At 58.0% G+C, this 42,101-nt stretch carries 32 protein-coding genes and 2 pseudogenes; 11 read left to right on the top strand and 23 right to left on the bottom strand.

Annotated features, from left to right (window positions below; genetic code table 11):
• Positions 1 to 157 precede the first annotated feature (157 nt).
• From ACM6IK_RS17225 to ACM6IK_RS17215, 3 genes are all read left to right on the top strand, one after another.
• Complete coding sequence (locus tag ACM6IK_RS17225; RefSeq protein WP_414875296.1) at positions 158 to 835, top strand: DUF3313 domain-containing protein; 678 nt, start codon at positions 158 to 160, stop codon at positions 833 to 835.
• 243 nt (positions 836 to 1,078) lie between these two features.
• Positions 1,079 to 1,537, top strand: a complete 459-nt coding sequence (locus tag ACM6IK_RS17220; protein ID WP_414875295.1) for a glycine zipper 2TM domain-containing protein — start codon at positions 1,079 to 1,081, stop codon at positions 1,535 to 1,537.
• Positions 1,538 to 1,737: 200 nt separating this feature from the next.
• Positions 1,738 to 3,219, top strand: coding sequence for a DUF1254 domain-containing protein (locus tag ACM6IK_RS17215; protein ID WP_414875294.1), 1,482 nt, complete (start codon positions 1,738 to 1,740; stop codon positions 3,217 to 3,219).
• A gap of 299 nt (positions 3,220 to 3,518) precedes the next feature.
• On the opposite strand, the gene hdeA is transcribed toward ACM6IK_RS17215, so the two are convergent.
• From hdeA to ACM6IK_RS17160, 11 genes and pseudogenes are all read right to left on the bottom strand, one after another.
• Entirely contained in the window at positions 3,519 to 3,824 is a 306-nt protein-coding gene (hdeA, locus tag ACM6IK_RS17210; protein WP_095946012.1) for an acid-activated periplasmic chaperone HdeA, read from the bottom strand.
• Between the two features lie 125 nt (positions 3,825 to 3,949).
• Positions 3,950 to 4,240, bottom strand: a pseudogene (locus ACM6IK_RS17205) (integrase core domain-containing protein); the annotation flags it as partial.
• Positions 4,241 to 4,348: 108 nt separating this feature from the next.
• A pseudogene (locus tag ACM6IK_RS17200) lies at positions 4,349 to 4,584 on the bottom strand (IS3 family transposase); the annotation flags it as partial.
• Between the two features lie 9 nt (positions 4,585 to 4,593).
• Positions 4,594 to 4,815: a transposase gene (locus ACM6IK_RS17195; protein WP_414875293.1), complete on the bottom strand. Its 222-nt coding sequence runs from the start codon at positions 4,813 to 4,815 to the stop codon at positions 4,594 to 4,596.
• Positions 4,816 to 4,972: 157 nt separating this feature from the next.
• Positions 4,973 to 5,542 carry a MepB family protein gene (locus tag ACM6IK_RS17190; protein WP_414875292.1) on the bottom strand — a complete coding sequence of 190 codons (570 nt, stop codon included), beginning with the start codon at positions 5,540 to 5,542 and terminating at the stop codon, positions 4,973 to 4,975.
• A 255-nt stretch (positions 5,543 to 5,797) separates the two neighbouring features.
• The gene (locus ACM6IK_RS17185; protein WP_414875291.1) at positions 5,798 to 6,175 is read right to left on the bottom strand and encodes a hypothetical protein; all 378 of its coding nucleotides are present in this window, start codon (positions 6,173 to 6,175) and stop codon (positions 5,798 to 5,800) included.
• A 64-nt stretch (positions 6,176 to 6,239) separates the two neighbouring features.
• The gene (locus ACM6IK_RS17180) at positions 6,240 to 7,034 is read right to left on the bottom strand and encodes an SDR family NAD(P)-dependent oxidoreductase (RefSeq protein ID WP_414875290.1); all 795 of its coding nucleotides are present in this window, start codon (positions 7,032 to 7,034) and stop codon (positions 6,240 to 6,242) included.
• A 56-nt stretch (positions 7,035 to 7,090) separates the two neighbouring features.
• Positions 7,091 to 8,329: a thiolase family protein gene (locus ACM6IK_RS17175; RefSeq protein WP_414875289.1), complete on the bottom strand. Its 1,239-nt coding sequence runs from the start codon at positions 8,327 to 8,329 to the stop codon at positions 7,091 to 7,093.
• A gap of 55 nt (positions 8,330 to 8,384) precedes the next feature.
• Positions 8,385 to 9,941, bottom strand: coding sequence for a class I adenylate-forming enzyme family protein (locus ACM6IK_RS17170; protein ID WP_414875288.1), 1,557 nt, complete (start codon positions 9,939 to 9,941; stop codon positions 8,385 to 8,387).
• A gap of 21 nt (positions 9,942 to 9,962) precedes the next feature.
• Positions 9,963 to 11,093, bottom strand: a complete 1,131-nt coding sequence (locus tag ACM6IK_RS17165; protein WP_414875287.1) for a saccharopine dehydrogenase family protein — start codon at positions 11,091 to 11,093, stop codon at positions 9,963 to 9,965.
• Positions 11,094 to 11,140: 47 nt separating this feature from the next.
• Positions 11,141 to 12,421 (bottom strand): acyl-CoA dehydrogenase family protein, encoded by a 1,281-nt coding sequence (locus ACM6IK_RS17160; protein ID WP_414875286.1) that lies wholly within the window; start codon positions 12,419 to 12,421, stop codon positions 11,141 to 11,143.
• A 36-nt stretch (positions 12,422 to 12,457) separates the two neighbouring features.
• Here ACM6IK_RS17160 and ACM6IK_RS17155 point away from each other — a divergent pair, with 36 nt between their 5' ends.
• From ACM6IK_RS17155 to ACM6IK_RS17125, 7 genes are all read left to right on the top strand, one after another.
• Positions 12,458 to 13,393: a helix-turn-helix domain-containing protein gene (locus ACM6IK_RS17155; RefSeq protein ID WP_414875285.1), complete on the top strand. Its 936-nt coding sequence runs from the start codon at positions 12,458 to 12,460 to the stop codon at positions 13,391 to 13,393.
• A 225-nt stretch (positions 13,394 to 13,618) separates the two neighbouring features.
• Positions 13,619 to 16,219 (top strand): LuxR C-terminal-related transcriptional regulator, encoded by a 2,601-nt coding sequence (locus ACM6IK_RS17150; protein WP_414875284.1) that lies wholly within the window; start codon positions 13,619 to 13,621, stop codon positions 16,217 to 16,219.
• Between the two features lie 159 nt (positions 16,220 to 16,378).
• A complete protein-coding gene (locus ACM6IK_RS17145) occupies positions 16,379 to 17,542 on the top strand; it encodes a thiolase C-terminal domain-containing protein (protein WP_414875283.1) in 1,164 nt (387 codons plus the stop codon).
• 68 nt (positions 17,543 to 17,610) lie between these two features.
• Positions 17,611 to 19,440 (top strand): DUF1302 domain-containing protein, encoded by a 1,830-nt coding sequence (locus ACM6IK_RS17140; RefSeq protein WP_414875282.1) that lies wholly within the window; start codon positions 17,611 to 17,613, stop codon positions 19,438 to 19,440.
• Positions 19,441 to 19,473: 33 nt separating this feature from the next.
• On the top strand, positions 19,474 to 20,835 hold the full coding sequence (locus tag ACM6IK_RS17135) for a DUF1329 domain-containing protein (RefSeq protein WP_414875281.1): 1,362 nt from the start codon (positions 19,474 to 19,476) through the stop codon (positions 20,833 to 20,835).
• Positions 20,836 to 20,912: 77 nt separating this feature from the next.
• Positions 20,913 to 21,977: a WD40/YVTN/BNR-like repeat-containing protein gene (locus tag ACM6IK_RS17130; protein ID WP_414875280.1), complete on the top strand. Its 1,065-nt coding sequence runs from the start codon at positions 20,913 to 20,915 to the stop codon at positions 21,975 to 21,977.
• 37 nt (positions 21,978 to 22,014) lie between these two features.
• The gene (locus tag ACM6IK_RS17125) at positions 22,015 to 24,450 is read left to right on the top strand and encodes an efflux RND transporter permease subunit (protein ID WP_414875279.1); all 2,436 of its coding nucleotides are present in this window, start codon (positions 22,015 to 22,017) and stop codon (positions 24,448 to 24,450) included.
• 14 nt (positions 24,451 to 24,464) lie between these two features.
• Here ACM6IK_RS17125 and ACM6IK_RS17120 read toward each other — a convergent pair whose 3' ends face one another.
• The 9 genes from ACM6IK_RS17120 to ACM6IK_RS17080 all read right to left on the bottom strand — a co-directional run bounded on the left by ACM6IK_RS17120 (position 24,465) and on the right by ACM6IK_RS17080 (position 36,529).
• Entirely contained in the window at positions 24,465 to 25,733 is a 1,269-nt protein-coding gene (locus ACM6IK_RS17120; RefSeq protein ID WP_414875278.1) for an anaerobic sulfatase maturase, read from the bottom strand.
• A gap of 58 nt (positions 25,734 to 25,791) precedes the next feature.
• The gene (locus ACM6IK_RS17115; protein ID WP_414875277.1) at positions 25,792 to 28,155 is read right to left on the bottom strand and encodes an arylsulfatase; all 2,364 of its coding nucleotides are present in this window, start codon (positions 28,153 to 28,155) and stop codon (positions 25,792 to 25,794) included.
• A gap of 79 nt (positions 28,156 to 28,234) precedes the next feature.
• The gene (locus tag ACM6IK_RS17110) at positions 28,235 to 28,711 is read right to left on the bottom strand and encodes a 2,4'-dihydroxyacetophenone dioxygenase family protein (protein WP_414875276.1); all 477 of its coding nucleotides are present in this window, start codon (positions 28,709 to 28,711) and stop codon (positions 28,235 to 28,237) included.
• A gap of 290 nt (positions 28,712 to 29,001) precedes the next feature.
• Positions 29,002 to 30,390, bottom strand: coding sequence for a DUF1254 domain-containing protein (locus ACM6IK_RS17105; RefSeq protein WP_414875297.1), 1,389 nt, complete (start codon positions 30,388 to 30,390; stop codon positions 29,002 to 29,004).
• Between the two features lie 231 nt (positions 30,391 to 30,621).
• Positions 30,622 to 31,434 carry a transporter gene (locus ACM6IK_RS17100; RefSeq protein ID WP_414875275.1) on the bottom strand — a complete coding sequence of 271 codons (813 nt, stop codon included), beginning with the start codon at positions 31,432 to 31,434 and terminating at the stop codon, positions 30,622 to 30,624.
• Between the two features lie 97 nt (positions 31,435 to 31,531).
• The gene (locus ACM6IK_RS17095) at positions 31,532 to 32,206 is read right to left on the bottom strand and encodes a DUF3313 domain-containing protein (protein ID WP_414875274.1); all 675 of its coding nucleotides are present in this window, start codon (positions 32,204 to 32,206) and stop codon (positions 31,532 to 31,534) included.
• Between the two features lie 151 nt (positions 32,207 to 32,357).
• On the bottom strand, positions 32,358 to 33,839 hold the full coding sequence (locus tag ACM6IK_RS17090) for a DUF1254 domain-containing protein (protein ID WP_414875273.1): 1,482 nt from the start codon (positions 33,837 to 33,839) through the stop codon (positions 32,358 to 32,360).
• Positions 33,840 to 33,934: 95 nt separating this feature from the next.
• On the bottom strand, positions 33,935 to 35,212 hold the full coding sequence (locus tag ACM6IK_RS17085) for an OmpP1/FadL family transporter (RefSeq protein WP_414875272.1): 1,278 nt from the start codon (positions 35,210 to 35,212) through the stop codon (positions 33,935 to 33,937).
• Between the two features lie 288 nt (positions 35,213 to 35,500).
• Positions 35,501 to 36,529 carry an AraC family transcriptional regulator gene (locus ACM6IK_RS17080; protein WP_414875271.1) on the bottom strand — a complete coding sequence of 343 codons (1,029 nt, stop codon included), beginning with the start codon at positions 36,527 to 36,529 and terminating at the stop codon, positions 35,501 to 35,503.
• A 577-nt stretch (positions 36,530 to 37,106) separates the two neighbouring features.
• Here ACM6IK_RS17080 and ACM6IK_RS17075 point away from each other — a divergent pair.
• Complete coding sequence (locus ACM6IK_RS17075; RefSeq protein ID WP_218429108.1) at positions 37,107 to 38,210, top strand: GlxA family transcriptional regulator; 1,104 nt, start codon at positions 37,107 to 37,109, stop codon at positions 38,208 to 38,210.
• 386 nt (positions 38,211 to 38,596) lie between these two features.
• On the opposite strand, the gene antC is transcribed toward ACM6IK_RS17075, so the two are convergent.
• Genes antC through antA form a run of 3 tightly spaced genes read right to left on the bottom strand, consistent with a single transcriptional unit; the run spans position 38,597 to position 41,522 of the window.
• Positions 38,597 to 39,628: an anthranilate 1,2-dioxygenase electron transfer component AntC gene (gene antC, locus ACM6IK_RS17070; RefSeq protein WP_414875270.1), complete on the bottom strand. Its 1,032-nt coding sequence runs from the start codon at positions 39,626 to 39,628 to the stop codon at positions 38,597 to 38,599.
• 18 nt (positions 39,629 to 39,646) lie between these two features.
• Entirely contained in the window at positions 39,647 to 40,135 is a 489-nt protein-coding gene (gene antB / locus ACM6IK_RS17065) for an anthranilate 1,2-dioxygenase small subunit (RefSeq protein ID WP_108217596.1), read from the bottom strand.
• A 1-nt stretch (position 40,136) separates the two neighbouring features.
• A complete protein-coding gene (gene antA, locus ACM6IK_RS17060) occupies positions 40,137 to 41,522 on the bottom strand; it encodes an anthranilate 1,2-dioxygenase large subunit (protein ID WP_414875269.1) in 1,386 nt (461 codons plus the stop codon).
• Positions 41,523 to 42,101: the final 579 nt, after the last annotated feature.

The raw sequence follows: 42,101 nt of genomic DNA, 5'->3' as shown, positions 1-42,101 counted from the left end.
ACATGCCGGACGAGCAGACCAAATCCGTGTCGGGCGATCAACTCTCCGGTCAATTCGACAATGCCTGGATTCAAGCCTTGGCCGGCAACATGACCTGGCGATTCTGATGTCTTGTAAACGAAAGAACGACGATTTCATCCAAGGAGTAAACACCACTATGAATCTATCCCGAAATTTGCTGATCGGTGCTGCACTGACCGGCGTCTTGTTGAGCGGTTGTACCTCGAAAGTCACTGAGCAAACCCAGTATTCCGGCTTCCTGGACAACTACAACAACCTGCAGGAAGTCAAAACACCCAGCGGTGGAACAGTGATGCGCTGGACCAGCCCGTCCTGGAGTTCGAATGCTTACGACACCGTGGTGTTCAACAAACTGGAGTTCTATCCAGCGCCCAAGCCTAATGAGCGGGTCAACCAACAGACGCTGACCGACATTCAGAACTACATGAGCAGCAAGGCTCAGGCCACGTTGAGTCAGAAATACCGTGTAGTGTCCAACACCTCATCCGCCCCGGCGGGTTCCCGGGCCCTGATCATGCGGGCGGCAATTACCGGGGTCAGTGCCTCTAACGAAGGCATGAAATGGTATGAAGTCGTACCCGTTGCGGCCGTTGTCGGCGCGACACAGGCCGCCACCGGTCACCGTGACCAGGACACCAACCTGTTCATCGAGGCCGAACTCATCGATGCGAGAACCAACCAGACCGTGGCCAAAATGGTGCGCAAGGTGTTTGGCACCACACTGGAAAACGAAAGCCAGCAGGTCACCGCCAAGGACTTCAAGGCGGCAATCGACAAGTTGAACGTCGATCTCTGGGCGTTCATCCGCAGTTAAGTCTCGTTTGAATCGCCAATAGCCATTGGCGGTTCAAAAGTGTTCAAGCACAGGATTGCTGACATGGGCCCCTATTCATCGGTTCGACTCTTTAGATTGCAAAGACCGTTACTTTTTGCATCGTTCGCCAGTGTACTTGCGTTAAGCGCTTGTGCATCTGTCGATGTCCGGACGATCAGTGGGTTCGTGACATGGAAACGATTCAACTTCGCAAGTTAAACACCAATAACGAGGTATACCGCAATGAAATCAATGCTTTTCAGGTTGACGGTCACGTTGATGACTGTGCTGGTCAGTGCCTGTTCCGTCGTAGGATCAACCGATGGCGGTGCCGGTGAAACCGAGATCCGCTCAGGCAAGATCGAGCAGATATCGTTGGCGCAGATGCAGACCAATCACGACAGTGGCGTCGGCGCCGTACTCGGCGGCCTTGGTGGTCTCGCTATCGGCAGCTTGATTGGTCATGGCACCGGCCGCGATGTCGCCATGGTTGCCGGTGCACTCGCCGGTGCTGCGGGCGGTAATTACGCAGAAAAGAAAAAGTATGACCAACCGATACAGGCACAACAGATCATTGTGCGAGTAAGAAACGGCGTGTTGGTATCGGTGACTCAGCCGATCAATCCGTCCTTGGGTAAAGGCATGAACGTTTACATCGAAGGTTCTGGCAATGATGCCCGAGTAGTACCGCAAGGCAGTTAAGGTTACTTGGGGCTTCTGCGCAACTCTGGTCGGTGCGAATCACTTCGGGTTTTGCAGACGCCCCTGTATTGAAAATGGGTCCATCAAGAGAGGCCCAGGTACAAGCCGCTTCACGCTAAAGAATTAAAAATATCAACAAGCGAAGCCAAGACCACATGATTACTCACGACGGCAATGCACTCATGGCTATTGAGGTGAAAATGAACAGGAAGTCTAACAGGGGCTGGACAATGGCGGCGGCGGTCGTCGTCGTGGGTTCAACGCTTTTCGCGGGGTGTGCGGGCAAGAACGATCCGATCGCGCAGGCAGACAAGGCGGATGTGGCCAAGGGCGTGGCCGCGCCGAGTCTGGAGCAGACCAAGGCGATCGCCGAGGAAGGCTTCATCTACGGCTTGCCGCTGGTCATGAACTACGCCGTGATGAACGAATTCGCGGTGGACTCCAGGTCCAGCCAGTTCAAGGCCCCCTTCAACCAGCTGCACAACGAGCATCGGGTCGCGACCCCCGCTGACACCGCCGTCATTACACCCAACAGCGACACCCCGTACTCCTTTCTCTGGGCCGACCTGCGCGCCGAGCCGCTGGTGATCACGGTGCCGTCTGTCTCCAAAAAACGCTACTACTCGGTGCAGTTGATCGACGGCAACACCTATAACTACGGTTACATCGGCAGCCGGGCCACGGCCAGCGCGGCCGGGAGCTATCTGATCGCAGGCCCTGACTGGAAGGGGGCGACACCGCCTGGCATCGACAAGGTGTTCAGCTCCACGACCCCTTTCGCACTGACGTTGATCCGCACCCAGCTGTTCAATCCGGCCGACATGCCGAATGTCGAGAAGGTGCAGGCGGGCTACAAGATCCAGCCGCTGTCCGCCTTCCTCCATCAACCCGCGCCACCCGCTGCGCCGAAGATCGCTTTCGTGCCGGCCACCACGGAGGGCATCAAGGCCAACTTCTTCGAGTACCTGTCGGCCGCACTGGAGTATGTGCCGCCATCGGCTGAGGACAAGGCGATCCGGGCGAAGCTGGCCAGCATCGGCGTAGGCCCCGGTCGCAGCTTCGAATTCAAGGACCTCTCGCTCGAGCACAAGGCCGCGATCCTGCTGGGGATGAAGGCCGGCGACGAGCAGGTCGACAAGTTCCTCGCGAGCGGCATGAAGAACATCAACGGCTGGAACGTCGGCGCGTTCTTCGGCGACCAGGCGTTCTACAAAGGCGACTGGCTGACGCGGGCTGGCGCCGCGAAGGGCGGTCTGTACGGCAACGACGCCACCGAGGCGACGTACCCCTACACGCGCACCGACGGCAGCGGCCAGACGCTCAATACCGGCAAGCGCAACTACACGCTGACCTTCCCGGCCGGTAAATTGCCGCCGGTCAATGCCTTCTGGTCGGTGACCATGTACGACGGCAAGAGCCAGCTGCTGATCAAGAACCCGATCAACCGTTACCTGATCAATTCGCCGATGCTGTCGGCGATGAAGAAGAACGCGGATGGTTCACTGACCCTGTACATCCAGAAGGATTCGCCGGGCAAGGCCAAGGAGGCCAACTGGTTGCCGGCGCCTGACGACACGGTTTATCTGGTGATGCGCCTCTACTGGCCGAAGGCTACGGCGCCTTCGATTCTTCCCGCCGGCAGCGGCAGCTGGCAGCCGCCGGCAGTGGTGGCATCGAAGTAACGCGAATTCGCGGCTGTTTGCCGATTGCAAGCAGCCGTTTGATTTGATTGCTCAAGCGAAGAGACCGCTGATACCTCCAGTCGGCACGCAAGTTTGAATACCGCCAGCATGGCATCTAACAGGCAGATTGATGTAGCGGTTTGTACGTTCGTCCGGTGCCGATTTATCGGCGCCTGGATTGCAGGACAGTGCCGGGCGCGCACCTTTGACCGGTGGTTGACGAGTGTGAGGGAGAACTGGAGAAAAATGCTTGAGTGCCTTGAGGGCTCTTACTCAATATCCCCAGATTTTACTTACATTTACTGCTTGGCTTTCGTTTCGTTGAGTGTATTAACGAATGACCCCTTTGTGTTTTGAGTACAAGCTTCAATCAGTTTTGGGGTTACTGTGAGGGTGCCATCGACATCCATTACGGCATCTACGGGCTTGCCCGATTTAGTAAAACCCTCAGCGAAAAAAACGGCGCTGGGGCGATACGTCTCATCCATCTCCAAAAAGTCGCCACACGTCCACTTGTCGACAGGAGTCTTGGGCGCTTTCGCGGCCAGGACCGTTGAGCTGGTCATTATTACGAGGGTAGCTACAAGCACTTGCTTTGCATTCATTAAAATTATCTCAATACGGAGTTGCGTGGTAGAAAGCGCGAATGCTCGTTAATGGGCATTCACAGTGACTGACTATAGGTCAGCATGATTGGACTTACCCCTACAAAACCGGACACCAACTCCCGTTAAATGGATGCCGCGGCCAAACGCCTGAACTCTCTCGGTGAGCGATAGTTCAAGGCACTGTGCGGATGCTTCTCGTTGTAGTGTTCAAAGGCAATGGCCAGGTTACGCAGCGCCGTTTCTTGATCCGGCTTGGGTATGTGCGCCACGTAGTCCCGCTTGATCGTCTTCACGAAGCTCTCGGCCATGCCGTTGCTCTGCGGGCTGCGAACCGGTGTGGTCGCCGGCTGCAAGCCGATCTGCCAAGCAAACGAGCGCGTCTGTTCGGCGGTGTAAGCCGAACCGTTATCGCTGACCTGCTGTTGGATTTCAGCCACCAACTCAGCGTCGTTCAAAGGCCTGCTTCGCCGTGTCTTGGGCGATACCGATTGCTTGATACGAACCGTTAATTGCGAGCGCGCCACACCAAGACATTCGCTGACCAGCTTCACTGGTAGTCCCCCGGCAACAAAGGTGAGTGCGCAATCCATTTTCACGACCGGGCGATCTCCACGGCTTCTTTGAGGATTTCTGCTTCCATCGTTTTGTTGCCCAACATCCGTTGCAGCTCACGGATCTGCTTGAGCGCATCGCTCAGCTCGGAGGCCGGCACCACGGCTTCACCCGCGCTGACCGCCGACAGGCTGCCGTCCTGATACTCATCCTGCTAGGTTGCCGCTGACCGAAAACTGACCCAGGTGTTTAGCTGCAGATAAAGCGGTAGCCACTTGCAGATCACGTTGGCATTGATGCCGTGGCTGATGGCAACGCTGGATAGGGTTGCGCCGGGTTGCAGGCATTCCTGAACAACCTGGGCCTTGAAGGGGGGCGGGTAAGCGTCCAGCCAACGGACGGCGGCGATCAGGAGCCTGATCCAGTCGGCACGCATGAATGATCCGTATGCCCACCTCAAAGAGGTGCTGATGCGGCCGCCGACGCAGCGAGCAAGTGAGATCGAACAGCCGATGCCGCATCCAGTGGGTACCTGCCTGGCTTACGCAAGGTGACTTCGGCAGACGCTTTCTAAAAAATGACGGATAAGGATCTTAAACTTCAAATAGCCGACGCACCTGCACGGGATCGGCGTTGCCGTTTTGTTCCAGAGGAAGGAAGTATCGTAGTTGCCATTGTTGTGTCCTGACGGCCTCTTTGGCGACGGGGTTGACCCAAGGTGGATAAACGCGGATGGCGCGTTTGCCGCCTTTACCGTCAATCGCCATGATGCCCTTTGATACCAGTGTCTTCTGGTCGAAAACAAACTGTCCGCGATGAGTTGCATCGAACACACTCACCACAACAAAGGCTACACCGTCAGCGACATCGAGAGGCGCAATGGTGCTGCCTGACGTCGGGCGCTTCCATATCGTGACGAACTGTCCAATCTTCGTCGGCGTCGTTTTAGCCACACGGAAGACAATGGTGCGTCCGTCGAGGCCAAAGCGGGAGGCACCATACTCGACACTCTCAGCCTCGCGCAGAGCCTGGTCCGTCAATTGCATTCCCGCCGGCTTGTACACATCCTGGATAGCCGCTATCAGATCGTTCGGAATATGGCCGAGGGCAGGGTCTGCCGCGCTTGCATACTTTGTGTCTGGGTCAATTAAATCGGATTTCAACGGGAACAGCTCCTAAACGACTCATTGACCATACGACCCATTTCAGAACATATGCTACGCCATTCGACATGCCGAAGCGGACTACGTGCGGTTACGTCGTGTGATCGCGCAAGGTGGGATAGCCAGACATCCTGGTAACTTGCGTCGATGGTGAAGCCGCGTCACATACACGAGGCAGGAGCCGTATGCGGTAGTTCCGCACGTACGGATCTGAGCGGGGGGGCGGCAGGTAACTGCCGTCCCTACCGCGACCGTTCAACGCTCGGCACGCTGCAAATAACGCCAGAACAATAATGCATAGACGATGTCACCCGATGCCGCTACAGGCAATGGCCAGGGGATGCTGCCCGCCAGCCAGTGACCAAAAACCAGCACGACAAACAGTACTTTCAGGATTATCCCGAGCAGGATGTAGGGGCGATAGTGCAGCGGATCGCGAGCGATCATCCAATAGGCCCAGCCGAATACGATAACCAGGCATGTGGTGAGTTGAATGAAGAGAGTTGAGGTGGGGGTAATTTGCAGCCCCAACAGTGCAGCTACGGGTCGCAGAGCTACAAGTAATGGAAGGCCCGCGAGTATGTTGAAGCAGGCGGCAGAAATAAACAGCTTGCGGGTATAACTGTCGGTCATGGGATCGTTCCTGAGAGGTGGTGACGTTTCGCATCACGCAGAGACATCCTGTAGCTTTTGAGTCTCAGCCAAGCAGCTTGAGCAATGCCGGATAGCTATTGGGGAACAGCCTGCTCATCCAGAACAAGGTGCTCGACTTGTTCCCTGTGATAATGCGTTTGGTTCCGTTGCGCAGCCCCCTGATGATGTCGCCGGCACAATCCTCCGGCGGCGTCAGCAGCATCTTGTCGGCAAGCGCTTTGAACTTTTCTTCTGTACTACCGGCGGCTTTACAGCGTCGTCCGGACTTCTCGATATTGGTTCGGATTCCGCCAGGGTGCACACACACGGCGCGTACACCGCTACCCTCAAGTTCCGACCATAGCGCTTCGGTGAGACCACGTACGGCGAACTTCGACATGTTGTAGGCGCTTTGCATCGGGAAACCCACCAGGCCAAATACGCTGGAAATGTTGACGATGCAGCCTTCTCGCTGGGCCTGCATCATCGGCAGGAACGCTTTGGTGCCGTACAACACGCCCCACAGGTTGATGTTGAGTTGCCACTCGTACTCATCGATGGAGGTGTTGGCAACCGTCCCGATGACGGAGGCACCTGCGTTATTGATGACGAAGTGCGCCGTGCCAAAATCGCGTTTCACCTCGTCGGCATGAGCCTGGAAGGCGTCCCAGGACGATACGTCCAGGATGTAACCTTTCGCTTTGCTGGCGTCAGGCAAGAGCTTCATGGTTCTGTCGAGACCCACCTGGTTGATGTCCGACAGGGCGACATGTGCACCCGCTTGCACCATCTGGATAGCCAACTCCCGACCAATGCCGGATCCTGCACCGGTGATGACGACTACTTTGTCTTGGAACATGTTTTTATCCTTCTTGTTTTGATTGGTTTCGCCACTACGCATTTTTCTGGCAAGCACTATTTGCTGAGAATGTGGATCGCGACGGCGGCCTCCTCAATACCCTGCAAACCGCCGCCGTTCTCCTGGATTGCATGGCGTGCGCCATGTACCTGGCGTGCGCCAGCCTCTCCGCGCAGTTGCGTCACCAGTTCGTAGAGCTGGCCAATCCCGGTAGCACCGAGTGGATGTCCTTTCGATTCCAGGCCACCTGAGGTATTGACCGGGATGCGCCCGCCCAGGGTGAATTCGCCACGTTCAGCCGCAGGTCCGCCCTGACCGAACGGGACCAGGCCCAGGTTTTCGACCTGAATGATTTCGCCCATCGCCGAGGCGTCATGGACTTCGGCGACATGCATGTCTTGCGGCCCCAGGCCCGCCTGTTCATAGGCCAGGTTAGCGGCCAGGTGACCGACGTTCAGTTCCGGCTGATCGAGCCGGCGATGGCTGAAGCTGCGGATGACGCTGGCCGCTACCTTGATGCAGCGGCGCCTGTCGGCACCGATGCGTGCGAGTCCTTCCTCGGTGCACAGGATGGCCGCTGCCGCACCGTCCGACAGCGGCGCGCACATGGGCAGGGTGAGCGGGTAGGTGATCGGAGGGGCGGCAAGGATTTCGTCGATGCTGAAGGCTTTGCGAAATTGCGAGTAGGGGTTATGGACCGAGTGAGTGTGGTTTTTTGCCGACACCGCTGCGATCTGTCGCTGCGTGGTGCCGTAGGTTTTCATATGCTGGCGGCACAATGCGGCATAGATGGCCATGAACTTACTGTAGGGCTTGTCCGATTCCGACCCGGCGGGCGGCACCACGCCTTCGCCCATTTTCACCAGCGTCTGATAATTCTCTTCGGCGCGAGAAACATCCCAACCAGCCTCGAACAGCGAGAGGGCTTTGAGCTTATCCGGGATGTTCATCTTTTCCGCACCCAACGCCAGCGCGATACTGGCTGTACCGGCCTTGAGACTTTGCACGGCCAGATTGAAGGCTGAGCTACCCGAAGCGCAGGCATTCTCGATGTTATAGATAGGAATGCCTTCAATACCGATCTTGCTGAACACGACTTGACCGGGGATCGAGAGCTGGCCTTGCAACGGGCCATTGGTCATGCCGGCATAAAACGCGATATCGAGATCGGCGGCACTGCAGTGGGCGTCCTTCAATGCGCCCTGGAAAGCCTCGCGTGCCAAGTCGTCGAGGCTGCGTTCGATGTGGCGACCGAAGACGGTCATGGCGATGCCGGCGATATAGATATTGCTCATTGAAAATTCCTTATATTCAGTGGGTCGGTGCCCAGTTCGCACCCCTCCGGTTGTGTCAGATCTTGCGGGCCGAGTTTTTCCAGTACGGCTGACGCAGTTCTTTTTTCAGCACCTTGCCCACCGGACTACGTGGCAGGCTGGTAGTGAAGTCGACCGACTTCGGCGCCATCACGCTGCCCAGCTTGGCCTTGCACAGCTCGATAAGCTCCCGCTCGGTGGTTTCCTGGCCCGGGTTGAGTTCGACCACGGCCTTGACGGCCTCGCCCCATTTCTCATCGGGCACGCCAATCACGGCGCAGTCCTGAACGGCCGGATGTCCCCACAGCACTTGCTCGACCTGGCTGGGATAGACGTTGAAACCGCCGGAAATGATCATGTCCTTTTTGCGATCGGTGAGGTGCAGATAGCCTTCGGCATCGATATGGCCGATGTCGCCGGTATGCAGCCAACCGTCGACGATGGTCTCGGCGGTCTTCTCCGGCTGCTTGTAGTAACCCTTCATGATCAGGTCGCCGCGCACGCATATTTCACCGCTTTCACCGCGCGCCAGGATCTGGTGGGTGTCGCTCATCACTTCGACGCGCACCAGCGGGTTAGGGCGGCCGACCGAAGACAGGCGTTCGTCGTCGGCGAATTGGTCACCCACCAGATGCTCGTCAGGACGAAAGTTTGCGATGCTGGCCGGTGCTTCGGTCTGACCATAGCCGCCGGTCATGACCGGGCCGAAAATCTCGATCGCTTTCTTCAGCTTGTCTACCGACATTGGAGCTGCGCCGTACATCAGGTACTTCACCGAGGAGAAGTCCAGCTTCTCGATACCGGGAATTTCCAACAGCCTGTAGATCACCGTCGGCGGCAGAAAGAGCTCGCTGACCCTGTGCTGCGCAATGGCGCTCAACATCAATGCCGGATCGGGTTTGGTAATAACCACGACAGTGCCGCCTTGCGCCGTGCAGGGTACGGCCAACAGGCCGGCAGTGTGGGTCATCGGTGCAGCCGCCATATTCACCGGCTTTTCACCATTGCGATAAGCACAGGTCAGCATGAAGTGGGCGATGAACGTCTGCACGCTGCGGTGGGTGTTCATCACTCCCTTTGGCGTGCCCGTTGTGCCACCGGTAGGTGAGACCGCCACCACGTCGTCCATGTCATAGGCGACTTCGGGACGGCTCGCCGACTGGCCGGCACTCCATAGCTCCAACGAAGGTGCATCGACAGCGTCGGCGTCGATACAGATCCAGTGCCTGATCTTCGGCAGCCTGGGCCGTAGTTCGGTGATGATTGGCGCGAAGTCGTTCTGGTAGAACATCACCTCGCAATCGAATGCGTCGAGGATGTAGTGATTCTCTTCGCTTGAATTGCGCGCGTTGACTGGAATCCAGGTCATGTTGGCGCGCCATAGACCCAGTGTGCAGGCCCAGGCGGTGACGTCGTTACCTGACCAGACGGCACCCTTGGTTTCCTTCGGCAAGCCCAGTGCAAGCAGCTTGTTGGCGATGCGACACGAGAGCTCGCCGATTTCGTTGAAGGTGTAAGAGCGCTCGCCCTGGATGTAGGCGACCCCGGCAGGGTTGATGCCCCAGCCGCGATCGTAAAAGTCGATGATGGCCATAAGTGGTTCCTGTACCGGTAATCAGAGTTTGCTAACGGTGGCACGGGCCAGGCCGCGCTCTTCCAGGAAACCGAGCAGATAGCGGTGTCCAAAAGCCTTGGAGCCGGAAGCGAAGCCGACCTTGTTGGTGTCGTCGTCGAGCAGCCTGATCGCCGCCGCGGCCTGTAGGGCACCGGTGGAAATATAGGGTGTGACGCCATGCACGGTAGCGCGCACGGCGGCCAGGTGACCGCGGCCGATAGCGATGTCGACGCTGCGTTGCAAGGTGGTGCGTTCGCGGGGCGGCATGCTCGGCGTGGTGGCCTCCACCAGGCTCCTCACCACCGCATCCTGCTGCTCCTTGGACAGGTGCTTGTATTCCGCTTCCCACTTCTGGCTCAGACCATGCACCATCGGCATCACGTTGTTGTCGTAGAAACCGACCGCGGAGGTGCAGGCGCGTACGCGCGGATCATGCTCGAAGTAAATCGGCAGCGAGGTTCCCCCCCAAGGCAGGCAGAAAACCGGCTGCATGAAGTTAGGGTCGACAATGTTGAACGAAGCGGTGGCCGGGTGCTGCACCAGCTTGTTTTCCCACAGGTAGAACTGCTCCCTGTGGAACAATTCGAAAATCGAGGCTGCCGAGCCCAGGCTGACTCCTGCGACATCACGCGGGCCGCGGCACAGGGCGGCGGTTTCCAGTACGTCGATGCCGGGGGTTTCCAGCGCCAGTTCGGCGGCGATCTCGGAGAAGCTGTACATGTAGGACAGCGATGGCGAAACCAGCAGACCCGCCTGACGATAGAGTTCGCCAAATTGCTCGCGAACCTGACGGACGTAGCTTTGCTCGCCGGTGGTATCTATGTGGTGGCAGCCGGCCTTGAGCGCGGCTTCAACGGTGGTCAGACCGAAGTTGACGAAGGGGCCAACGGTGTTGCAGACCACCTTGGCCCCTTTGAAGGCGGCGCTCAGCGACTCGACGTTGTGCTCGGCCTCGATGATTTCGTAGGTCGCCGACTCCAGGCGTACCACCCGTTGCGCCATCATTTCCTGCGCACGCCTGGCATCGCGCGCCACCGCGGTGAACGGGATGTTCTGGTCGATCAGCCAGTCCATGGTCAGCATGCCGGTGTAACCGCTGGCCCCATATACAACTACAGGATACTTAGCCATTTTTGTTGTCTCCAAAGTTTATTGTTTATTGTTAGTCGGGTGTGGGATCAGTACCGCGGCCAGCCGTCTTCGTAGAGTTCCTGTACAAGGAAGCCAAGGCGGGTGGTGAGCATCATGTTCTCGCCGTCCTCGATCAGCGCGGCGCGGGCATCGCGGAACAACTTCTCCATGGGGTACTCGCGGGTCAGGCCGTTGCCGCCGAACAGCTGCATGGCATCGCTGACCACGCGCATGGCCTCTTCGGTCACGGTGACCTTGCCGGAAGCCGTGGCACAGGGGTGCCCCTGCGGGGACAGGCGCGCATAGGCCAGGGTGCGGCGGGCGACAGCCCGGCAAAGCTCGACACGACGCATCATGTCGCCGATGCGGTAGCGGGTAAGCTGGTGGTTGATCAGCAGTTGGCCACCCTGCTTGCGCTCATGGCAGTAGGCCAGGGCCAGTTCGAAGGCGGAACGTGCCACGCCAGTGAACCATTGCGCCATGTGGGTGCCAGCGAACGACCAGGTCGACATGACGTTGCCGTAGTACTCGTCCTGCAGGGCCACGGCGAAGCGCTTGGGAATCCGCACGTTGTCGAAATACACCTCGCCCTGGGGCAGGGCGCGCTGACCGATCTTCTCCAAGGGTTTGCCCCTGCTGACACCGGGCAAGTCCAGGGGCACGATGACGGAGATGCCATAGGGCAAGCCATTGGCATCGTAGAAGCCGTTGCCATAGTCGGCGGTCATGTAGGCCAGAGCCACCTGGGCCACCGCGCCGTTGGACACCCAGGCCGAGCACTGGCCGTTAATGACGATCTCGTGCTCGCCGACTTTGGCGAAGAGATTGCCCTTGTTGCCCAACTGCCCCGGCACCCAGTCGCGCTGCAAGTCGAAGGCGCTGACATCAGTGCCCTTGTCCGGATGGGTAATCATCCAGCAGCCGATTTTTCCGGCACTCAGATCGATCAGCTCCTGGTTCCCTATGGCTTTGGCCATCTCGTTCGGGAAGGTGCTGACGCCCAGGGAAACCGCCAGGCCGGCATCGCCCCAGCCCATTTCCTCGCCGATCATAGACTCGACGCGTATAGCCGTGTCCGACGGCAGCTCGGACAGCAGGCCGGAATCCAGGCCCAGCTTGGCGGCTTCGCTGAACACGCTGTAGTACGGCGAGCCGGGGGCGACCACCTGCTCTGCGGTCATCTTGTCGAGTTCCTGACCAAGGGGCCGCATGAAATCCTTGGCAAAGCGATGCACGCTGTCCTGGATGCCGCGCTCGACCTCGTTCAGGGGCGTTTCAAAGCCGGTTATTGAAATGTCAGGCAGGTTGATCCGGTTACTTAGTTTCATGATGGGTCTCGTCTTACGCGAGCGGCGGAAATTCGGTTGATTATTGTTCTTCCCGACATCGACAACTCACCTGAAAAGCGGTCATATTTGTCAAAATATGCTCATCCCGAGATGCCCATGAATCCGCAACAACAGGTCCATGAAACACTGGGACTGCCCTTGCTGGGTGGCCTGGTGTGCAGTGACATCCCCTTGTATGCGGAGCGCTACTTCCTGCATACGACCGATCTATCCGTCCCGCCCGTTGACTTCATGGCCCTGCTGACCCAGTTCGGTGGCTCGCGGGCGGATGAGGGGGCAGGGGGCGAGTTGCGCTCAACATCGATGCCCCGCTTGTCAATGCTGCTGCCGGCAGGTTGTGCCACTCAGTGGCACTATTCCGGCAGCATTGATTTCGCGGTTTTTTATCTGCCCGAGCGCACTGATGGCGTGTTTCGACAATTGCATGAGCTATGCGCTGGCGCGCAGGCACCATTGCCCGTCAGTGATGGTTTGGTGAGCGCAGCGGCCCGGCAATTGATGGATGAGCTAAGCCTTGGGAAAGGGGCTGATCAGGGGTTCATGGCAAGATTGGCCATGGTCATGCTTGAGCAGGTGTATCGCGCGCTACGAGTTGACGCGAGCAGAGGTATTTATCCGCCGCATATTCATCTGGCGCGCCTGCATACCGTACTGGTCTTCATTCGCGAAAATCTGGGGCAGGAACTCTCGATCAGCACGCTGGCTGGCCAGGCGGGTGTCAGCCCGGCTCATTTCCGACGGCTGTTTCAGCGCGCCATGGGTATGCCGCCCCATCGCTATGTGATGAATCTACGACTGGAACATGCACGTGATCTGCTCATGCAGACCGATCTGCCTATTTTGCATGTGGCACTGGAGTGTGGTTTCAGCTCCCAGAGCCACCTGACTGCAGCGTTCAAGGTTGCGCACGCCAGTACACCGGCCGAATACAGAGCGCTGGCTGGAAGGTAGCGGGTTCTTTGGCGTGGCGAGCAGGTCACTGCACTGGATTGCACCGCAGTTCAAGTCCTCGAACTATTCCATGGTAGTGTTCGACCGTTTGGAACTGTATCCAGGGACCCTCAGACGCTCCTTGGGTAGGCGTCTCTCAACCACCAGGGTCTGAAAGAAATGGATTGCATAGAGCCCCAACTGATCCTCAAAACGACACCGCCGCGTAGTCAGAAATCGGCACGGATGCGAAGCCGCCTGGGTATTCATACCCAGGAACTGACAGACAAAGTGGTGATCGCCGTTCAAGCGCCGGCAGGCTTCGGCAAAACCTTTCTGCTGACCCAATGGCGCCGTGAATGTTTGTCCCACGGTGCCGTGGTGGCCTGGATGACGCTGGATGCACAGGATGATAGTGCGCGTTTTGTCCAGGGGCTGGGAGTTGCCATGGCCATTGGCAGCGGTCGGCCGTCGTTTGCCCGCGCATTCGAGCCTATTGCGGGATTGGGGCGTGACGAACAGGAAGGGCTGACGCAGTGGTTGGCGGAAGTGGCTGATCTGGGTAGCGAAACCGTATTGATTCTGGATGAAGTGGATACCCTGCCCGAGCTGACGATCCGTTACTCGCTGACGTACCTGTTGCACAACGCGCCGGCCAATTTGCGCATCATCATGGCCTCTCGTACACGGTTGAATCTGCAAGTGGCGGACCTCGCGGCAAGAGGGCTTTTCACGACGATCATGACAGCGGCTTTACGACTGAATGTGGAAGAGGCGGTCGCCATCCTCAATGACCGTTTCGGCGCAAGGGTTGATGCCGACCTCTGCATGCGGCTGCACGAGATAACCGAAGGCTGGCCGCTTGGCTTGCAATTGGCGATTTCGGCGTTGGAGAAGAGCCCGAACCGGAGTGCGGCAGTCGAAGGATTGTCGACTTGCCTGGGTGATATCCAGCGTTATTTCGTCGACGGTCTGCTCGCACATCTTCGGGAGGAGCAGGTTCGTTTTCTGACCGGCATTGCCTTGTTGGAAATGGTCCAGCCCTTGTTATGCGAGGCACTGACGGGCAACGCTCGCTCGGGTGAATTGCTGAAGGAATTGTGTGCCTCGACACCGATTTTTGTTGAAAGCATCGACAGTGACTGGGTGCGCATCCATCCATTGGCGCGGGAATTTCTGCTCGGCCGTTTTGCCGATTTGCCGTTGGAGGAACGTCAGGGTTATCACCGGCGCGGCGCCGTGTGGCTGGAACAACACGGTTTCCTGGAACAGGCCGCCCGGCAATATCTGTTGGCCGGCATGCCCCAACCGGCCTATACGTTGATTGGCAAATGCCTGTACGAAGTCGCGTTGCAAGGGCAATTCAGCCGGGTGCTGGAGTGGGTCGAGGAGCTTGGCCCCGCTGACGTGTTGGCGCATCCGCGCATCTGCCTGGCGGCGGCCTGGACATTGGCAATGGGAGCGCGTCAGGCCGAAGCGGCGCAATTGATTGCGGCTATTGAACAGCATCCGTCCGCCGACGAGGCGACACGTTGTGAAGCGGTCGCCATCGCCGCCACCGCCGCCTTCTTTGCGGACCGTCCGGATCAATCCCATGAACTCATCATGCCTTGGGTCGATCGATTGCCTTCATTCTCAATCACGGTGCAAGCCTTGGTCGCGAACCTGATCGCCCGGCTGACGCTGTTGCAGGGACAACCGGAGAAAGCCCGGCGAATCTTTCAGCGAGCAGCGATTTACGCAGGTCGTCCTGGCCTTGATGCCATACGCGGGTATGGCGAGTGGGTGGTCGGTCTTGCTTATTTATACGAGGGTCGAATGGTGACGGCGCGCACTGCGCTGCACGATAGCCTGTTGCATGCCGAACGGGACATCGGTCGGCGCAGTCCGGTGGCGGTCATTCTAGCGAGCGCTCTGGCGACGGTGTTGCTGGAACAGGGGGAAATTCAGGAATCCGCTATGGTACTGGCGAACAGGCTGGATATCGTTGAGCGATTGGCGTCCCCCGATGCCATTGTGCAGGGTTTCCTCGCCGCCGCTCGACTGGCCTCACTCCAGGGGCAGGTGCATCGCGGGCAGGACCTGCTCGAGGCGTTATTCGCCCTTGGAGAAGAGCGAAATATTCCACGCTTCTGCATTGCCTCCCTGGGAGAGCAAATACGCCTGCATGCCCTGCAGGGACGCAGCGATACCTGTCAGGCCTTATGGCGACGGCTGGACAGTTTCACGCCGGTTATTGCCCGTGAGCGAGCAGGGTTGCTGGGTCCGGAGCTGGACTTGCTGGCCGGGGTAGCCAACGCATATGCCTTACTGGCCCAACGTGACTGGGAGGCTATGCTGGCGGTGCTGGACAAGGTTGGCGAAACAGCCGAATACCTGCGTCGTGGGCGAGACATCGTACAGATCAAGCTGCTCAGGGCACTGGCACTTCGGGCGACCGGACAGGGCGGCACCGACTATTTGCTGGAGGCTGTCAGCCTCGCGCAAGAAAACGGTATGTTACGCGTGGTGCAGGACACCCATCCGGACCTGATCAAATGGGAGCAGACGCTCCAGGGTGAAACGGTCCCGTTGCTTGCGACGACCTCTACGCCCGCACCTGTTCCGCGACCGGAATCCACCCCATCGAGCGTGTCCCCGAGTCGTCTCTTGACGCCCAAGGAACGCGAGGTGTTGCAGCTATTGGCTCGCAACCTGTCCAACAAGCAAATCGCCCTGGCGCTGAATGTCGGCGAGGAAACCGTGAAGTGGCACCTGAAAAACCTGTTTGGAAAATTCCAGGCCGGCACAAGGCAGCATGTTGTCGCGCGTGCATACATGTTGGGAATTCTCGAGACAGCGGGCTAATGCCAAGCCACCACCCGAGATGATCCGTCCGGATCATTCTTCAATCCCCCCAATCCGATTTCCAGCCGCCCCCCCAGTCAATGGGGGGGTTCGCTTTTCGACTTCGCAATAGTCTGACCCCACAAAAGCGCCGACGTATCGGCGAGTGGGAGCAGGTTTATGTCTGAAAGAGTGCTGATCGCGGGTGCAGGAATGGCGCCGTTTCTACCGCTGGGTGGTTCTGACAGTCATGCGGCGTTGGCGGGGCAAGCCATCCGTGCGGCGCTGGCCGATGCGCGGATCGACTATGACCTGGTCGACCAGGTGTTTACTTCCTGCGTATACGGTGAAGCCGGTATCGCCGAGCAGATGCTGTCGCAGATTGGCTACACGGGCGTGCCGATTTTCAGCCTCGGCGATGGCTGTGCGTCGGCCAGCAGTGCTTTCCAGTTGGCCCGCAATAGCCTGCTGTGCGGCCAGGCTGAATGTGTCCTGTTGGTTGGCGTCGAGTGCATGCCGGCAGGCATTTCCAATCGTGAGTTTTTCGGTTTGAAAGATCTCGCTCGCGATGAATCGGCAACGGTCAGGCAGGATGAGAACCCCAACGGCTTTATCGAGCGTCGACAACAACCGGCGCTGCTGTTCGCTGCCCAAACCAGCTGGTTATTGACACGCATGGGCATTGCTCAAAGCAGCTTCGATCAAGTGCTTGAGCGGGCACGGGCCCAGGCCGGGCGCAATCCCTACGCCGTATTGAACCGCGTGCCGGATCGCGACGGCTGGCTCACGCCTTATCTGTGCCCACCCGCCTGCGGCGCGGCGGCCATCCTGCTCTGTACCCCGGCCTTCGCCCTGCGCTTCGGCGCTCGGGCGGACGTCACCGTGCTGGCCAGTGTCAGGGGCAGTGACAGCGCTTCAGAGCAGGAAGCGGGGTGCGTGCTGGATGTGCTCGGACAGGCGACCACCCGGCGAGTCGCGCAGCTGGCCTATCAGCAGGCGGGCCTCGGTGCCGAAGACATCGACGTGGTTGAACTGCACGATCAAAGCGTCGGCGACTTCATGGTCAATAGCGCCGCGCTGGGCTTTTGCCGGGAGGACGAGATCGATCGATTCGTGCAGCAAGGACACCGCCTGAAAGGGCAGATGAATGCGGTGTGCCCATCGGGTGGCTTGCTGGGACGTGGTCACGCCCCGGGTGCCACCGGATTGGCGCAACTGGTCGAGTTGGTCTGGCAACTGCGCGACATGGCCGACGGCAGGCAAATTGCTGGCGCCCGCACGGCTTTACAACATAGCACCGCCTTGGGCCGGGCGGTGTCGGTCACCCTTTTGCAGCACACCTGAGAGGAGGCTCATTACGCCGTGATTCAACCCATGACTTTTCGTAAACCATAGAGCAGGTGGCAAGCTAGATGAACAAAAATAATAAGATCTGCCATGCAAACCTTCGCAAAGGGTTGTTGGCCTCCGCCATTCTCACCGGCCTGGGCATCGCGCCCGTGGGGGCTGTGGAGATCAACACGGGGAATGAAGACTTTGCGGTTCGCTTCGACAACACGCTGAAGTTCAACTATGCCCAGCGCGTGGAAGCCCCCAACAGTAAGCTGGCCAATTCGTGGAACAACAATGACGGGGATCGCAACTTCTCCTCCGGCAGTCCCGTTTCTCAACGACTGGATGTGCTGACCGAACTGGACGTGGTTTACAAAGAAAAAGCCGGATTCCGTGTCAGCGCCAACACCTGGTACGACCACGCCTACGACGATATTGGCAGCGACAACGCCTCGACCAATCAGCTCAACAACGGTAAGCCGGACTCTCGTCATCAAAGCGGTTACGCCGATCGGTATTACAACGGTCCTTCTTCGGAAATCCTCGATGCCTTCGTGTTCGGCAGCGCTGAAGTCGGCGATGAATCACTGCTCAGCGGCAAGCTCGGCAAGCACACCGTTTACTGGGGCGAAAGCATCCTCGCCTTTGCCCATGGCAACAGTTATGGCCAGTCCGGCCTGGATATTTCCAAGTCGCTGGCGGTCCCGGGAACAGAAGCCAAAGAACTGTTCATTCCGCGTAATCAGTTGTCCACCAGCTTGACGGTCAGCCCGGAATTGACCCTCGCCGCGCAGTACTTCCTGGACTGGGACGCCGCGCGGTTGCCGGAGTCGGGCACTTATCTGGGGTTCAACGACGGCATTCAAAATGGCGGGCACAACCTGTCGTTGATCGGCGGCCGAAACCCGCTGTTCGGCACACCTGGCCCACTGGGTGCCAACCAGTTCCTGCGGCTGAGCAACGGGCATACGTTTACCCCGGACAATCAAGGTGACTTCGGCCTGATGGCCAAGTGGAGCCCGGAATGGCTGCAGGGTACGCTGGGTTTTTACTACCGCAAAACCTCCGACATTCTGCCCAACCTGGTGTTGCAGCCAACGGCGGTCGGCCCTGCGCAACTGATCTCCGGCAATGTCGGCAGCTACAACCAGTTCTATGTCGACGACATCGATATCTACGGCATCAGCCTGTCGAAAAGCATCGAAGGTGTCAGCGTCGGCCTCGACCTGAACTATCGCCACAACATGCCGCTGGCCAGCGTGCCGGCAACGGTCAGCCCGGCCGCCGGTGCTGCCGGTTTGCCTGGCTTCATCAGCAGCTTTGATGGTGACAACGGTGTGGCCCGAGGCAACACCGTGCACGCGGTGCTCAACGGCTTGACCACGTTCGGTGCGACACCGGTCTGGGACAGCTCGACCTTGCTGGTTGAACTCGCCTACAGCCGCTGGCTGGACGTCACCGAGAACAAGCAGCTGTTCAAAGGCGAAGACTGGTATCGCGGTGTCGACAAGGTCACCAAGGACAACTACGTCCTGGGTGTCAACTTCAACCCGACCTGGTATCAGGTGTTCCCCGGCATCGATATGTACCTGCCGGCCAACTACAGCGTCGGCCTTGCGGGCAACTCGTCGGTTCAGCTCGGGGGTAACAAGGACTCCGGCAGTTACTCGGTGGGCGTTGGCATGGACGTGCACAACCAGTACCGGTTTGACCTGAAGTACGTGGACAACTTTGGTCCGTTCGACACCTGCGGCTCAGCCGGTGGTGCCGGTGCACAGGGCGAGGGTGCCGCACCAGGGGCCAACGGCCAATACAACTGCGTACCGGGGCAGACCACTGCTTTCGGCGGTACTCAGCCTCAGCTCAAGGATCGGGGCATGGTCACTTTTACCTTCAAAACGACCATTTGATCGAAGTCTTTGCTTGTTAGCAGGAGTCACTCCATGAAATTCGTCAACACGCTTTTGTTCACTGCATTGACCGTTGCCATCGCCGGTACGGCACAGGCAGCCGTGGCCCCCGATGAAGCGGCCAGACTCGGCAACAGCCTGACAGGTGTCGGCGCTGAAAAGGCCGGCAATGCCGACAACACCATTCCGTCCTACACCGGCGGTCTCACCACGGCACCGGCCAGTTTTCAACCGGGCAGTTCGTTCCGTCCGGACCCTTACGAGGCCGACAAGCCACGCGTCGTCGTCGATGGCAAAAACGTCAGTCAATACACCGACAAACTGACCGTGACCACGCAAGAGCTGCTCAAGCGTTACCCGACGTTCCGGGTCGATGTGTTTCCGACCCATCGCAGCGTTGCGCTGCCTCAACGGTTGCTGGATAACACCGCAAAAAATGCCGTCGGCACCAAAACACTCGAAGGCGGGGTAGCACTGGAAAACGCGTTGCCGGGCGTTCCGTTCCCGATCCCGAAAGATGGCTATGAGGCCATGTGGAACCACCTGCTGCGTTATCAGGGTTACGCCACCAATATCAAATACGACTCCTGGAACGTCGACAGTTCCGGCCGGGCGATACTGGCCACGACCGGTAATGGCTATCTGGAGTACCCACTGTACGATCCGAAGCGTACGGAGCCGGCGAAAGAAACGGATCTGTTCTTCAAGACCAAACTCTACTACCAGGCCCCGGCCCGTCGCGCAGGCGAAGCCATCCTGGTGCAGGATGCCGTCAACCCTCTGAAAATGGAGCGTCGTGGCTGGCAATACCTGCCAGGTCAGCGCCGCGTGAAACTCGCACCGGATATCGCCTACGACACGCCAAACCCTGGCTCGGCCGGTGCTTCGACCTATGACGATGCCTGGGTATTCAACGGCGCAATGGACCGTTACGACTTCAAGCTCGTCGGCAAGAAGGAAATGATCGTTCCGTACAACACGTACAAGTTGAACTATCACAAGGACGCTGCGGATATCACCACGCCGCATCACGTCAATCCGGACCTGATGCGCTGGGAGTTGCACCGCGTGTGGGTGGTCGAAGCCACGCTGAAACCGGGCAAACGCCACATCTACAGCAAGCGCACCTTCTACCTCGACGAAGACAGCTGGATCGCCCTGGCGTCGGATGAGTATGACGCCAGCGGCAAGCTGTACCGCGGATCCTTTGCACACCTGGCATACAGCTATGACGTGCAGGCGCCGAACTCCGATAACCACATGATTTATGACCTGGTCTCTGGCAGCTACAACATCACCGGCATCTACGGCCCATACGGCGGCGTCAAGTACATCGACCCGCTTTCCAAAGCGCAATGGGCGCCTGAGTCATTGGCCGGCACGGGTATTCGCTGAGCCATAACGCAGGTGTTTTTTTGTCGTCGACAGTGTGTACCGCACTGTTCGGCGGCTTTTTTTGCCGAGTAGACCTCATGAATACATTTAGATGGATTACGCTCGCTGCGCTGACTGTGGCGTTGGCTGTGCCATTCACCAGATGCGTCGTCGCCGCCGATTTTGTCGACGTGCTGTCGAGCCCCGCGATTCAGAGTGAAAAGGCGATCAGCGGTGTGTTCACCGGGTTGACCCGTGCAGGTCAGCGCCTGGTCGCCGTGGGCCAACGCGGCCATATTTTCTATTCCGATGATAACGGCGTCCGCTGGCGCCAGGCACAAGTGCCGGTCAGTTCCGATCTGGTGGCCGTGCAGTTTCCGAGCCCGACGCAGGGGTGGGCGGTCGGGCACGACGGCATTGTGTTGCACAGCGACGACAGTGGTGAAACCTGGACGCGTCAGCTCGATGGCCGTCAGGTGGGGCAGATCATGCTCGAACATTTTCAGAGGCAAGAAGGGCAACAGCCCAATGAAGCGTTATTGGCTGAGGCTCAACGAATGGTCGATGAAGGGGCTGACAAACCTTTTCTGGACGTTTGGTTCGCCAATGATAAAACCGGCTATATCGTCGGCGCGTTCAATCTGATTTTCCGCACCGAAGACGGCGGCCGCAGCTGGGTTCCGTTGATGGATCGCACCGACAATCCGGGGGCGCTGAATTTCTACGGGATGCGTGCAATCGGCGATGACCTGTTCATTGTCGGCGAGCAAGGCCTGGTATTGAAACTGGACCCGGCAACGCAGCGTTTCATCAACATCCCGACGCCCTACAGCGGCAGCTACTTCGGCATCACCGGCAAGCCGGGCTCGGTGCTCGTTTATGGCCTGCGAGGCAATGTCTATCGCAGCGTCGATCACGGCGCGAACTGGGACAAGGTTGAACTGGGTCTGTCCTCGAGCATCACCGCGAGCACGATCACCGCCGATGGCCGAATCATCCTGGTCAGCCAGGCCGGGCAGGTGCTTGTCAGCACCGACGACGGAGCCAGTTTCACGCTAAAGCCACAAGACCGCCTGGGGCCCGCCGCCGCGGCGCAGGCCATCGTATCGGGCACCGTGGTGGTCGCAGGCGCACGGGGCTTGCGCCAGTTGCCCTTCGAATGAGCCCACCCCTACATAATAAAAAGAGACGAGCCACTTCATGGGTAACTACAACCTCGATACGATGCCGGTGATCCGAGAGCTGAAGGGCTTCGATGCACGCTCCGGCAATGTCCTTGAACGCCTGATCTTCAACCATCGCCTGCTGGTGGTGCTGACCTGCCTGATCGTGACGGTAGTGCTGAGCTATTTCGCGGCCACTGGGCTGACGCTCAATGCCAGCTTCGAAAAGATGATTCCGCAGAGTCAGCCGTACATCAAAAACTACCTTGAGAATCGCCAGTCGTTACGCGGGCTGGGCAATACGGTTCGGGTGGTGGTGGAAAACACCGACGGCGACATCTACGACCCCAAATACCTGGAGGTGCTCAAGCAGGTCAATGACACCTTGTTCCTGACCCCGGGCGTGGACCGGGCCTGGATAAAGTCATTGTGGACGCCTGCCGTGCGCTGGACCGAGGTCACGGAGGAGGGCTTCCGCGGTGGCCCGGTCATGCCGGACTCCTACGACGGTTCGGCCAGCGGGGTCGAGCAACTGCGCTTGAACATCGCCCGTTCCGGCATCATCGGCAGTCTCGTCGGCAATAATTTCAAATCGAGCATGATTGTGGTGCCGCTGCTGGAGAAGGATCCGGTCACGGGCGCCGCAATCGACTATCACCATTTTTCGCGGATGCTTGAAGAGCAGCTGCGCAACAGGTTTGAGTTTGCCGGCAGCAGCGCGGTACACCTTGCCGGTGAAGAGGGCAAAGGTCCGATCAAGATCCGCGTGATCGGTTTCGCCAAATTGGTGGGCGATCTGATCGATGGCCTGATGCTGATCATGATGTACTTCGGCGCCGCAGCACTGATCGCCACTGCCATCATCTTTGGCTTTACCCGTTGCGTGCGCAGCACCGCGCTGGTGATCCTGTGCTCGGTGGTTGCGGTGGTCTGGCAACTGGGTCTGATCACCTTGTTCGGTTATGTACTCGACCCGTTTTCGATTCTGGTGCCGTTTCTGGTGTTCGCCATCGGCGTGTCCCACGGTGCGCAGAAAATGAACGGGATCATGCAGGACGTCGGACGCGGCACCCATCAGTTGATCGCCGCTCGTTACACCTTCCGCCGTCTGTTCCTGGCCGGACTGACCGCATTGCTGGCCGATGCCGTGGGTTTTGCGGTGCTGATGCTGATCGACATTCCGGTGATCCAGGACCTGGCCGTCACCGCGAGCATTGGTGTGGCGGTCTTGATCTTCACCAACCTGGTGCTGCTGCCAGTGCTGCTGTCTTATTGGGGCGTCAGCCCCAAGGCGGCGGCGCGCAGCTTGCGTCAGGAAAGGCAGGAGCTGAAGGGGGCAGGGCTGGGCAATGTGTGGAGCCTGCTCGACCGCTTTACCGAGCGTCGCTGGGCGACGGTGGCGGTGGTGGTGGCCGGGTTGCTGGCGGTAGGTGGCTTCATGGTCAGCACGCATTTGAAGATCGGTGATCTCGATCCGGGTGCTCCCGAGCTGCGCGCCGACTCACGTTACAACCGCGACAACGCCTACATCACTGCCAACTATTCGCTGTCCAGTGACCAGTTTGCGGTCATGGTCAAAACCGCCAGCGAAGGTTGCCTGAAATACGAAACCCTGGTGGAGGCCGATCGTCTCGGCTGGCTGCTGCAACAGCAACCGGGCGTGCAGACGACCGTGTCGCTGGTCAACGCGGTGCGCCAGATCACGGCGGGTTCCTATGAAGGCAACCCGAAAATGCTGACCGTCGCGCGCAACCAGAACGTGCTGAACTACGGCGCGCAACAGGCCTCGGTGAACAACCCGGAACTGTTCGACAGTGATTGTTCGATGATGCCGGTGATTGCTTATCTCTCCGACCACAAGGCCGAAACCCTCGATCACGTGGTGAAAGTGGCCGATCAGTTCGCCCGTGAACACAGTAACGACGATCGACAGTTCATGCTCGCCGCCGGTAGCGCCGGGATCGAAGCAGCGACCAATATCGTCGTGCGCGACGCCAATCGCACCATGCTGTTCTATGTGTACGGCGCGGTGATCGTGCTGTGCTTCATCACCTTTCGCAGCTGGCGGGCGGTGGTGGTGGCGGTCGTGCCGTTGATGCTGACGTCGATTCTCTGCGAGGCGTTGATGGTCTGGCTGGGTATGGGCGTGAAGGTCGCGACCTTGCCGGTGATAGCCTTGGGAGTCGGCATCGGTGTCGATTACGCGCTGTACCTGCTCAGCGTTCAGCTGGCTCAGCAGCGTGCCGGCCTGTCGTTGACCGAGGCCTACAGGAACTCCGTGGCCTTCACCGGCAAAGTGGTGGCGCTGGTCGGCATCACTCTGGCGGCGGGCGTTATCACCTGGGCGTGGTCGCCGATCAAGTTCCAGGCCGACATGGGCATCCTGCTGACCTTCATGTTCATCTGGAACATGGTCGGCGCCTTGGTGTTGATCCCGGCACTGTCGCATTTCCTGCTCCGTCGTGCGCCTTGATCAACGCTGAAAGGCTATTTACCCAGTGGCACGATCAGCGGGCCGGCGAAGGCCTGCATGATCAACGCCACGGGTTGCTGGTGGCTGACCAGTTGGGCCATGGCGTTCATGTAGGGCGTCAGGTGACGAAAGTATTTCTTGTAGCTCGGACACAGGTAGTTCAGGCCCGGCTCGCCGTTGGGCGCATTCATGAAGCGGTTTTTCGGGCATTCGCCATGGCAGGCGAAGCGGTAATCGCATTGCTGGCAATACGTCGGCAGTGTCTCTTCCTTGGCGGCGCCAAAGGCTTGTTGCGCCGCAGAGGCGAGTAGCACCGCAGGATCATCGGTCTTCAGGTTGCCCAGCCGATACTCGGGATACATGTAGTGATCGCAGGAGTAGACATTGCCGTCGTGTTCCACGATCGCCGCTTTGCCGCAGCGCGGGCTGAACAGGCACACCGAGGCCGGCAGCTGACACCATGAGGCCAGCGCCCATTCGAAGTTCATGACATGAACCTCTCCGACATCCTGGCGCACCCACTCGTCAAAAATCGTGATGAGAAAATCGCCATAGGCCTCGGGGGCAACCGTTTGCTGCGTCACCATCGCGGGCTCCGGCACCGCATGCAAGCGCAATTCCGGCGGAATAGCGAAATGCAGACCCTGACTGACCTGTGAGGCGCTGGGCTCGCGTTCCACCACGGGGTTGAACTGAATATGACGAACGCCTTCAGACTTGAGGAATCGATAGATTTCCAAGGGGAATCTGGCGACATCGCGCGCCACGGTAACCAACACATTGAAGTCAACGCCATGTTGCTTGAGCAGTTCCAGACCGCGCATCACGTCATCGAAACTGGAGTGTCCGCGCTTGTCGGGGCGATAGAGGTCGTGGACGAATCGCGGGCCATCGAGGCTGATCCCCACCATGAAGCGTTCACGGGCGAGGAATGCGCACCAGTCGTCACTGAGTAACGTGCCATTGGTCTGCAACGTGTTGCGAATGACTTTGTTCCCCGCGAACTGGCGTTGATACAGGACCGCGCGTTGGAAAAAATCCAATCCCAGCAACGTCGGTTCGCCGCCTTGCCAGGTAAATTCGACTTCAGGCGTGGGCTGGGCCTCGATGTAGCGCTGCACATACAGACGCAGCACCTCGTCGGTCATGCTGAAGCGTTCCCTGGGCGGGTAAAGCTGTTCTTTTTCGAGGTAGAAACAGTAACTGCAATCGAGGTTGCAGATCGGCCCGACGGGTTTGGCCATGAGATGCAAGCCCTGGGGCGGGGTTTCGTGGGTAGGCATGGGGGCAGGGTCCGGGAGTCATCAGTCTGCCGCCCGGTTATCCGGGCGGCATAGAGGGTCAAGGCAGATACGTCACGTGTACATCCTTGACCTTGCCATTGAATGCGAAGGGCGCACGCTCGAAATAGTCCAGGGTGACGGGGGAGCCGAGGTCTTGGGCCACGTCGAAGGTTTCGCTGGCGGTGAACGTCAGTGCCGGAGTGAACGGCGTCACCCCTTTGGCGGCTTCCTGCCCGTCGAGTCGCAGGCTCAGATTGGCCGGCGCTCCGGGCTTGGCTGACGACAGGGTCGTCAGCACTTCGATACTGACTTTGCCGGCGGGTACTCGTTCGGCCGAACGCAGTTTGACTCGAGAGATAGCCAGCGCGTTGTACTCATAGATCAGGAAACCGTCATCCATGTACAGGCTGACCCCGCCACCGATACCGCCCAAGGCATACAACACACCGGTGGCGTTAGCCGGAACGTCGGCGTCGACGACGACTTTGCTGTTCTGATTGCGCAGGTTGGGGGCCGCAAACTCCGGAAAGCGCTGGACGCGATCACTGAAGTGCCATTCGCGTTGGCTGCTGGAGATTCGTGCGGTCGGATCGAGGAAGGGGTAGAGACCGGCACCAATCGGATAGACATGGTTAGCCTTGGCCTGCACGTCAAACTCCGCCCTCAGTTCCGCAAGCTTTTGCGGATTGCTCGCGGCTACATCGTTGGCCTGGGAGTAGTCGTCTTGCAGGTTGAAGAGCGACCATCGGTCATTCGCCGGATTCCAGCCCATGAACTGCGCAAAGCCTTGCACCCAGGGTTTGCGTGGGCCAAAAACCGAGGCCATCCAGCCATCCTTATAGATGCCGCGACTGCCCAAGACTTCGAAGTATTGCGCCGGTTTTTTCGACTTCACCTGAGCGTCGTTGAAGGTGTAGCGCAGGCTGACACCATCCATTGGGTCCTGAGCGATACCGTTGACCTCTTTGGGTGGCGTGATCGACAGCACGTCGTAGACCGTCGGGGCAATGTCGTTGACATGGTGGAACTGTGCGCGAACCCGGGCGTCGGCCTTGATCTGTTTCGGCCAGGAAACGGCCAGCGGCGTGCGCGTACCGCCGAAGTACCCGGCGACCAGTTTAGTGCCTACGAATGGCCCTGAACCTGCCCAGGCCCACGCGGCGTTGTACATGCTTTCAAGTTTAGGGCCGCCGAGCGCGGACAAGCCGCCATACATCTCGTCGAGGACTTTCAACTGCTGCTCTTTGGGAACCGGAATCCCGTTTTGGGCCAGCAACTCATTGATCGTGCCCTCCATTCCCTCGGAAGAAGCGCCGTTGTCGCTGAAGACATAAAAGATCAGCGTGTTGTCGCGCTTACCTTCACGCTCCAGTTCGTCGAGGATCTTGCCGGCTTGCGTGTCGGCATGTTCCAGGAAACCGGCATACACCTCCATCAGCCGTGCCTGATACTGTTTCTGTTCGGCAGACAAGCTGTCCCAGGCTGGGAGCTCCGCCGGGCGTGGGGTGAGGACGGCGTCCTGCGGGATAAAGCCCAGCGCTTTCTGGCGAGCGAACGTCTGCTCACGATAGGCGTCCCAGCCACCGTCGAACTTGCCTTTGTATTTATCGGCCCATTGCGCATTCACCTGGTGCGGGCCATGTACGGCACCCGGCGTCCAATACATGAAAAATGGTTTTTCCGGCGCGTAGGTCTGATGGTCTTGCAGCCAGTTTACGGCCTGATTGGCGAGATCTTCGCTGAGGTGATATTGCGGATCTCGCGCCGGTTCGATTGGCGTTGTGTCGCGGTACAGCCGCGGTTCGTACTGAGAGGTTTCGCCGGCCAGGAAACCGTAGAAATGTTCAAAACCGTAGGCCGTCGGCCATGTATCGAAAGGACCGGCCGCCGTGGTGTCCAGGGGGGGCGTGTTATGCCACTTGCCGAACGCGGCGGTGCTGTAGCCATATTGCTTGAGCACCTCGGCCATGGTCGCCGAGCTTTTGGGGATCTTGCCGGTGTAGCCTTCCCAATCGGTGGCCAGCTCTGCGATGACGCCGTTGCCAACCCGGTGATGGTTGCGTCCGGTGAGCAATGCGGCGCGAGTAGCGGAGCTGATGGCCGCAGTATGAAACGCGTTGTAGCGCACACCGCTGTCGGCGACCCGACTCAGGGTCGGCGTATGGACTGCGCCGCCGACGGTGTCGGACTGCGCGAAGCCGGCGTCATCGAGCATGATCACCAGAATATTGGGGGCCTCGGCAGGAAGGTGAGATGGCTGCTGACGTTTCTGGTGCTTCGATTCTTGCAGCGTCGGTTTGGCGTCACTGGCCGAGGACGTCGGCGGGAAGGGCAGTGAGTCTTGTGCGGATGCGACCGAGCTGGCCAACAGTGCGCAGAGTTTCAGGGTGAAACGTCCGGCGGGTTGCCGCTTCTGGGACATGGGTGTCTCCGTTTTTTATTCATTGCAACGGCGCAGCCGCCCGGTCGAACACCGGACGGCCGAGAGATTGGAGGGCGGGTCAGACCGCAAAACTGGTGATGTCTTTGGGCTCGATATCATTGGCCCTGCAGAATGCCAGGTAACGATCCACGCTGGATTTCCAGTTCTCGATGGCCACGACGTTGTTGTTATCGTCGTAATACAGCAGGTCGCCCTGGGTGATGTTCAAGGTGATCAGTTCATCGCCATATTCAGTCAGCACGATCGGCGTATGACTGGAACCTGCGGTTTCGAACACCACGCCGCCCTGTGTCGAGATCCAGTCATGCTCCAGGTATTTCCAGCCACCCTTGACGGTGTAAACGATGACTGTGCCGGAGTGATGGTGCTTGGGCAGGGAAGACCCGGCCGGGGCCTTGAGCAAGGTGATGGTTTCCCCGCGAACCGGGTCGCATTTGATGTATTTGATGAAGATCTCATCGCTGTAAGGTGCGAACGGAACCCACGGCAGGTCCTCGTCGTTGATGGAGGAGGTGTCGATGTTTTCATAAAACATGCTTGTTGTTCTCTGTTGGACGGTGGAAGGGTATACACGGTGCGTCACGAGCATCGTGAACAGGCTATGCCCGCACCGCCCCCCTCTTGAGGAGGGGGATCCATCCAATGGCGTTGAATCGCGGCATGCGCAGTGCCGTGCAAATAACGCCCAAACAACAACATCTTCGGTTTGCGGCCACCTCCGGCCTTTGGGTCATCAAAGCGGACGTCAGGGCCTCTGCGAAACCCTGACGCCCCAGTGCAGCGGCGGCACGCCAGCGCCGTCCGCTGCAACCGGTCGTTAGGTGCTCAATTGATTTTAACGATCGCGGGCGGACTCCAGGTGCCTTTGCCAGGCGGCAGGACGGAAGGGTTTTGCGTCTTCGGCCAATACAGGCGCATCACCATGTAGATCAGATCATTCGGTGCGGGCAGCCAGTTGCTTTCCTTGTCCGCGCCAGGTGAGTCCTTCTGGATGTAGAGCGTCAGCGAGCCGTCTGCATTCTTCTTCATCTCGGGTAGCATCGGCGAGTTGATGAGGTAGCGATTGATCGGGTTCTTGATCAGCAGTTGGCTCTTGCCGTCGTACATCGTCACCGACCAGAAGGCATTGACCGGCGGGAGCTGTCCAGCGGGAAAGGTGAGGGTGTAGTTGTGTTTGCTGCCGTCAAGCGGTGCACCATCGGACAGGGTCTTGGCCATCGGATACGTGGCCTCTTCGGCGTCGTTGGCATAGATGCCCGCTTGTGCGATGGCGGCGCGCTTTAGCCAATCACCCTTGTAGAACGCGGCATTACCGCCGGAACTCACGATGTTCCAGCCATTGACCTGGGTGCCGAGATGATTGACTGCATCCTGGACCTTCGCATGCCCAGCCTGCATGCCCTCGACCACAGCGGCCTTTTGCTCGGCGGAGAGCTCCTGGAAGTTGAAGTCCTTACCGGCGCCAATGCCCATACGGGCCAGCTTCGCGCGGATCGCCACTTCATCCGGTGTGGCCGGGGCAAACTGCAAGGCAAAGCCCAGATACTTGAAGAAGTCGGTCTTGGCCAGGGCCTTGTCGAACTTCGGAAAGTCGATCGCCGGCGCGGCAGGCGGCGCGGGCTGCTTGAGATAAGCCGATAACGGCTGGGTCGCATAACCGGCCTGGATCTTTTCGACGTTTGGCATGTCCGCCGGATTGAAGAGCTGGGTGCGAAAAATCACGAAGAGCAGTTGCGTGTCGGAACGAAACACCTGCTTGATGCCAGGCGGGGTCACGCCCTTCCAGTCTGGGCCAACCACCATGTAATCGCCGGCTTCGCTGCCGGTGGTTCGGCTGCCGATGTAACCGAAGTTGTTGGTGTTGTTATCGATGAGCTGCACCGAGTAGTACCGCGGCTTCTCCACCGTCGGTACCGAGAGCACGACCGGCTCGCTACGCAGGTCCATGAACATCAAGGAATACGGCGTGTCGCTGTTCGGCGAGACAATGGCCGTGTCCTTGTAGCTAAAGACTTTGTGCATGTTGTAAATGTGGTTGAACGGCGCCTTGTACTGGCTGGTGCTCTTGTCCACGGCATAGTCGTACAGGGTCGCGTAGTTCATCACGATGGGCAGACCGTAGATGTAGCCTTCCTCGGCGATGGCTTTCGTCTCGGCGGGAGTGATGTCCGCTGCCTGAGCGTGCATAAATCCAAAGGACGCGAGCAATGCCATTGCACAGCCAAATGTTCTCGGTAATGTGGTTATCATGAACCTGAAACTCCATTTTTTTCATTAGATGATTGAGGCGGCCAGCTAACTACTGGTCAGGCGATATTCCCCAAAGGCAGGAACCCTGACGATCTTGATGCATATCTGTGCCCATCAAGGTGGCACATTCTCGAATCTCGCCGAATCGCAGGCGATCGATCATTCAAGCGCTAAACGCACATCTTGCGGATCGTGTCACTTGGGAAAGAGTAGCGTGTACGCCACCCGAAAGCCCCAACCGTGTGCACCGTCTTCAGGACTCTCCGCCCAGTATCGCGGCCCCACCTGAAGGCTCATGGGCTGCTTGCCGACTTTGAACAATTGCGTCACGAACAGGTTGATCGGCACATTCCACTCCCTGGCTTCCCAGTCGTAAGTGGATTCTGTATTGATGCCAAAACTGGTGTACGTCGCTGTGGTATAGACCAGAAAGGGTTGCAGATACGTCTGGTTGACCTTCTCCTTGTCATCGGCCGGGTTGTTGTCCAGCGACCAGATGTGGTTCGCCAGAATACCGGTCGTCCAGCCGTTGGCCTGCTTCAACGCCACCGCTGTCGGTCCAATCCCCCATTGCTCGCTACTCAGTAGTTCATCACTACCGGTCGGTAACAGCAGCGCGGGGCCTGCGCCCCAGATCCAGCCGTCCTCGGTGGGCTTTTTGGGAGAGAAAAAGAAGCTTTGCGTGGTGTCGCCCACTCCGCTTTTATCGGCAATGCCCCTCGGTGCCAGTCCATGCTGATCAATGACCGGGAGGATCGTGCGAGAGATCAGATTCCAATCGTCATTGATTGAGAAGGGTAGAACCGGCTGGATATTGGTGACGCTCTGGATTCCATTGCCGGAGGGCCCCATTTTCTGATTCCAGTTGTATTGAATGGGCAAACTGTACAGTGCCGCGACTGGATTCAATGACTGTTTAGCCAGCTCCGCCTGCTCGTCAGCCTGACTGGAAACGGATACACCGAAGACCGAAAGTGCGAGCAAAAGCCGTTCAATGCGTTTGTACATATCGAAATCCTTGAATGCGAATCGCCGCAGGCTCCTCGACTATCAAGGGGAGCCCGCTAACGATAGGCAGAAACTGCTTGAGCACCCGCAGTGACGATTACTTGAGTAACGTCTGCATGTCGCTGGTCATTCCCTTGATGGCCGCTTTGAAGTCATTCGCGGTGATTTTCTGGCTGGCGTTCTTCAGGTTCTCGCCAAACACTTTACGCACGGCTTTTGCGACCGGTGCGCCGGTTTTGGCGTCGATCAAGTCCGCCTCGATATACAGCTCGGTATTCTGGTCGCGATGACCCGTGGCGGCCTGAGTTGCACCTACGATTGCCGCGACCGGCACCACTTCGTACCATTTCATGCCTTCGTTGGTGGCTGTCACGCCAGTGATTGCCGCCTGCAGGATCAGCGCTCGCTCGCCTTTGCGAACATCTCTGGAATCAGGAACGACCAGGTAATTTTGGGACAATGCCTGCTTGGCGCTTTCAGTGGTGTAGGCCTGCAATTGCTGTAATGTTTTCAGGTCCACACGTTCATCCGGCTTGGGCGCCGGATACAGTTCCAAACGCTCGAAAACCACCGTGGAATAATCTGCAGGCTTGAATCCTGGCGCCACCCAGCGCAGCACTTCCACGCCACTTGGCGAGGTGGTTTCCTGCAGGCCGCCATAACTCTTCAGAAAGCCGGAGTACTGTTGTTGCTCGGTAACTTTCGATACGCAACCGGTCAATAACAAGCTGCTCAGTGCGGCACCCGTTATCCATTTGTGCGAGAAGTTCATATAGCGGTACTCCTTGAGGGATGTGTTCCTGAATGTCTTTTATTCAAGGCCAGACCCTGTGGCCTCAGCCCTTTCGGCAATAAGGCCCGCTGGATCTCTGCCTGAGCGATCGAACGACTGCTTGCCAACTGCAAGCAGCCGCAAGTTCGCGTTACTTCGATGCCACCACTGCCGGCGGCTGCCAGCTACCGGCGCCAGCGGGAAGAATCGAAGGCGCCGTAGCCTTCGGCCAGTAGAGGCGCATCACCAGATAGGCCGTGTCGTCAGGCGCCGGCAACCAGTTGGCTTCCTTGGTCTTGCCCGGCGAATCCTTCTGGATGTACAGGGTCAGCGAACCATCCGCGTTCCTCTTCATCGCCGACAGCATCGACGAATTGATCAGGTAACGGTTGATCGGGTTCTTGATCAGCAGCTGGCTCTTGCCGTCGTACATGGTCACCGACCAGAAGGCATTGACTGGCGGCAGTTTGCCGGCGGGGAAGGTCAGCGTGTAGTTGTGCTTGCCAGTATTCAACGTCTGGCCGTTGCCGTCAGTACGTGTAAGGGGATACATCGCCTCGGCGGCGTCATTACCGTACAGACCCGCCTTCGCGGCGCCAGCCCGCATCAGCCAGTCGCCTTTGTAGAACGCCTGGTCGCCGAAGAACGCGCCGATGCTCCAGCCGTTGATATTTTTCAAGCCGTTCGAGAGAAACTTGTCGACCTTCTCGTCGCCGGCCTTCATCCCCAGCAGGACCACGGCCTTGTGTTCGAGCGAGAGGTCCTTGAATTCGAAGCTGCGACCGGGGCCTACACCGATGCTGGCCAGCTTCGCCCGGATCGCCTTGTCGTCAGCCGATGGCGGCACATACTCCAGCGCGGCCGACAGGTACTCGAAGAAGTTGGCCTTGATGCCCCCTGTCGTTGCCGGAACGAAATCAATCTTCGGCGCAGCGGGTGGCGCGGGTTGATGGAGGAAGGCGGACAGCGGCTGGACCTTGTAATCCGCCTGCAGTTTCTCGACATTCGGCATGTCGGCCGGATTGAACAACTGGGTGCGGATCAACGTCAGTGCGAAAGGGGTCGTGGAGCTGAACACCTTGACGATGCCAGGGGGTGTCGCCCCCTTCCAGTCGGGGCCTGCAATCAGATAGCTCCCGGCCGCGCTGGCCGTGGCCCGGCTGCCGATGTAACCGTAGTTATAGGTGTTGCCGTCGATCAACTGCACCGAGTAGTAACGTTTTTTGGAGACGGCCGGCACCGTGATCACCTGCGGCTCGGCGCGCAGGTCGGCCCAGAGTATCGAGTACGGCGTGTCGCTGTTGGGCGTAATGACGGCGGTGTCAGCGGGGGTCGCGACCCGATGCTCGTTGTGCAGCTGGTTGAAAGGGGCCTTGAACTGGCTGGATTTTGGGTCCGCCGCGAATTCGTTCATCACGGCGTAGTTCATGACCAGCGGCAAGCCGTAGATGAAGCCTTCCTCGGCGATCGCCTTGGTCTGCTCCAGGCTCGGCGCGGCCACGCCCTTGGCCACATCCGCCTTGTCTGCCTGCGCGATCGGATCGTTCTTGCCCGCACACCCCGCGAAAAGCGTTGAACCCACGACGACGACCGCCGCCGCCATTGTCCAGCCCCTGTTAGACTTCCTGTTCATTTTCACCTCGTTGGTTTTATGCAAGCTGGCGTCGTGAGTGTTCATGTCCAAGGTTAAACACCAGGCATGACACTTGAAGCACTCTTGGATTTTTCTCAGTAGCGCCAAGTCATGTTGGCGGTCAGGGCTTGAATCCAGGCGTTGTCGAACTCGCCTGATACACGATCGCCAGACAACGTTTTTTGCTGATCGACTGACATGTCCCCCATCCACACCGTGACCCAACTGAAATTCACGTCTGTCTCTTTATTCAGCGAATAAGTAAAGCCTGTGGCGAAGCGCCAGGCAGCGCCCATGGGCACGGTGAGCGTACGATCACCATCGGACACCGCGGATGTGTCATAGGCGATACCGAAATCCCAGATCCAGTCCTGGTTCATCTGGTATTGAGCGCCAAGCGCCAATTGATACGTGTCTTTGTAATGCGTATCGATCGAGGCGGACCGTGAACCGGCTCTGGAGGTGTCTACGTCAATGCCGATGTCGCCGAATTTCGACCAGTCCTGCCAATTGACTGTGGCCAGAACAGCCCATTGCGGATCCAGTTGCTGGTACAGGCTGAGGGTCGCCGTTTGCGGCACTTTCAGGTCGATTTTGGTGTTGAGGTTGTTGAGGCGGCTCACCAACGGAGCACTGCTGTGCACATCCAGACGATCCTCGAAGTCGAGGTCAACCTGACTGGTGTAAGCCAGGCCAATCCGGGTGCCGGGCTTTGGGGCGTAGATCACGCCTGCGTTGGCGCCGTAACCCCATGTGCTGTCCCGGTATTTGTATTGGCCGTCACCCCGTTGCGTCAGTCCGAGCGGCGCCTGATCGATGGCGGCTTCGCTCTTGAGCATCCCGTACATGGCTTTGAGTCCGACGCCGACGGACCATTGATCGTTGAAGCGATAGGCGACACTGGGTACCAGTGACAGTCCCGCAATGCTCGCGTTCTGCACGAAATAACGGCCGGACCAGTCATTGTCGTAGTTTTCAGCCAGGCCGAAATCGCCATAGGAGCCGAAACCGACGGACCACCGATCATCCAGTTGATGGCTGATGAAGAAACTGCCACCCGGTATGGGATCGAGCACGTTACCGCTGCCAGTGCCTGGCGTATTGGTTTCACCGTCCCGATCGAACGATAAGTCACCAAAAAGAACCTGAGCGCCAGCGGAGATCTGTGTTCCGCTGAGGTAACTCAAGCCTGCGGGGTTGCTGGCGATGGTCGAAGGGCCTTGTGCCCGGGCCGCTGCACCGGCATTGGCCAGTCCGACGTTGTCGGTGGCGGTTTCGTACAACATCAGGCCACCGGCAACACTGCGGCCACTGGTCAAGAGTGTCAGCGCACCAAGAACAGTAATCGCCAACACACTTCTATTTAACGGCATGAAATCCCTCTCTATCAGATCACTCAGTCTATGTCGCTTGCATCGCCCCAAGGCCAGGGCATCGTCTTTTTCTCGTGTGGCCTTCTTGAGTGTCTGCGCGGAACTCCACCCGCAGGTGCAACTAATCGCCAACCTCATGAACAGCACAAAAAACCGAAGATCGGCTTTGCAATCAGCCTGTTGTTGCGTTCACTTTACGGCAATCATCAGAAAGGCATCTTGCATTTTCGGACAGTGCGCGCGGTATCGCGGTGGTATGGAAATTGGCGAATCACCCCTCAATGGAGGCTACTCCAGTCCGTTTCTCCAATGCTGTGGTGACGTATTTGTCCACGTTTTGAATGCACGGGAGAAGGCGTTTGGATCCTGGTATTGAAGGGTTTGAGAGATAGTGGATATTGGCAAGTCCGTATTTTTCAAAAGCTGCCGCGCGAAGTTGCTTCTGGAGTCGGTGATCAGTTCTTTAAGATGAGTACCTTCCGCATCCAGCCGGCGTCGCAACGTTCTTTCATTCAATGAAAATTCACTGGCGATGTGCTTGGAGTTTGCCTGGCCTTTCAATAATAGAGCGTATGCCTGGCTTTTTATCTGTTCTGAAATCGTCAACGGTGACGTGGCTATCGAAATAGCCAGTTTAAGCTGATGGTGTAAGCGTGGGTTCGCCGTACATTGAATTTGCCGGAGTTGCTGATTGTTTATTACAAGTCCGGAGATGCTTGCGTTGAACTGAGTGTTACAGCGAAATTTTCTGACGTATGGGGTGGTATCGGATGGCTTGCGATATGAAAACTGCACACGAACGGGTGTCCAGTTGGCGCCTAACAATGTCCGCAACATTTGCAGGCCAACCATGACGGCAGTGTCGACAAGTAATGATTGATTGGGCAGGTCGTGGCGATAAATGACATATCCCAACAAACTATGTTGGCCCGCCAAGGGAAGCAGGAGTGGGGTCGCGCCGCGATCATAGAGGTTTGCATGTCCGACCAGGTCATTCAATGCATCGCCTGGTGTATTCGCCAGACGCATAAGCTGGCCCACCGGTCCCAACTTATCCAGTGTAAAGCGCTCGCCTATCAGTAAGCCAATGTGGGGGCAATCCGTGTGTTCGAATGCAGCTTTGAACAGGTGAGCAGCGTCCATATAGGCGAGGTGCCGTTCTTCATTGACGAATTGCTCTAAACTCAGGCCTGCTTTCTGGAATACCCTTTGCGAGGAACCACCTATAAAATCAACTACTTCCGGGAGGCTGCGAAATGGACTTGTGTTGATTTCTCCTGGGCCACTCATTTTTAACGACGATGGTTTTTTTGGCATATTCGTTCGCAATCATTCCTGATGTTGAATTTGGGCAAGCGACGAGCGGGTTCAGTCCATTGCTCGGTGTAAAAATGCTCACTGTAAAATACGCTACTCCAATGCAGTCACAAGCCTGGGTCTTGTAGAGGCCGAACAGGATCGGCGTGCTACCCCTTCGGACCCTGTGCCATTACGAACTCTACTCTCTGACCTTTAGATAGTATCTCAAAGCCATCACCTCGAATACTTCAGGTTGCTGCAATCACTAACGTCATCGCCCATTGTTCCATTCGAAAACCGACCTGTGCATGTCGGTAGCAAGCAAGTGATCGTTTTCGGGCATTCCTTCCCAGAAACGCTACCTTATTGCCCACTGCCAATGAGTAGGGCGCTTGACCCCATCTCCTGCGCTTTTAACCTTTCCCCTTGCGACCATCGAGATAGAGACATCGGAGTGTCGTTTTTTGAACGCATTCAAGGATCCATTGAAGTCAGGTGTGAGTTTTGCAAGTAAATACAAATAGCTCGCCCGACGAGCAATAAAAAGAGCCTGCGCCTGAGGCCGTTTACCCGCTTTGTGTGAGGAGATACCGCGATGACGACGTTCAACTCCGGGGCCCAACCCCAGAACCGTGCGCCTCAATCCATCGGCTTTCTGCTGTTGGACAATTTCACGCTGATTTCCCTGGCGTCCGCCGTGGAACCCCTGCGCATGGCCAATCAGTTATCCGGCCGCGAGCTGTATCGCTGGACCACGCTCACCGTCGATGGCGGTCAAGTCTGGGCCAGTGACGGTCTGCAGATCACCCCTGACGCCGCCATGCACAAAGCGCCGCCGCTCGACATTGTGATTGTCTGTGGCGGGATCGGCATTCAACGCACGGTGACCCGCGCACACGTGTCGTGGCTGCAGAGTCAGGCTCGTCAGTCCAAACGCTTGGGCGCGGTGTGCACCGGTAGCTGGGCGCTGGCCGGTGCCGGCTTGCTGGATGGATTCGATTGCAGTGTGCACTGGGAATGCCTGGCGGCGATGCAGGAAGCCTTTCCCCGGGTGACCATGAGCACCCGGCTGTTCACCCTCGACCGCAACCGCTTCACCAGCTCTGGCGGCACCGCGCCGCTGGACATGATGCTGCACCTGATCAGCCGCGATCACGGGCGTGAACTGTCGGCCGCCATCTCGGAAATGTTCGTCTACGAGCGCATTCGCAACGAACAGGATCACCAACGCGTGCCGCTCAAGCACATGCTCGGCACCAACCAGCCGAAGTTGCAGGAAATTGTCGCGCTGATGGATGCCAACCTCGAAGAGCCGATCGACCTCGACGAACTGGCGGTGTACGTCGCCGTTTCGCGACGTCAGCTGGAGCGGCTATTCCAGAAGTACCTGCACTGCTCGCCATCGCGTTACTACCTCAAGCTGCGCCTGATTCGCGCTCGGCAATTGCTCAAGCAAACGCCGATGTCGATCATCGAAGTGGCGTCGGTCTGTGGTTTCGTGTCCACGCCGCACTTCTCCAAGTGCTACCGCGAGTACTACGGTATTCCGCCGCGTGACGAGCGCGTAGGGTCCAACACCACCCAACAAGTGGCGATGACGCCGCTGCCGCAAGCGCTGGTGCTGTCGCCGTTGTCCGGGCCGTTGTCGGCGCTGAGCCAGGCGCGCAATGAGTCGACGTTTGCCAGTGTAAGGCTCTAGACCGAGGCGTTATCAAAAGATCGCCGCCTTCGGCAGCTCCTACAGGGGAACGCGTGCACCACCAAACAACGAGGTCGAGCGTTAGCTCGCCTCGCGGTGCTGTTGCGGTGCACGCCCCCTCGTGAGGCCGAACGTCAGGGGCAAGAGCCCTTGGTTACTTGGGGCTGTTCCAAGTGACCCGCCGTCAGGGCGGAACCCTAAGTGGCCGTTACCGCAGCAATGGATATGTACACCAGGAAGAAAATGCTCGACCGTAAGGTCGCCATCGCTGGCAAGTCGGATCGCCGCACCGCAGCTTCTACAGGTATCGGTGTTCCTCGGGATTCCGTGAAGAACCATAAAAAACGGGGGAGTATCTGGTCGACTCCAGATACTCCCCTTGGTTCTTAATGTTTTGAATTGCTCTCGATGAACTTCTCGTAAAACATCTGGAATTTTTCGATTCGCTGCTCGACGAACCAGGTCTTGACCGCTTCCACCATTGGCGGAGGGCCGCACAGGTAAATATCGAATGGATCAGCCTCAAACGCATTGCGGTCAAAGTGATCAGGAATCCATCCGATTTTCCCTTTCCACTGCTCTGATGGCTTCGACACGATGAGGTGGTAGTCGAAATCCACGATACGTTCGCGATAGTCCGCCAGTCGTTGGGTTTCGCACAGGTCATTGTCCTGAGTGACCCCATAGAACAGTTGGATCGGGTGCCCACAGCCACCTTTTTCCGCGATGTTGTCCAGCATCCCAAGGAAAGCCGACAGGCCGGTTCCTCCTGCGACCAGCACCAGAGGCTTGGTCACCTGGCGTAGATAAAAGCTACCCAAAGGGGCTTCGAACTCGATGATTTGACCGGGTTGGCAATGCTCACGAATGAAGTTGCTCATCACGCCGTCCGGCAGGAGGCGGATGAGAAATTGAAGCTGGTTAGTGGGATTGGGTCGGTTGGCAAAAGAATAGGAGCGCCACTCACTGGTTCCAGGCACATGCAATCGTGCGTATTGCCCCGGAAGAAAATCCAGTTGCAGCGGGCTGGCGCTAGCGTCGATATGAAGGATCGCGGTCGTGGCTGAAACCTGCTCCACACGGGTAATCACCGCTTGCAACAATTGAGTTGCCCCAGCGTTGCACAAGCTCGAATCGAAGTCGAAATAGAACGACGCATCCGATTGCACTCGGGTCTGGCAAGAGAGCATCTTGCGTTGCGCCAGATCATGTTCGGACAACGCCTCGTCATCGACATAATCTTGAGTGTATTGACCTGATTCGCAGCGCCCCTGACAGGTGCCGCAGACACCTTCGCGACAGTCCAGCGGGATGTTCACGCCATTGCGCAGCGCAGCGTCGAGCAACAGCTCGTTTGGCTTGACCTCGAAGAACGAGGTCTTGCCGTCGGCGAAGCTGAAAGCGACTTTATGATTCATGACAGCGTGCTCCGCAGGTCACAGGTGATAGAAATCAAGCACTGAGTTGATGGTGTCGTTGAGCAGCACGATGTGCTTGCGAGTGATCTTCCAGCTGTCTGCGACCGCTTTAAGGTGGTAGGTCACATGGCCGTAGAACTGCTCGGACAACCCCTGTCGGGTATACAGGGTGACCCAGGCTGCCTTGACCTCGAGCAAGCCGTTATCGAGCTCCTTGATTCGCACATTGCTGATCTGATGCAGGGTGCGCGGCATCGGGTTAGACGCCGCCGATTTACCCGTGCGCAGACGAAACACCCGGTCTTCAAGGCCAGAGCGGTTCGAGTAGTAAATCAGCGACATGCCGCGTTTGGGGTCGGTGGTGTACACATGCTCCGACTCCCATTGCGGCAGGTGGAATTCACTCTGCTCATCGAAGAGGGCGATGTAGGCGTCCCAATCCTGCTGGTCGCACAGTTCGGCTTTGCGGTAGAGGAACTGCTCGATGGAATGTTGTAGTGCGCTCATTTCACACCTCCTTCAATTTCAGGGCTTTTTGTTCCAGACCTTGCAGAAGGAAGCGCTGCCAGGATCCATGCTGATTGATGTAGAGCCCCTCATGGGTGAACTCGATGCCGGTCAGTACCGGGTTGATGCCCAGGACCTCGCTGTTGGGAGTGGGGCCTTCGACCCATTTTTCACTGCCGCGGGACACTTCGTTCCAGCGCTCAAGGCGTGCCTGGAAGCCGCGCTGGGCTTCACGAAACTCCACCAGGTCGTCGGGGGTTCCCATGCCAGAAACGTTAAAGAAGTCTTCGAACTGACGAATGCGGTTTTCCCGGTCCGCGTCGGACTCACCTTTGACGCCGATGCACTGGCTGGTGATTTCTGTCTTGTTCCAGGCGACCGGACGCACGATACGTAGCTGCGAGCTGATCTGATCCATGAAGAACAGGCTTGGGTAGATGTTGAGGTTGCGCAGACGGTGCATCATCCACTCAGCCTGCTGCTGGCCGTATTCCTCCACCAGTCGCGGCATGACGCTGGCATAACCGGCGCGCACAGTCGGGTTGGGCATATCGCTGAACAAGAGGCTGTGGCCATTCTTGAACGAGAACCAGCCGTCGTCGGTTTCGGCATCACCGGCGCCCAGTTTGCTGTAGTCCAGTGTGTCGGAGCCGCTGCCATTGGCGGCATTGACTTGCTGGCGATGCTGCACCGTGGAGACGTAGTTGTAGTGCACGGTGCTGACGTGATAACCGTCCAGGCCATTTTCGTGCTGCAGTTTCCAGTTACCGTCGTAGCTATAGGTCGACTTGCCCGGCAGTATCTCCAACTCGCCGGTAGGAGACTGGGCGACCATCATGTCGAAGAACACTTTGGCATCGCCGAGGTAGTCTTGCAGCGAGTCGCTGCCGTTGACGTCCAGGCTGATGAAAACGAAACCCTTGTAGCTCTCGATCCGGGCTTTCTTCAGGCCGCGGGTGGCCTTGTCGAAGCCTTCCGGGTATTCCCCTGGGGCCTTGACCTTGACCAGGCGGCCGTCACTTTTATAACACCAGGCGTGGAACGGGCAGGTGAAGGTGGACTGGTTGCCTTTGCTGACGCGAGTCAGCGTCGCGCCACGGTGCTGGCAAGCGTTGATCAGCGCGTGGAGCTGATGGTTGCCATCGCGGGTGATGATCATGGGCTGACGACCCGCACGCATTGTCAGGAAATCATTGGGGTTGGCGATTTCACTCTCGTGGCAGGCGTAGATCCAGTTCTTCTCGAAGATCAGTTCCATCTCCAGGTCGAACAGTTCCGGCTCTGTGAACATGTCGCGGGCGATGCGGTAAATGCCTTCAGCCGGACGGAAATCCAGGCAGCCCTGGATGTATTCTTGCCACTGCGCAATGCTTCTCGAGTTGTTCATCAGGTACACCCTTTTGTAGTTTTTAGGCTCCCCCCGATTGAAAGCCTTTTTGTGGGGTGCATCTATCCGGATTCGAGGCGATATCTATCCGCTTTTGAGGTGGCACGGCCCGCTCTCTATTGCAGGTAATTGTCGAAAAATTCAGATCGCCATTACCTGTACAGCAATGTGCCAGATGTCGGAGGAACTGTTACATCGGCCAACGCAACAGCCGATTGTCTTCGAAACCCCAATAAGTACCAGTGGCGGAGCCCCTGCGCATGGTGGCGACTGGTGAAGTTCCTGCTTGTGGAGAGGGATCAGGCACGTGATTTTTTGGTCATGTCTCCATGACCCGTGATATTGAAAAGGCGTTGATAAAGGGCTTGATATTGTCGCAGCCAAATAATGATTCGAGCGAATTGGCGAGCCTTTCGCAAACCCATGTCCTGAATACTTATTAAAAGCCAAGAAACTTATACATGAACACGCCAGCGATGAAGTCAACCTGGACGAGGTTGGACGGTTGGAGCACTTCCTGTCGTTGAGAACGGCGTTGTTGCAACTCGAACAGTATATTCGCGGTCACTGATTACCTGT

The organism is Pseudomonas sp. IT-196MI5 (assembly GCF_949767415.1).
Lineage (GTDB): Bacteria > Pseudomonadota > Gammaproteobacteria > Pseudomonadales > Pseudomonadaceae > Aquipseudomonas.
This window is presented reverse-complemented; position numbering and strand designations above follow the sequence as displayed.

Excerpts from the sequence above, each read along its gene's own strand:
- ACM6IK_RS17130 (WP_414875280.1), top strand. The coding sequence starts at position 20,913 with ATGAATACATTTAGATGGATTACGCTCGCTGCGCTGACTGTGGCGTTG.
- ACM6IK_RS17150 (WP_414875284.1), top strand. The coding sequence starts at position 13,619 with ATGCGAAGCCGCCTGGGTATTCATACCCAGGAACTGACAGACAAAGTG.
- ACM6IK_RS17090 (WP_414875273.1), bottom strand. The coding sequence starts at position 33,839 with ATGAACAGGAAGTCTAACAGGGGCTGGACAATGGCGGCGGCGGTCGTC.
- ACM6IK_RS17180 (WP_414875290.1), bottom strand. The coding sequence starts at position 7,034 with ATGTTCCAAGACAAAGTAGTCGTCATCACCGGTGCAGGATCCGGCATT.
- ACM6IK_RS17175 (WP_414875289.1), bottom strand. The coding sequence starts at position 8,329 with ATGAGCAATATCTATATCGCCGGCATCGCCATGACCGTCTTCGGTCGC.
- ACM6IK_RS17145 (WP_414875283.1), top strand. The coding sequence starts at position 16,379 with ATGTCTGAAAGAGTGCTGATCGCGGGTGCAGGAATGGCGCCGTTTCTA.
- ACM6IK_RS17105 (WP_414875297.1), bottom strand. The coding sequence starts at position 30,390 with ATGGCATTGCTCGCGTCCTTTGGATTTATGCACGCTCAGGCAGCGGAC.
- antA (WP_414875269.1), bottom strand. The coding sequence starts at position 41,522 with ATGAACAACTCGAGAAGCATTGCGCAGTGGCAAGAATACATCCAGGGC.
- ACM6IK_RS17165 (WP_414875287.1), bottom strand. The coding sequence starts at position 11,093 with ATGGCTAAGTATCCTGTAGTTGTATATGGGGCCAGCGGTTACACCGGC.
- antC (WP_414875270.1), bottom strand. The coding sequence starts at position 39,628 with ATGAATCATAAAGTCGCTTTCAGCTTCGCCGACGGCAAGACCTCGTTC.
- ACM6IK_RS17140 (WP_414875282.1), top strand. The coding sequence starts at position 17,611 with ATGAACAAAAATAATAAGATCTGCCATGCAAACCTTCGCAAAGGGTTG.
- ACM6IK_RS17170 (WP_414875288.1), bottom strand. The coding sequence starts at position 9,941 with ATGGCCATCATCGACTTTTACGATCGCGGCTGGGGCATCAACCCTGCC.
- ACM6IK_RS17115 (WP_414875277.1), bottom strand. The coding sequence starts at position 28,155 with ATGTCCCAGAAGCGGCAACCCGCCGGACGTTTCACCCTGAAACTCTGC.
- ACM6IK_RS17135 (WP_414875281.1), top strand. The coding sequence starts at position 19,474 with ATGAAATTCGTCAACACGCTTTTGTTCACTGCATTGACCGTTGCCATC.
- ACM6IK_RS17220 (WP_414875295.1), top strand. The coding sequence starts at position 1,079 with ATGAAATCAATGCTTTTCAGGTTGACGGTCACGTTGATGACTGTGCTG.
- ACM6IK_RS17125 (WP_414875279.1), top strand. The coding sequence starts at position 22,015 with ATGGGTAACTACAACCTCGATACGATGCCGGTGATCCGAGAGCTGAAG.
- ACM6IK_RS17075 (WP_218429108.1), top strand. The coding sequence starts at position 37,107 with ATGACGACGTTCAACTCCGGGGCCCAACCCCAGAACCGTGCGCCTCAA.
- ACM6IK_RS17195 (WP_414875293.1), bottom strand. The coding sequence starts at position 4,815 with ATGCGTGCCGACTGGATCAGGCTCCTGATCGCCGCCGTCCGTTGGCTG.
- ACM6IK_RS17160 (WP_414875286.1), bottom strand. The coding sequence starts at position 12,421 with ATGAAACTAAGTAACCGGATCAACCTGCCTGACATTTCAATAACCGGC.
- ACM6IK_RS17080 (WP_414875271.1), bottom strand. The coding sequence starts at position 36,529 with ATGCCAAAAAAACCATCGTCGTTAAAAATGAGTGGCCCAGGAGAAATC.
- hdeA (WP_095946012.1), bottom strand. The coding sequence starts at position 3,824 with ATGAATGCAAAGCAAGTGCTTGTAGCTACCCTCGTAATAATGACCAGC.
- ACM6IK_RS17100 (WP_414875275.1), bottom strand. The coding sequence starts at position 31,434 with ATGTACAAACGCATTGAACGGCTTTTGCTCGCACTTTCGGTCTTCGGT.
- ACM6IK_RS17110 (WP_414875276.1), bottom strand. The coding sequence starts at position 28,711 with ATGTTTTATGAAAACATCGACACCTCCTCCATCAACGACGAGGACCTG.
- ACM6IK_RS17225 (WP_414875296.1), top strand. The coding sequence starts at position 158 with ATGAATCTATCCCGAAATTTGCTGATCGGTGCTGCACTGACCGGCGTC.
- ACM6IK_RS17215 (WP_414875294.1), top strand. The coding sequence starts at position 1,738 with ATGAACAGGAAGTCTAACAGGGGCTGGACAATGGCGGCGGCGGTCGTC.
- ACM6IK_RS17085 (WP_414875272.1), bottom strand. The coding sequence starts at position 35,212 with ATGCCGTTAAATAGAAGTGTGTTGGCGATTACTGTTCTTGGTGCGCTG.
- ACM6IK_RS17095 (WP_414875274.1), bottom strand. The coding sequence starts at position 32,206 with ATGAACTTCTCGCACAAATGGATAACGGGTGCCGCACTGAGCAGCTTG.
- ACM6IK_RS17185 (WP_414875291.1), bottom strand. The coding sequence starts at position 6,175 with ATGACCGACAGTTATACCCGCAAGCTGTTTATTTCTGCCGCCTGCTTC.
- antB (WP_108217596.1), bottom strand. The coding sequence starts at position 40,135 with ATGAGCGCACTACAACATTCCATCGAGCAGTTCCTCTACCGCAAAGCC.
- ACM6IK_RS17120 (WP_414875278.1), bottom strand. The coding sequence starts at position 25,733 with ATGCCTACCCACGAAACCCCGCCCCAGGGCTTGCATCTCATGGCCAAA.